The sequence below is a fragment of the Rhodococcus sp. p52 genome, from assembly GCF_000763325.2.
Lineage (GTDB): Bacteria > Actinomycetota > Actinomycetes > Mycobacteriales > Mycobacteriaceae > Rhodococcus > Rhodococcus pyridinivorans.
Genome location: NZ_CP016819.1, coordinates 3,723,345 through 3,780,106, shown reverse-complemented (window position 1 = coordinate 3,780,106; position 56,762 = coordinate 3,723,345). Strand labels below are relative to the sequence as shown.

Annotated in this window: 57 protein-coding genes and 1 pseudogene (1 of these 58 only partly in view); 32 read left to right on the top strand and 26 right to left on the bottom strand. The window is 67.4% G+C overall.

What is annotated here, in order from left to right:
* Positions 1-54 precede the first annotated feature (54 nt).
* Positions 55-480 (top strand): amphi-Trp domain-containing protein, encoded by a 426-nt coding sequence (locus IM25_RS17455; RefSeq protein ID WP_033098175.1) that lies wholly within the window; start codon positions 55-57, stop codon positions 478-480.
* 283 nt (positions 481-763) lie between these two features.
* Entirely contained in the window at positions 764-1,963 is a 1,200-nt protein-coding gene (locus tag IM25_RS25590) for a zinc-binding dehydrogenase (RefSeq protein ID WP_084295034.1), read from the top strand.
* Here IM25_RS25590 and IM25_RS17450 read toward each other — a convergent pair.
* Entirely contained in the window at positions 1,917-2,483 is a 567-nt protein-coding gene (locus tag IM25_RS17450; RefSeq protein ID WP_232333349.1) for an HPP family protein, read from the bottom strand. The two genes, IM25_RS25590 and IM25_RS17450, sit on opposite strands and share 47 nt — an antisense overlap.
* Positions 2,484-2,589: 106 nt before the next feature.
* Here IM25_RS17450 and IM25_RS17445 point away from each other — a divergent pair, with 106 nt between their 5' ends.
* Positions 2,590-3,240: a CGNR zinc finger domain-containing protein gene (locus tag IM25_RS17445; RefSeq protein WP_052040127.1), complete on the top strand. Its 651-nt coding sequence runs from the start codon at positions 2,590-2,592 to the stop codon at positions 3,238-3,240.
* 45 nt (positions 3,241-3,285) lie between these two features.
* Here the strand turns inward: IM25_RS17445 and IM25_RS27390 are convergent, their stop codons facing one another.
* The gene (locus tag IM25_RS27390; RefSeq protein WP_257785274.1) at positions 3,286-3,420 is read right to left on the bottom strand and encodes a hypothetical protein; all 135 of its coding nucleotides are present in this window, start codon (positions 3,418-3,420) and stop codon (positions 3,286-3,288) included.
* Between the two features lie 50 nt (positions 3,421-3,470).
* Here IM25_RS27390 and ppnP point away from each other — a divergent pair, with 50 nt between their 5' ends.
* Entirely contained in the window at positions 3,471-3,794 is a 324-nt protein-coding gene (ppnP, locus tag IM25_RS17440) for a pyrimidine/purine nucleoside phosphorylase (protein WP_019289422.1), read from the top strand.
* A 96-nt stretch (positions 3,795-3,890) separates the two neighbouring features.
* On the opposite strand, the gene IM25_RS17435 is transcribed toward ppnP, so the two are convergent.
* A complete protein-coding gene (locus IM25_RS17435; protein ID WP_033098173.1) occupies positions 3,891-5,378 on the bottom strand; it encodes a DHA2 family efflux MFS transporter permease subunit in 1,488 nt (495 codons plus the stop codon).
* Positions 5,379-6,032: 654 nt separating this feature from the next.
* Between IM25_RS17435 and IM25_RS26485 the strand changes: the two genes are divergently transcribed.
* Positions 6,033-6,329, top strand: coding sequence for a hypothetical protein (locus tag IM25_RS26485; RefSeq protein WP_006552066.1), 297 nt, complete (start codon positions 6,033-6,035; stop codon positions 6,327-6,329).
* Between the two features lie 503 nt (positions 6,330-6,832).
* Here IM25_RS26485 and IM25_RS17425 read toward each other — a convergent pair.
* The 4 genes from IM25_RS17425 to IM25_RS17410 are packed head-to-tail and all read right to left on the bottom strand — an operon-like array spanning position 6,833 to position 9,976.
* On the bottom strand, positions 6,833-7,096 hold the full coding sequence (locus IM25_RS17425) for a WhiB family transcriptional regulator (protein ID WP_006552065.1): 264 nt from the start codon (positions 7,094-7,096) through the stop codon (positions 6,833-6,835).
* Positions 7,093-7,716 carry a LutC/YkgG family protein gene (locus tag IM25_RS17420; RefSeq protein WP_006552064.1) on the bottom strand — a complete coding sequence of 208 codons (624 nt, stop codon included), beginning with the start codon at positions 7,714-7,716 and terminating at the stop codon, positions 7,093-7,095. Before IM25_RS17420 ends, IM25_RS17425 begins: the two co-directional genes overlap by 4 nt.
* Entirely contained in the window at positions 7,713-9,215 is a 1,503-nt protein-coding gene (locus IM25_RS17415) for a LutB/LldF family L-lactate oxidation iron-sulfur protein (RefSeq protein ID WP_006552063.1), read from the bottom strand. The genes IM25_RS17420 and IM25_RS17415 overlap by 4 nt, the downstream gene beginning before the upstream one ends.
* A complete protein-coding gene (locus IM25_RS17410) occupies positions 9,212-9,976 on the bottom strand; it encodes a (Fe-S)-binding protein (protein WP_024100947.1) in 765 nt (254 codons plus the stop codon). The genes IM25_RS17415 and IM25_RS17410 overlap by 4 nt, the downstream gene beginning before the upstream one ends.
* Before the next feature lie 200 nt (positions 9,977-10,176).
* Between IM25_RS17410 and IM25_RS17405 the strand changes: the two genes are divergently transcribed.
* Positions 10,177-11,922, top strand: coding sequence for an L-lactate permease (locus IM25_RS17405; RefSeq protein WP_024100946.1), 1,746 nt, complete (start codon positions 10,177-10,179; stop codon positions 11,920-11,922).
* A 26-nt stretch (positions 11,923-11,948) separates the two neighbouring features.
* On the top strand, positions 11,949-12,659 hold the full coding sequence (locus IM25_RS17400) for a FadR/GntR family transcriptional regulator (protein WP_006552060.1): 711 nt from the start codon (positions 11,949-11,951) through the stop codon (positions 12,657-12,659).
* Here the strand turns inward: IM25_RS17400 and IM25_RS17395 are convergent.
* The 4 genes from IM25_RS17395 to IM25_RS17380 form a co-directional block, all read right to left on the bottom strand.
* Positions 12,632-13,900, bottom strand: a complete 1,269-nt coding sequence (locus tag IM25_RS17395) for a glycosyltransferase family 87 protein (protein ID WP_065996196.1) — start codon at positions 13,898-13,900, stop codon at positions 12,632-12,634. The genes IM25_RS17400 and IM25_RS17395 overlap by 28 nt on opposite strands.
* Positions 13,897-15,123 carry a Na+/H+ antiporter NhaA gene (gene nhaA, locus IM25_RS17390; RefSeq protein ID WP_033098216.1) on the bottom strand — a complete coding sequence of 409 codons (1,227 nt, stop codon included), beginning with the start codon at positions 15,121-15,123 and terminating at the stop codon, positions 13,897-13,899. The genes IM25_RS17395 and nhaA overlap by 4 nt, the downstream gene beginning before the upstream one ends.
* Positions 15,124-15,551: 428 nt before the next feature.
* On the bottom strand, positions 15,552-16,256 hold the full coding sequence (locus IM25_RS17385) for a universal stress protein (RefSeq protein WP_033098170.1): 705 nt from the start codon (positions 16,254-16,256) through the stop codon (positions 15,552-15,554).
* Positions 16,257-16,456: 200 nt separating this feature from the next.
* Positions 16,457-16,948: a MarR family winged helix-turn-helix transcriptional regulator gene (locus tag IM25_RS17380; RefSeq protein WP_033098169.1), complete on the bottom strand. Its 492-nt coding sequence runs from the start codon at positions 16,946-16,948 to the stop codon at positions 16,457-16,459.
* Positions 16,949-17,110: 162 nt separating this feature from the next.
* Here IM25_RS17380 and IM25_RS17375 point away from each other — a divergent pair, with 162 nt between their 5' ends.
* Positions 17,111-18,337 (top strand): MFS transporter, encoded by a 1,227-nt coding sequence (locus IM25_RS17375; protein ID WP_033098168.1) that lies wholly within the window; start codon positions 17,111-17,113, stop codon positions 18,335-18,337.
* Between the two features lie 39 nt (positions 18,338-18,376).
* Positions 18,377-19,207 (top strand): aldo/keto reductase, encoded by an 831-nt coding sequence (locus IM25_RS17370; RefSeq protein ID WP_065996194.1) that lies wholly within the window; start codon positions 18,377-18,379, stop codon positions 19,205-19,207.
* Between the two features lie 63 nt (positions 19,208-19,270).
* Here IM25_RS17370 and IM25_RS17365 read toward each other — a convergent pair whose 3' ends face one another.
* Both IM25_RS17365 and IM25_RS17360 read right to left on the bottom strand, forming a co-directional pair.
* Positions 19,271-21,598 carry an arylsulfatase gene (locus IM25_RS17365; RefSeq protein ID WP_033098166.1) on the bottom strand — a complete coding sequence of 776 codons (2,328 nt, stop codon included), beginning with the start codon at positions 21,596-21,598 and terminating at the stop codon, positions 19,271-19,273.
* A gap of 88 nt (positions 21,599-21,686) precedes the next feature.
* On the bottom strand, positions 21,687-22,622 hold the full coding sequence (locus IM25_RS17360) for a formylglycine-generating enzyme family protein (protein ID WP_033098165.1): 936 nt from the start codon (positions 22,620-22,622) through the stop codon (positions 21,687-21,689).
* A gap of 105 nt (positions 22,623-22,727) precedes the next feature.
* On the opposite strand from IM25_RS17360, the gene ligD reads away from it, so the two are divergent.
* Together ligD and IM25_RS17350 are read left to right on the top strand one after the other, a co-directional pair.
* Positions 22,728-23,696 (top strand): non-homologous end-joining DNA ligase, encoded by a 969-nt coding sequence (gene ligD, locus IM25_RS17355; protein WP_033098164.1) that lies wholly within the window; start codon positions 22,728-22,730, stop codon positions 23,694-23,696.
* Between the two features lie 22 nt (positions 23,697-23,718).
* Complete coding sequence (locus IM25_RS17350; RefSeq protein WP_033098163.1) at positions 23,719-24,120, top strand: TIGR03668 family PPOX class F420-dependent oxidoreductase; 402 nt, start codon at positions 23,719-23,721, stop codon at positions 24,118-24,120.
* A 4-nt stretch (positions 24,121-24,124) separates the two neighbouring features.
* Here the strand turns inward: IM25_RS17350 and IM25_RS17345 are convergent, their stop codons facing one another.
* On the bottom strand, positions 24,125-24,970 hold the full coding sequence (locus tag IM25_RS17345) for an alpha/beta fold hydrolase (protein WP_033098162.1): 846 nt from the start codon (positions 24,968-24,970) through the stop codon (positions 24,125-24,127).
* 299 nt (positions 24,971-25,269) lie between these two features.
* Here IM25_RS17345 and IM25_RS17340 point away from each other — a divergent pair, with 299 nt between their 5' ends.
* Entirely contained in the window at positions 25,270-25,569 is a 300-nt protein-coding gene (locus IM25_RS17340) for a helix-turn-helix domain-containing protein (protein ID WP_033098161.1), read from the top strand.
* 225 nt (positions 25,570-25,794) lie between these two features.
* Here IM25_RS17340 and IM25_RS17335 read toward each other — a convergent pair whose 3' ends face one another.
* Entirely contained in the window at positions 25,795-26,673 is an 879-nt protein-coding gene (locus IM25_RS17335) for a LysR family transcriptional regulator (RefSeq protein ID WP_033098215.1), read from the bottom strand.
* Between the two features lie 183 nt (positions 26,674-26,856).
* On the opposite strand from IM25_RS17335, the gene IM25_RS17330 reads away from it, so the two are divergent.
* The 16 genes from IM25_RS17330 (at position 26,857) to IM25_RS17255 (ending at position 42,517) form a co-directional block, all read left to right on the top strand.
* The gene (locus tag IM25_RS17330; protein ID WP_084295033.1) at positions 26,857-28,176 is read left to right on the top strand and encodes an MFS transporter; all 1,320 of its coding nucleotides are present in this window, start codon (positions 26,857-26,859) and stop codon (positions 28,174-28,176) included.
* Positions 28,177-28,191: 15 nt separating this feature from the next.
* Positions 28,192-29,922 (top strand): acyl-CoA dehydrogenase family protein, encoded by a 1,731-nt coding sequence (locus tag IM25_RS17325; protein WP_033098160.1) that lies wholly within the window; start codon positions 28,192-28,194, stop codon positions 29,920-29,922.
* Positions 29,919-31,097, top strand: coding sequence for a CaiB/BaiF CoA transferase family protein (locus tag IM25_RS17320; RefSeq protein WP_033098159.1), 1,179 nt, complete (start codon positions 29,919-29,921; stop codon positions 31,095-31,097). Before IM25_RS17325 ends, IM25_RS17320 begins: the two co-directional genes overlap by 4 nt.
* Before the next feature lie 253 nt (positions 31,098-31,350).
* Positions 31,351-31,653: an urease subunit gamma gene (locus IM25_RS17315; RefSeq protein ID WP_006552043.1), complete on the top strand. Its 303-nt coding sequence runs from the start codon at positions 31,351-31,353 to the stop codon at positions 31,651-31,653.
* Positions 31,654-31,665: 12 nt separating this feature from the next.
* Positions 31,666-31,995: an urease subunit beta gene (gene ureB, locus IM25_RS17310; RefSeq protein ID WP_033098158.1), complete on the top strand. Its 330-nt coding sequence runs from the start codon at positions 31,666-31,668 to the stop codon at positions 31,993-31,995.
* A 4-nt stretch (positions 31,996-31,999) separates the two neighbouring features.
* Entirely contained in the window at positions 32,000-33,700 is a 1,701-nt protein-coding gene (locus IM25_RS17305) for an urease subunit alpha (RefSeq protein WP_033098157.1), read from the top strand.
* Positions 33,700-34,395, top strand: coding sequence for an urease accessory protein UreF (locus IM25_RS17300; RefSeq protein ID WP_033098156.1), 696 nt, complete (start codon positions 33,700-33,702; stop codon positions 34,393-34,395). The genes IM25_RS17305 and IM25_RS17300 overlap by 1 nt, the downstream gene beginning before the upstream one ends.
* Positions 34,388-35,152: an urease accessory protein UreG gene (ureG, locus tag IM25_RS17295; protein WP_033098155.1), complete on the top strand. Its 765-nt coding sequence runs from the start codon at positions 34,388-34,390 to the stop codon at positions 35,150-35,152. Before IM25_RS17300 ends, ureG begins: the two co-directional genes overlap by 8 nt.
* A 2-nt stretch (positions 35,153-35,154) precedes the next feature.
* Entirely contained in the window at positions 35,155-35,895 is a 741-nt protein-coding gene (locus tag IM25_RS17290) for an urease accessory protein UreD (RefSeq protein ID WP_033098154.1), read from the top strand.
* On the top strand, positions 35,882-36,817 hold the full coding sequence (locus IM25_RS17285; RefSeq protein WP_033098153.1) for an energy-coupling factor ABC transporter permease: 936 nt from the start codon (positions 35,882-35,884) through the stop codon (positions 36,815-36,817). The genes IM25_RS17290 and IM25_RS17285 overlap by 14 nt, the downstream gene beginning before the upstream one ends.
* 220 nt (positions 36,818-37,037) lie before the next feature.
* The gene (locus IM25_RS17280; RefSeq protein WP_016692262.1) at positions 37,038-37,793 is read left to right on the top strand and encodes a hypothetical protein; all 756 of its coding nucleotides are present in this window, start codon (positions 37,038-37,040) and stop codon (positions 37,791-37,793) included.
* A gap of 40 nt (positions 37,794-37,833) precedes the next feature.
* A complete protein-coding gene (gene grpE / locus IM25_RS17275; protein WP_033098152.1) occupies positions 37,834-38,151 on the top strand; it encodes a nucleotide exchange factor GrpE in 318 nt (105 codons plus the stop codon).
* Between the two features lie 103 nt (positions 38,152-38,254).
* The gene (locus tag IM25_RS17270; RefSeq protein ID WP_033098212.1) at positions 38,255-40,081 is read left to right on the top strand and encodes an Hsp70 family protein; all 1,827 of its coding nucleotides are present in this window, start codon (positions 38,255-38,257) and stop codon (positions 40,079-40,081) included.
* 44 nt (positions 40,082-40,125) lie between these two features.
* On the top strand, positions 40,126-41,415 hold the full coding sequence (locus IM25_RS17265) for a DUF7373 family lipoprotein (RefSeq protein WP_033098151.1): 1,290 nt from the start codon (positions 40,126-40,128) through the stop codon (positions 41,413-41,415).
* Positions 41,416-41,519: 104 nt separating this feature from the next.
* Positions 41,520-42,065 carry an RNA polymerase sigma factor gene (locus IM25_RS17260; RefSeq protein ID WP_016692266.1) on the top strand — a complete coding sequence of 182 codons (546 nt, stop codon included), beginning with the start codon at positions 41,520-41,522 and terminating at the stop codon, positions 42,063-42,065.
* An 89-nt stretch (positions 42,066-42,154) separates the two neighbouring features.
* Positions 42,155-42,517, top strand: coding sequence for a hypothetical protein (locus IM25_RS17255; protein WP_084222385.1), 363 nt, complete (start codon positions 42,155-42,157; stop codon positions 42,515-42,517).
* 13 nt (positions 42,518-42,530) lie between these two features.
* Here IM25_RS17255 and IM25_RS17250 read toward each other — a convergent pair whose 3' ends face one another.
* Together IM25_RS17250 and IM25_RS17245 are read right to left on the bottom strand one after the other, a co-directional pair.
* Complete coding sequence (locus tag IM25_RS17250) at positions 42,531-43,973, bottom strand: GTPase (protein ID WP_033098150.1); 1,443 nt, start codon at positions 43,971-43,973, stop codon at positions 42,531-42,533.
* Complete coding sequence (locus IM25_RS17245; RefSeq protein ID WP_232333348.1) at positions 43,970-45,742, bottom strand: dynamin family protein; 1,773 nt, start codon at positions 45,740-45,742, stop codon at positions 43,970-43,972. The genes IM25_RS17250 and IM25_RS17245 overlap by 4 nt, the downstream gene beginning before the upstream one ends.
* Positions 45,743-45,879: 137 nt before the next feature.
* Here IM25_RS17245 and IM25_RS17240 point away from each other — a divergent pair, with 137 nt between their 5' ends.
* Entirely contained in the window at positions 45,880-46,584 is a 705-nt protein-coding gene (locus IM25_RS17240; RefSeq protein ID WP_033098148.1) for a DUF899 domain-containing protein, read from the top strand.
* Between the two features lie 69 nt (positions 46,585-46,653).
* Here IM25_RS17240 and IM25_RS17235 read toward each other — a convergent pair whose 3' ends face one another.
* From IM25_RS17235 to IM25_RS17220, 4 genes and pseudogenes are all read right to left on the bottom strand, one after another.
* Positions 46,654-47,205, bottom strand: coding sequence for a dihydrofolate reductase family protein (locus tag IM25_RS17235; RefSeq protein ID WP_006552034.1), 552 nt, complete (start codon positions 47,203-47,205; stop codon positions 46,654-46,656).
* Positions 47,206-47,263: 58 nt separating this feature from the next.
* The gene (locus tag IM25_RS17230; RefSeq protein ID WP_232333347.1) at positions 47,264-48,073 is read right to left on the bottom strand and encodes a glycoside hydrolase family 19 protein; all 810 of its coding nucleotides are present in this window, start codon (positions 48,071-48,073) and stop codon (positions 47,264-47,266) included.
* Positions 48,074-48,799: 726 nt separating this feature from the next.
* A pseudogene (gene rsgA / locus IM25_RS17225) lies at positions 48,800-49,648 on the bottom strand (ribosome small subunit-dependent GTPase A); the annotation flags it as partial.
* Positions 49,649-49,825: 177 nt separating this feature from the next.
* Complete coding sequence (locus IM25_RS17220) at positions 49,826-50,491, bottom strand: class I SAM-dependent methyltransferase (protein ID WP_033098146.1); 666 nt, start codon at positions 50,489-50,491, stop codon at positions 49,826-49,828.
* Between the two features lie 129 nt (positions 50,492-50,620).
* Here IM25_RS17220 and IM25_RS17215 point away from each other — a divergent pair, with 129 nt between their 5' ends.
* Positions 50,621-51,928 carry an alpha-hydroxy-acid oxidizing protein gene (locus tag IM25_RS17215; RefSeq protein ID WP_033098145.1) on the top strand — a complete coding sequence of 436 codons (1,308 nt, stop codon included), beginning with the start codon at positions 50,621-50,623 and terminating at the stop codon, positions 51,926-51,928.
* A gap of 7 nt (positions 51,929-51,935) precedes the next feature.
* Here the strand turns inward: IM25_RS17215 and IM25_RS17210 are convergent, their stop codons facing one another.
* The 3 genes from IM25_RS17210 to IM25_RS17200 all read right to left on the bottom strand — a co-directional run bounded on the left by IM25_RS17210 (position 51,936) and on the right by IM25_RS17200 (position 54,357).
* Positions 51,936-52,532, bottom strand: coding sequence for an oxygenase MpaB family protein (locus tag IM25_RS17210; protein WP_232333346.1), 597 nt, complete (start codon positions 52,530-52,532; stop codon positions 51,936-51,938).
* A gap of 152 nt (positions 52,533-52,684) precedes the next feature.
* A complete protein-coding gene (locus IM25_RS17205; RefSeq protein WP_033098144.1) occupies positions 52,685-53,521 on the bottom strand; it encodes a hypothetical protein in 837 nt (278 codons plus the stop codon).
* Positions 53,518-54,357, bottom strand: coding sequence for a MerR family transcriptional regulator (locus tag IM25_RS17200; protein ID WP_033098143.1), 840 nt, complete (start codon positions 54,355-54,357; stop codon positions 53,518-53,520). The genes IM25_RS17205 and IM25_RS17200 overlap by 4 nt, the downstream gene beginning before the upstream one ends.
* A gap of 144 nt (positions 54,358-54,501) precedes the next feature.
* On the opposite strand from IM25_RS17200, the gene IM25_RS17195 reads away from it, so the two are divergent.
* Positions 54,502-55,473 carry a pirin family protein gene (locus IM25_RS17195; RefSeq protein ID WP_033098142.1) on the top strand — a complete coding sequence of 324 codons (972 nt, stop codon included), beginning with the start codon at positions 54,502-54,504 and terminating at the stop codon, positions 55,471-55,473.
* A 161-nt stretch (positions 55,474-55,634) separates the two neighbouring features.
* Here IM25_RS17195 and IM25_RS17190 read toward each other — a convergent pair whose 3' ends face one another.
* Positions 55,635-56,039, bottom strand: coding sequence for a DUF1304 domain-containing protein (locus IM25_RS17190; protein WP_019289386.1), 405 nt, complete (start codon positions 56,037-56,039; stop codon positions 55,635-55,637).
* On the bottom strand, positions 56,036-56,494 hold the full coding sequence (locus IM25_RS17185; RefSeq protein WP_033098141.1) for a hypothetical protein: 459 nt from the start codon (positions 56,492-56,494) through the stop codon (positions 56,036-56,038). The genes IM25_RS17190 and IM25_RS17185 overlap by 4 nt, the downstream gene beginning before the upstream one ends.
* An 87-nt stretch (positions 56,495-56,581) precedes the next feature.
* On the opposite strand from IM25_RS17185, the gene IM25_RS17180 reads away from it, so the two are divergent.
* Positions 56,582-56,762: the 5' portion of a helix-turn-helix transcriptional regulator gene (locus IM25_RS17180; protein ID WP_065996188.1), read on the top strand. 908 nt of this gene lie beyond the right edge of the window; only the first 181 of its 1,089 coding nucleotides appear in the window; its start codon is at positions 56,582-56,584; the stop codon falls past the right edge of the window.

Below are 56,762 nucleotides of genomic sequence, written 5' to 3'. Positions count from 1 at the left end.
CCTACCCCGCGGCAGATACCGTGGATGCATACTTCACCGAGGTCAGGAGTTGCCGTGCCGGAGCTGGAGATCAAGCAGAAGGCCGAACTTTCCCGCAAGCAGGCATCCGAGCGGTTGATTGCACTCGGCCGCGCCTTGGCGACGGGATCCGAAGTGGAACTGGACTCGGGCGGTGACACCATTTCGCTCGTCGTCGCCGACCGACTCGAATGGGAACTCGAGATCGAGGTGGACGGCGACCAGGTCGAGATCGAGGTCGAATTCAGTTGGCGCGACGCACCATCCGACAGCCCAAAAGCCGATGCGGACGAGGAGGAGGACGAGGAACCGGACGAGGAAGCGGACACCGCCGAAGGTTCGGATGAGGACCCGGGTGAAGACGAGGACGAAGGCGAGCCGCAGCAAACCGAGCCGCGACGAAGAGCCCCGGTCAAGAAGACGGCGCGGCGTGGCCGGCCACGTAAACGCGTCGCCGACTGATCGATGCACAGCCCCTGCGCCGTTCCTCCTCTCTCGTCACCGTAGGGACGATGCAGCGCAGAGTCACCATTGACAGCTACTTCATCTCATTTGATACTTCAGAATCATGCTGCGCATCAGGTAGGTGATGGATGTGGCGGTCGAGGGAGGGAAACTTCTCGCGGGCCCTGGAGTCCGCCGAAGTATCGGACGCCTTTGCGCCACGCAGAAGTCGCCTGGATGCATTCCGGACCGCCGTCCTTATGCCGCATCGCGGAACCATCGCAGAGTCCAGGTTGCACCGATGAAGGCCGTCAGTTGCCATCGCGCGACGCTGTCGGTCGTCGACATCCCTACCCCCGGACCCAACCGAGGACAATTGCTCCTCGACGTTGTGCGTTGCGGCATCTGTGGATCGGATCTGCACGCAAGAGACCACATCGACGAGCTGACAGAGGCGATGTCTGCACTCGGTGTCAAACATGCTGCCGGCAGCGACATGCCGTTCGTCTTCGGGCATGAGTTCTGCGGTGAGGTGGCCGAGCGTGGCCGCGGCGTAAGTGGACGGTTCAAACCGGGCTCCAGGGTCGTATCGTTCCCGCTGCTGCGGGACCGCAACGGTGTGCACATGACAGGTCTGTCCCCGGCAGCGCCGGGAGCCTACGCAGAACAGGTATTGGCAGAGGCTGCACTTAGTTTCGTGGTACCCAATGGTCTGAGTTCCGACATCGCGGCACTGACCGAACCCATGGCTGTCGCGCTCCACTCCGTACGGCGCAGCGACATCTCGCGTCGTGATACCGCCATCGTGGTCGGTTGCGGTCCGGTAGGTCTAGCGATCGTGTGCCACCTGAAGGCGCAAGGGGTGGAAACGATCGTCGCTAGCGACCCGTCTCCGGGCCGCCGAGAACTCGCCCGACGATGCGGCACGACCCTCGTCGTCGACCCCACACAAAATTCGCCGTATGCGGCAGCACCTGGAGTGACGTCAGGTACCGAACTCTACGAGCTGGGTATGACTTCCATGGAGAAGTTACGGCGTCTACCCGGATGGGTGCCGCTCTACCGCATCGCTGAGAAGCTCGGCACGACCACACCGAAGCGTCCGGTCATTTTCGAATGCGTCGGCACCCCGGGCATGCTCGACTCGGTCCTGACATCGGCACCGTTCCATTCCCGTGTCGTAGTGGCCGGGGTGTGCATGGGCACCGACCGGTTCCGGCCGATGTTGGCCACCGGCAAAGAGATCGATTTGCGATTCGTCTTCGCCTACACGCCTCTGGAGTTCCGCGATACCTTGCATCTGCTCGCCGAGGGCAAAGTCGACGCAACAGCGATGGTCACCGGGACTGTCGGCTTACACGATGTGCCCTCCACATTCGAGGCCCTGCGCACTCCCCAGGACCAAGCCAAAGTACTGATCGACCCGTCCCTGGGTCGGCCCCGGCACCGTCCGTCTACCAGATGTACAGCGGGTACTCGGGAGCGCCGTTCAGGCGGTTGACGACAAGGCCGACGAGTACGAGCACCGCGGCAGCGGATCCTGCAAGGAGAATGAACTCCCAGCCGGGGACGGTTGTCGCGGTGGTCCCGATGACCGCAGTCGCCGCGGCCGGGGAATGTGGCACACGAGCGAGCATCATCGCAGCCAGAGCCAGGGCGCCGGCGAGCGCGCCGAGCCACAACGATTGGCCCAGCAGTCCGACCGAAGCGCCGACTGCGGCAGAGATGATTTGGCCGCCGACCACGTTGCGAGGTTGGGACAACGGAAGTTTCGGCGCCCCCACGACCAGGGCCATGCTGGCCGCCATCGAGGGGATGAGGAACGGACTTCCTGTCACCTCGGTCAGTGCGGCGAGCCCCAGAAGCCCGAGGGCCGCAGCAATCAGTGCGAGTGCGACCGTGCGCAGGGCCGGTCGTGGCGACGCGGAGGACCTCCACCTGGGACGACGAGCCGCGTCGAGGACGGGAGGGGACGACATGGACGGCGACGAATAGGCGACTGGGGCCCGCTGGGAGAACATCCGAACTCCTAACTAATGGTTAATGCATTAGCCGGGACTCTAGGGGTAGATTGAAGTACATCGCAAGCACGAATGCACGCAGAAGCCGATCGGGAGAGGACCGACCATGCGGACGCAGTACATCGAGAACGGCGTCCTGGTCCGGCCGCTCGAACCACCGTCCACCAATTTTCTGAGCAGCCGCTACTACGACGGTCGCGGCATCACCGACCTGTTCGACTCGCCCGACCGGGCCCACGCGTGGATGCAGACACTGAATGAAGAGATCAGCTTCCCTCGATCACCTTTCACACCGACCGAGGACCAGCTCGCGCAACTCCGACAACTCCGCGACACGCTCGGCTCCGTCTACCGCGACACGCTCGACGGTGATCCGGCCCAGGCAGCGGCCCACCTGCGCACGGTGCTCGATCGCACACGCATCACTCCCGGCATCGTTGTCGGTGACGATCGCCTCCACGTCCGCTGGACCACGGACTCCCACGACCCGTTCGAGGAATTGGTCGCCGAAATCGCCGTATCCGCAATCACAGCGGTAACCGGTCACGCGGCAACCTTGCTGTGCAAGTGCGAGGCACCACGGTGCGTGCTGTACTTCACCCGACTCAACGCACGTCAGCACTGGTGCAGTGACGTGTGCGGCAATCGCGCACGTGTCGCTCGCGCCGCGAGGACGCGCCGGAAATCGCATCCCGCAGAAGGCTCACAACCGAAAAGCGAGGCTCACAACCCTGGTGGTCGACCCTCCGGGTTGTGAGCCTCACTTCTGCATTGTGAGCCTCCCGTCGAACGCCATCTGCGGTCAGCGGGCGTAGCGGTCGGCGAGCTCGGCTCCGATCCGCGCCAGTTCCTCCTGCACCGAGACCAGCTCGAGGACCTCGACATCGTCGACTCCGTGAAGGTCCCCTGAGATACACCTCGCGACGGACGTGCGCACACCGACCCCGGCGACCGGCGACCTGCCCCCGCCTCGCTACGCTCCAGCTCATGAGTGAGCCGACTTCGACCTACGCCAACGTGACGCTCGACCCGCGTGCCAACGTCTACTTCGACGGCAAGTGCGTCAGCCACAACTTCCACCTGGCGGATGGAACCCGCAAGTCGGCCGGCGTGATCCTGCCCGCGACCCTGAACTTCGGCACCGCTGATCCCGAGGTCATGGAGCTGCACAGCGGCGCGTGCCGCGTCCGGCTCGCCGGCAGCGAGGACTGGACCTCCTACGGCGCAGGCGACTCCTTCTCGGTGCCCGGCGACTCGTCGTTCGACATCGAGGTCACCGAAGCCGTCAGCTACGTCTGCCACTACGGCTGACCACACCCTCAGCATGCGAGAACGCTCCCACCGAGTCCTGCTCGGTGGGAGCGTTCTTCCGTTCGTGGCGACCGGGCCACTACATACGAACCCGGCTCAGCCGGTGACCTCTGCGCGATCCGGCGAAGCTCCGGCCTGCGCCGTCCGCGGTGACGATGCGTGACCAACGAACATCGCCGACGCCACGATCCCGATGATCAGAACCGACGCGGGCAGGAGCATCGACTGGCTCAGCGCGGTGCTGAACTTCTCGGCGATCTGCTCCGGGAGAGCGGCTCCCATCGTGGCTCCTCCGCCTTCACCGGCTTGCACCTCACCGAGTCCTTGCGCGGCCATCAAGGACGAGATCAAGGCACCGATCGCGGCGCTGCCCAGCACCGAACCGACCTGACGGGTGGTGTTGTAGATGCCGGCACCGGCGCCCGCCTGATGGATGGGCAGGTTGTGCGTGGCGGTGGAGGCCAGCGGTGCCCAGATGCACGAGTTGGACACGCCGGCGATACCGGCGATGAGCAGGAACAGCACGATGGGGCTGTCCGGCGTCATGAGCACCGCGAAGCCGAAGATCGTCGCGGAGAAGAGCGTGAAGCCGACGGTGGGCAGCACCCGGGGCGGCATCCGGTCGGAGAACTTACCGATGAGCGGTGCCGTCAGACCGGTGACGATCGCCATCGGGGCGAAGATCAGGGCGGCTTTCGTGGGCGAGAATCCGCGGACCGTCTCGAGATAGAAGTAGGCCGGAACCATCAAGGCGGTCATGGCTGCGCCCATCGACGAGATCGCGATGTTCGACATCGAGAAGTTCCGGTCGCGGAACAGGGCCAACGGCACGAGGGGTTCGCCCTTGTTGCGCGCCTGGTTGAAGACGAACAGCACCATCACCGCGATACCCGCGAGGATCATCGTCCAGGTCCATACGTCCCAGTCGCGGCTGGAACCTTCCTGGATTCCGAAGACCAGCAGGAACAATCCGACGCCGCTGAGGATCACGCCGACGACGTCGAACTTGTGCGGTTGGGTCTCGAGACTGGGCACCAGCCATGCCGCCAACACGAAGGCGATGATGCCGACCGGGACGTTGATGTAGAAGATCCAGTTCCAGCCCTGCCAGTCGACCAGCACACCGCCGACCAGGGGCCCGAGCAGCGAGGCCAGACCGGCGACCGCGCCCCACAGACCCATGGCCGCGCCGCGCTTGTCGGGCGCGAAGGTGCGGGTGATGATCGCCATCGTCTGCGGCGTCATCAGCGCCGCGCCGAGTCCCTGGACGGCGCGGGCGGCGATGAGCATCTCGATGGTGCCGGAGGTCGCGCACCACAGCGACGCCGCGGTGAACACGACCAGGCCCGCGAGATAGACGTGCTTGGGTCCGAACCGGTCGCCGAGACGACCGGTGAACAGCAGGGGCACCGCATAGGTGAGCAGATAGGCGCTGGTCACCCAGACGACCTGATTGATGTCGGCCTGCAGGTCGGCCATGATCGCCGGGCTGGCCACCGCGACGATGGTCAGATCCAGCAGGATCATGAAGAACCCGACCACCAGGGCCGACAGGCCCCACCACGGATTACGTTCGGTTTGGATCGATTTCGTTCCTGTTCGTACCGGTCGAGCACGACCGGCGATCTATTGGGTCGAGGTGTCCCGGTTCGGTCGTTGCGCTACGACCGACCGGGACCGCTACTTTCCGCACTGCTCCTCCGCAGTTCGGCGGAGCTTGATCAGGTTGTCCTCGCGGCGCCTGAGCAGAAACTGGGTCGCTCGACATCGGCACGCTCGAGCGACCCCGGAATCGGCGCGTCCGGGTGGCAGAATGCCTGGGGGTGGAGGCCGATTCGCCGACGCACACCTGATGGGCACGTCCGAAGGAAGGACTTTCGAGTAGTCCGCTACGCATGGTTCCGCAGCACCGAGGGTGATGCTTCATTCGATGCCGCTTCCGGAGCAGGAGAGGATCCGTCATGGCCGACCTGGACTCCCCATCGACCCGCGAGGTCTGCGGAACGCCGGACAGGGCAGCGCGCACCGGCCCCGACAGGTGTCGGGAGCATTCCGGTCGTCGTTCACGTCGCGCATGATCCCGCGTCGCCGTCCCAGATCCTCAACTACGCCCAGTTCCCCGGCGGACCGGCAGCGACCGACGGTGTCGTCATCGCCCACTCGTGCTTCGGGACCACCGGCACAGCGCGACCTCCCTTCCATCTCGGTCGCACCGCGACATACGAGATCGGTCGCTGGTTGAGCCTACGCCGCATCTGGGGCGACGACGGCGATGCGATGCTCATGTTCACCTCCGGGCAGTCGCTCCGCATGCGGGCGTACCTGGAAGGACCGCGTGCGCCGTTCCTGCTCGGGGCGATGGACCCGGCCCAGACGGACCCACTTGCGCTCGGTCCGTCCGGCAACGGCGGGACACGAGCCGATACCTCGGCACTTGTGTCACTCGACGGCGAGGTGGACGAGCTGCGACGTCAGATCGCCTCGCTCCGGTCGCTTCTCGATCAGATCGGCGCAATCCTGGACCGCGTCGGCTGATCACCCACCACGGACCCGTCAGGACGCACTGTGAGCGAACCGTCGTCGATCATCGGTACCTGGTTCCATTCCTACGAGGAGGACACCGACACCGCGAGGGTCTACCGCCCTCGCGGGTTTCCGTTTCCTCGCTCACGAGGTCCTCACGTTCGAATCGGGGCAACCATGAACCTGAGATGAGCGGTTCCGGCCGATGCGACGCACCGGCCGGAACCCGTCGTTCGAATGCGGTCACGATCTGTGCAGCCACACATCGACGCTGCCGAACCCCATGTTGTCCGCGCGACCGTCCCCGGTTGTATCCACCAGGAACCGCGGGGATGCCGATCGGTGCGCCACGATCCGGCGTTGTACCCGAAAATGTTGACGGCGAGCTGCGGCACCCATACGAGGTGCCCGCGAGTGAAGCCGCAGACAGTGAACGTGTTGCCCTTCATCAGGCACGGGACGCCACCTGCGGCCGCGCAGTTCTCGAGGTCGGAAAGACCGAAGATCGTGTGCGGTCAGTGGTTGAGATGTTGCAGCCGTTCGTGTTCCGACAGTCCACCCCACACTCCGTGCGGTTCGCCGCTGAGTATCGCGTGGGTGCGGCACTCGGCCAGCACCGGGCAGTTCGCGCAGATGCGCTTCGCGACGACCTCGCGCCGCCTGCGGATGTTCGGTGGTTCGCCCTCCGGGGCGAAGAAGAAGTACTCGTCGGAGGTCCGGCAGTTGGCATGCTGCTGCCATCCGAGTCGCGGCCGGACACGCTCGGTCAGCATGGTCATCCGACCATCACCACCTCCAGTGTGCGGGGGCCGTGCACGCCCTCGACGCGTTCGAGTTCGATGTCCGACGTCGCGGACGGTCCGCTGATCATCGTGATCGGCCGCTCCGGGACGAGCCGGGCCAGCGCTTCGGGCACTCCCACCTCGACGTCGCCCATCGCCACCACACACACGTGCAGGTCGGGGACCAGTGTCAGCGCGCGTCGCCCCTGGTCGGGGTTGCCGTCGAGGAAGATCGTGCCCGTCTCGGCGCAGGTGACCGCAGAGCCGGTGACGACCCCGTCGAGATCACCGAGGTCGGCTGCAGGTCGGTCGGTGGAGTCGACCACCACCTCGCCACCGAACTCCGCCATCCACGAGCGTTCCAGGCCCTCCGGGATCCCGACGCGGCGCACCCCGCGATCCGTGAGAATCTTCGCCAGCACGACGGGTAGATCCTCCGGCGTGCTCTGGTGCACGTGGGCCTTGTAGTCGACCAGTCGGTCGACCAACAGCTCACGGCGTTCGGCGTCCGGCAGGGTGCGTCCGAGACGGTAGTCGCGCGGTACCTCGACCGGTGCCGGCGGTGCCAGGGTCTGCGCCGAACGGATCCGGCCGAGAATCGCGTCGCGACTGCTCATCGCTGCTGTCCTTCCTCGCGTGCCTTCGCGAGCGCGGCACGTCCTTCGTCGGATGCCCACCATTGCCGGAAGGTCTGTTTCGGCGGGGCCGGCATGTCGCGGGCGTCTGTCCAGCCGGCCAGTGGACCGGGAAGATGGGTGATCTTTCCCTTTTTGCCGGCGAGGACGCGGCCGAGCCCGGCGGCCTTCTGCGCGGCCGTCCAGCGTCGTGAGGTCGACATGGCCAGCGAGGCGGCCTTCATCGCCGCGGCCTCGGGTCCGAAGCGGGCGTGTTCGACCTTCTGGTGGCGCAGTTCCACCAGCAACGAGGGGATGTCGATCTTGACGGGGCAGGCGTCGTAGCAGGCACCGCACAGGCTCGATGCGAACGGCAGGCTGGCGTTGGGGTCGTCGGGTTCGTCCATCCCGGCCAACTGCGGGCTGAGGACGGCGCCGATCGGGCCCGGATAGGTCGAGCCGTAGGCGTGGCCTCCGGTGCGCTCGTAGACCGGGCACACGTTCAGGCAGGCCGAGCAACGGATGCAGTGCAGTGCTTCACGTCCGATCTCGTCGGCGAGCGCGGCGGTGCGGCCGTTGTCCAGCAGTACGAGGTGGAATTCCTGCGGGCCGTCGCCGGGGGTGACACCGGTCCACATCGACGTGTAGGGATTCATGCGCTCTCCCGTCGACGAGCGCGGCAGCAGCTGCAGGAACACCTCGAGGTCGCGGAAGGTGGGCAGCAGCTTCTCGATACCCATGACGGTGATGAGCGTCTGCGGCAGCGTCAGGCACATGCGGCCGTTGCCCTCGGATTCGACGACGGCGAGGGTGCCGGTCTCGGCGATGCCGAAGTTCGCGCCCGACACCGCAACCGGCACCGTCATGAACTTGTGTCGCAAGAATTTTCGTGCCGCGGCTGCGAGATGACGGGGGTTGTCGTCGAGGTCGGGGTCGACGTCCGGCATCTCACGCAGGAAGATCTCGCGGATCTCGGCGCGGTTGCGGTGGATGGCAGGCACGAGGATGTGCGAGGGCTTGTCGTGGCCGAGCTGGACGATGAGCTCGGCGAGGTCGGTCTCGTAGGCCGCGATCCCTTGTTCCTCGAGGTGCTCGTTGAGTCCGATCTCCTGGGTGGCCATCGATTTGACCTTGATGACCTCGTCGGATCCCGTCTTCCGGATCAGGTCGGTGACGATGGCGTTGGCCTCGGCGGCGTCGGCCGCCCAGTGCACCACGCCGCCGCGCGCGGTCACCGCCTCCTCGAGCTGGGTGAGCAACTCCGGGAGGCGGTTGAGCACGTCGGTCTTGATGGCGGCGCCGGCGTCGCGCAGTTGCTCCCAGTCGGGCAGTTCCCCGGTGACGTCCAGTCGCTTGGCACGGATCGTGTGGGTGGCCTTGCCGATGTTGCGGCGCAACTGCGGGTTCGCGAGTTCCTGGTGCGCTGCGTCGGGAAACTTCCTGATGCCGCGCAGATTTCCGGATCCACGCGGCGGGACGACGGGCATACCGAGTGCGGTCACGCGGGCACTCCCTTGGGGGCGACGGCCGGTTCCACGGAGGCGAGGATCTCGGCGAGGTGGATGGTGCGGGTACCGGTGCGCAGTCGTGTGAGACCGCCACCGATGTGCATCAGGCACGACGAGTCGCCGGCGCTGCAGTATTCGGCACCGGTGGCGGCGACATTGTTCAGCTTGTCGGCGAGCATCGCGGTGGAGGTCTCGGCGTTCTTGATCGCGAAGGTGCCGCCGAATCCGCAGCACGAGTCGGCCTCGGGCAGTTCGACGAGGTCGATCTCGCGCACGGCCCGCAACAGCTGGAGCGGCTTCTCCCCCACTCGCAGCATCCGCAGCGAGTGGCAGGTGGGGTGATAGGTCACCCGGTGGGGGAAGTAGGCGCCGACGTCGGTGACGCCGAGGACGTCGACGAGGAATTCGGACAACTCGTACGTCTTGGCCTTGACGGTGTCGACCCGCCCGCACAACGACGCGGAACCGTAACGGGAGGCGACGATTTCGTGCTGGTGGCGAACGGATCCGACGCATGATCCGGAAGGGGCGACGACGGCGTCGATACTGGTGTCGTCGAAGGCGTCGACGTAGTTCTCGACGAGCGGCAGCGCGTCGGGTTGGTAACCCGTGTTGACGTGCATCTGGCCGCAGCAGGTCTGGCGTTCGGGGAAGACGACGTCGTGCCCGAGCCGGGTGAGGAGCAGGGCGGTGGCCGAAACGGCTTTCGGGAACATCGTGTCGCCGAGGCACGTCGCGAACAGGGCGATTCGCATGGAGATCTCCGCATCGGGGGTGTGGTCTGACCACATTGAACCACACGTTCCGGAGATGCGCCGCACATTTTCGGATATCGACCGCACATTCCGTCAGGGGGTCGACTGTGACGCGGACCATGGTGTACCTTCACGTGGTCTGACCACATCGGTCGAAATCACATCCGCCGCCGACAGCGGCGCAACCACAGGAGTTTCGTGTGGCAACCCGTATATCGGCGGTGACATTCACTCCCGCCACTGACGCCATCGCAGGCAGCCTCACCGCATCGGCTCTCGTGGGCCTTGCGCCGCTGCTGACATTCTTCGTCCTACTCGCCGGCTTCAAACTCAAGGCCTGGTATTCCGGACTCGGTGCCCTCGTCGTCGCGCTCGTCGTCGCGATCATCGGTTTCGACATGCCCGCGCCGCTGGCCGGCCTGTCCGCCCTGCAGGGCATCACCTTCGGGCTCTTCCCGGTGATGTGGATCGTGATCACCGCGATCTGGTTCTACGAACTCACCGTCGTCAGTGGCCGGTTCGAGGATCTGCGGCGCATCTTCAACTCGATCGGTCACGGCGACATGCGGATCCAGGCGATGCTCATCGCCTTCTGTTTCGGCGGCATGCTCGAAGCACTCGCCGGATTCGGCGCACCCGTCGCGATCACCGGCGCCATGCTCGTCACCCTCGGTATGCCCGCCCTGCGGGCCGCGGTCACGGTCCTGATCGCCAACACCGCACCGGTCGCCTTCGGCGCCATGGCCATCCCGATCACCACCGCCGGCGCCCTGACCGACATCCCCGCCACCGAGATCGCTGCCGTCGTCGGCCGTCAGACACCCGTCCTGGCGCTCTTCGTGCCGCTGTTGCTGCTCTTCCTCGTCGACGGTCGTCGCGGTGTCCGGCAGGCCTGGCCGATCGCACTGGTCACCGGCACGACCTTCGCACTCGCCCAGTTCTGGTGCTCGAGCCACTTCTCGTACGAACTCACCGATGTCGTCGCCTCGCTCGCCGGCCTCACCGCAGCCGTGCTCATGCTCCAGGTCTGGAAGCCGCGGACCCCCGAGGACCAACTATCACGCACCCGCACCCGCACCGATGCCGTCGCGGTCCAGGCCGGGAAGGAGGGACCCGGAGGCGCTCACGCTCCGCAGCGTCCCGTCGCCGACGAATCGCTGACCGCTTCGCGCGTCGTCATGGCCCTGTTCCCGTATCTACTGGTCATCACGGTGTTCGGTATCGCGAAGCTGTGGACCGTCGGTGTCGATCTGCCGGAGCGTCTCGCCGCCACCGACGTCAAGATCGAGTGGCCCGGCCTGTACGGCAATCTGATCACGGGCAACGGCGACGCATCGAGCAGCGCGGTCTACACGTTCTCGTGGCTGTCGTCGCCGGGAACACTGCTGCTGCTCAGCGGCGCGATCGTCACCCTCGTCTACGCACGGTGGGACAGCGGTGGCATGTTCCCGCTGACCGTCCGCCGGGCCGCGGCCACCTTCGGCACCACCGTCGTGAGGATGAAGCTCGCCATCGCCACGGTGGCCACCGTCCTGGGTCTGAGCTACGTGATGAATCAGTCCGGCCAAACCGTCGCGATCGGCACGTGGCTCGCCGGAACCGGCGCGATCTTCGCCCTGTTCTCCCCGATCCTCGGTTGGCTCGGCACCGCCGTCACAGGCTCGGACACCTCCGCCAACGCCCTGTTCGCCCGCCTGCAGCAGGCCGCCGGGCAGACCGCCGGCATCGACCCGACTCTGCTGGTCGCGGCGAACACCTCCGGTGGTGTGGTCGGCAAGCTGATCAGCCCGCAGAATCTCACCATCGCTGCCACCGCAGTCGATCGGCCGGGCAGCGAATCGGTGTTGCTGCGCAAGGTGATCGGCTACAGCGTCGCGATGCTCGTCATCCTCTGTGTGCTGGTCTACCTGCAGTCCACCCCGGTGTTGTCCTGGATGCTTCCCTGATCCGGAATCGACTAGGCTCTGAAGTCATGTCGTCGTCCGAGGGTCGTGCGTGGGAGCAGGTGCTCAACCACTTGGAGCAGATGCTGGTCACGGGAGAACTCGGCCCGGGCCAGCGTCTGCCCCCGGAGCGCACGCTCGCCGCACAACTCGGCGTCGGCCGGTCCTCTGTTCGTGAGGCGCTGCGGGTGATGGAAGCCCTCGGTCTGCTCAGCACCCACACCGGATCCGGGCCGAACGCCGGCGCGATGATCGTCTCGCGACCCACCGGCGGGATGTCGATGCTCATGCGCCTGCAGGTCGCCGCGCAGAACTTCCCGGTCTCCGACATCGTCCGCACGCGCCTGGTGCTCGAGACGGAAGTGATGCAGACTCTGGCCGACCGGACCCCGGCACCGGAACTCATCCAGGCCGAGGAACTCTTGGACGCGATGGACGATCCGGAGTTGGCCGCACCCGAGTTCCTGGTTCTCGATGCCCAGTTCCATGTCGCGATGGCCGACGCGGCGGGCAACCTCGTCGTCGCGGCGATGATGGCCGGTCTGCGCGACTCCATCGAGAGCTACGTCCTCGCGGGCGCACCAAGTACCGACTGGCCCATGACCTGCGTGCGGCTGCGTCACGAGCACCGTGGTCTCGTCGACGCGGTCCGCGCCGGCGATGCCACGCTCGCCCGCAAGCGCATCGTCGAGCACATCCGCGGTTACTACACTCAGAGTTTCGGCGCCGACGCGTTCTGACGTCCGACTCGGGCGATGTCCACCGAAGGGTCTGTGACCGGTTCGGGGACGCGTGTGGATCGTCGGCGATCGACCAGCACCGCGAATACCACGATGAGCAGCAGCGACCACCCCCCGGTAGGGCGCATGTACTCGGCATACCGTCCCGCCTCCACCCATCTGCCCGAGTACCATTCGTCGGCACTGAGGAAGCCGTACACCGCCAGCCAGGCCGGCCAGTTCCGCATCACGGACTGTGGGAGGACCACGCTCATGAGCAACGGGAACAGGAGCATCGAGTAGTACATCTGCCCGAGCGAACCGAGCAGGAACGACGCGGTCATCAGCACGCCGGCACCGGTGACGACGAAGAACACCTCGTCGTGCCGGTGGTAGCGGTGGAGCAGATACATCGTGGCCGCGGCGAGGAACGCGAAACCGATGCGCAGCGCGAGGATCAGTGGTTCGGGCAGACCGTAGTAGGTGCCATTGCCGGTGATCGAACTGTTGAAGTAGTCGCGGGACTGCAACAGATACGGAACGGTGCGTTCGACGAACTGCCACGGATCCGCAGCCCACGGCCACGCCAATGCGGTGAGCCCGACCGGCACCAATGCGGCGGTCAGGAGAACCTTGCTCTGGCGGCGCAGCACGGGAAGCAACAGCAACGGCGCGAGAATCGGTTTGATCGCGAAGGTCACCCCGATCGCCGCGCCCGCCCAGAGGTCCCGCCGCGCCAGCAACAGCGTCAGGAACGCCACCTGGCCGAGCAGGATCACCCCGTTGATGTTGGTGAACACCAGGGTGTTGATCACCGATTCGGACGCGAAGGCGACCGTCACCGCGATCGGGAACACCGTCGATCGCGCCGTGTACCCGAACATCCGCACGACGAGATACACGGCGACGAGGACGGCCGCCGCGTTGACCCCGATGAACGCCCATCGCGAGAGTTCGTGTTCGAGGACCGCGAACGGTGCGATCAGCAGCGAACCCGACGGCGGGGAGAGGTAGTGCGGGTCGACGTGTTCGTACGTCGCTGTGTAGACCGGTTCACGGTTCCAGAAGGCGACGGCTGCGCGGTAGACGCCAGTGAAGTCGTCCGTGCGCGCACCGTCCACGGCGCGGATCACCGTGCGATGGACGACGAGCATCACGGCGACCGGCCAGAAGACACACTTCAGCAGAGCCTGCGGTGACCGCACGGTCGGCTGGACCCACCACGGCCCACCGTCCCGACCGCGATCCGAGCTCTCGCTCATCGCTGATAAACGTCGGGAATCCCGTCGCCGTCCTCGTCGACCCGCTCGGCTGCCGTGATCCTGCGGTAGGCACGGTTACGGGCGACGAGAACAGTCGAGGCCAGAGCGGCGCTGAGCAACGATCCGCACAGCACGGCCACCTTCACGTGATCGGCTGCGACGGTGCCTGCACCGTAAGCGAGGTCGCCGATGAGCAGGGACACCGTGAAGCCGATACCGCCGAGCAGGGACACACCCAGCACGTCCACCCAACTCAGCTCGTCGTCGAGATGTGCTCGGGTGAAGCGCGCCACCAGGTAGCTGACCCCGAAGATTCCGACGACCTTGCCGACGACCAGACCGGCGATCACCCCGGCGGAGATGGGATCGGTGAGGGCGTTCGCCAGGCCGGTGAATCCGCCGACGGTGACGCCGGCGGCGAAGAAGGCGAAGACCGGCACGGCAATTCCGGCGGACAGCGGCCGGATCCGGTGTTCGACGTGCTCGGCGACCGGAATCGTGCGGTCCCCCACCTGCCGGGCGACGGGAACCGCGAAGCCGAGCAGTACACCGGCGATGGTCGCGTGCACACCGGATTCGTGGACCAGCCACCAGGTCACTGCCGCCAACGACGCCAGGAGCCACCAGGCACCGAAGCCGCGTCGGAGCGCGATGCCGAACAGCGCCGACGGGATCAGCGCCCCGCCCAGGTAGAGCAGGTTCACCTCGTCGGTGTAGAAGACCGCGATCACGGTCACGGCGAGCAGGTCGTCGACCACGGCGAGGGTGAGCAGGAACGTTCGCAGCGCCGACGGGAGATGACTACCGATGACGGCGAGAATCGCTACGGCGAACGCGATGTCGGTGGCCGTCGGGACCGCCCATCCGTTCAACGCGTCGGCGCCACCACGAAGATTGATGACGGCGAAGATCACGGCCGGGACGATCATGCCGCCCAGGGCGGCGGTCACCGGCATGGCGGCACGCCGCAGGTCCCGCAGACTGCCTTCGACGAATTCCCGTTTGAGCTCGACGCCGACGACGAAGAAGAACACGGCGAGCAGTCCGTCGGCCGCCCAGGTGCCCAGGGACAGGTCCAGGTGCCATGACGCCGGACCGATACGGGTCTCCCGCAGGGCGTGGTAGGAATCCGACCATCCGGTGTTCGCCCAGATCAATGCGATGACGGCGCCGATGAGCAGCAGGACACCGCCGACGGTCTCCTTGCGGAGGATCTCCGTCACACGGCGTGTGTCCTGCCATGTTCCGCGAGAGAGGAAAGGGACTCCGGAGAAGATGTTCGGCATCACAGGTCCTCGGAATTCTCGACGGCACGCGGTACGCGAACGTGGACCGGCTGGGTCGGATGCACCCGATCCGCATGGGCGGCAGTATGTTCCGATCCTCTGAGTGGAATCGGATACCGAAAACTAGGGCATCCCTGCGATTTCGGTGTCGGACGCCGACACGCAGCAGGGAGGCCGATGCGACCTCCGGCGCTGCGGTGGGCATGCCTCGCGAGAGTGCCGCTCACTGCGCCGGCTGCAGAGCTCGGGCGCGACGGGTGGCGACGGGACAGACGGGTACAGACACGGGTCCTCCGGTTCGACGACGTAATTCCTTCTGCCGACCAGACTTCCCGGCGCACCGAGATCGACCGTACCGCATCGGGTCAGTTCGACGCGGTGCCCGTCACATTCTCCTCGGGAGCGACCCGAACGGCGACCGTGGGTTCGTTCGTACCCGCATCCGGCGAGACGACGGTGGGATCGACGACGAGCACAGGCACATGAGAGTGCCCGATGAGGTATTCGGCGACGCTACCGAGCATCCGGGAAGACATGCCTCGTCCGCGGCGCCCCACGACGAGAACGTCGGCGTGATGTTCCTCGGCGAACCAACCCAGGCATCGACCGGCCGGGCCGGCGAGGACGGCATATCCCACCGAAATATCACCCATCGATTCGACGGCCTGCTCGAGTCGTCGTCGCACCGTGGCGAGAAGTTCGGAGTCCGGATCGCCGGCGTCGTCGTAGGAGATCACGACGACGAGTTCGAGCACTCCCCCGGCGGGGCCGAACAGTCGTCGCGCCGCATCCAGCGCATGCTTGGCCTCGGTGGATCCGTCGTAGCCGACCATCACGCGAAGTCCGCCCTCGTCGACCTCCCCGGCGTGCTGCCGGGCCACCGTCGTCACTTCGACGGACCGGGGAACACGCTCGATGCGCTCGAAGGCGATGGGGACGAACAGCGGTCCGAGGATGACGGCGATGATCGTCCAGCGAGGGTCGTGGCCTCGACGTGCCATCCACAGACCGGTCACGAGTCCTGACAGCACCCATACGACGAGGAAGGCGACGAAGACTGCCCAGTTCATGGCGTGCCCCCAGATGCGTGCGCCGAGAAGAGGTGTACCGCTGCGTTCATGTCATCCTCCGGGGTCGTCGAAGAAACCTGTTCCCGCCGACCAGTCTTCCCGGCACACCAGGGGAGACGATACCCGACCCGGCCGCGTGATCTCACCCGTTGTTCCGACAGGTCTGCGCGCGGAGGACGTCGCCGCGAGGTCGCCCCCCGTCAGCGTCGCGCCGGGCCCCCTGCGGCATCCGTCCGATCACCGTCCTGCAACTGCCGGATGGCGTCGACCAGCGGTGCGAGGACGGGTTCGGCCGCGGCTTCGTCGAGCGCCTCCCGCAGGGCGGTGTTGTGGGTGGGCCGGGCCTCTTCGAGCAGGTTCCGCCCGGCAGCGGTGACGTCGGTGTAGATGCCGCGGCGATCGGTGGGACACAGATAGCGCGAGAGCAACCCACGATCCTCGAGCCGGGTGACCAGCCGCGTCGTCGCGCTCTGACTGAGGACCACAGCGTCGGCGACCTGGCGCATCTGCAGGTGCCCGCCCTCCCCGTCGTGCTGACGGTTGAGCACGTCCAGCAGCGAATATTCGCGCACGCTCAACTCGTGGCCGGACTGCAGAGCGCTCTCGATCCGGTTCTCGATTCGCCCGTGCAGGAGCGACAGCGCCGACCAACTGTTGGCCAACGCAGTCATCGACGGGTCCGTGGCGGTCATGGTTGGCTCCTGGGTCGGCTCGTACGAACAGGTGACGCGGACGGCATGCCGACGTCGCCACATCGCTCACTATACCCGCGCTTGCAGTTAGTCGGCGTCTGCAATTATTGTCTACGCCAGTAAAGCGCGTCTGCGTCTCTTCTCGATCGAAGGATCGTTCTCATGCCACTCGCCCTGCTGGCCCTGGCCATCGGTGCCTTCGGAATCGGCACCACCGAGTTCGTGATCATGGGGTTGCTCCCCCAGGTCGGATCGGATCTCGGAGTGTCGATCCCCACCGCCGGATATCTCGTCACCGGCTACGCCCTCGGCGTCATGATCGGCGCCCCGATCATGACGGCGCTCGGCACCAGGATCTCCCGTAAGAACATGTTGATGCTGCTCATGGTCCTGTTCGTCCTGGGCAATGCCGTCTCTGCCCTCGCGCCCACCTTCGCCGTCATGCTGATCGGCCGCGTGGTCGCCTCCCTCGCTCATGGAGCGTTCTTCGGCATCGGCTCGGTGGTCGCCGCGGAGCTGGTGGCACCGCAGAAGAAGGCCGCTGCCATCTCCCTGATGTTCACCGGACTGACGGTGGCCAATGTCGTCGGCGTCCCACTGGGTACCTTCGTCGGCCACACCGCGGGCTGGCGGGCGACGTTCCTGGTCGTCGCCGCGCTCGGCGTCGTCGGTCTCGTGGGCGTCGCGAAACTCGTCCCCGACGTCCCCCGACCCGAGGGCGTCCGGCTGCGTCACGAGATCGCGGCGTTCAAGAACGTCCAGGTCGTGCTGGCCATGACCATGACGGTCCTCGGCTTCGGGGGCGTGTTCGCCGCGATCACCTACATCGCACCGATCCTGACCGATGTCGGCGGTTTCGCCGAGTCCTCCGTCCCCTGGCTGATGGCCGTGTTCGGAACCGGCATGATGGTCGGCAACCTCGTCGGGGGACATTTCGCCGACCGCAATCTCATGCCGATGCTCTACACCGCCCTGGCCGGTCTGGCCGTGGTGCTCGGTCTGTTCACCTTCCTGGCCTCCGACAAAACCGTGTCCGTCGCGGCGGTCTTCCTGATCGGCGCTCTCGGTTTCGCGACCGTCCCGCCCCTGCAGAAGCATGTCCTCGACCATGCGCACGGCGCGCCGACCCTGGCGTCCGCCGCCAACATCGGTGCCTTCAATCTCGGCAACGCTCTGGCCGCCTGGCTCGGCGGCATGGTGATATCTGCCGGATTCGGGTACACGGCACCCAACGCCGTCGGGGCCGTTTTGGCCGCGTCCGCACTGATCCCGGCGGTCCTGTCCCACCGACTACAGCGAAAGGACGATCACGCCAACGCAACTCGCCCATCCGCAGAACCCGACCTCCACAGCACCTCCCGTACTGCCGTCGACCCCGTCCGACTCTGATCCCGAACTACGCGAACACCCCCGAAGGAGCACCATCTCGTGACATCGTCCACGATCCCCACCGTCACCCTGAACAACGGCGTCGAGATCCCCCAGCTCGGCTTCGGCGTCTTCCAGATCCCCGAGGACGAGACCACTGCGGCCGTCAGTTCCGCACTCGAGACCGGCTACCGCCACATCGACACCGCCGCGATCTACGGCAACGAGGCCGGCGTCGGCCGCGCGCTGGCGGACTCCGGACTGTCCCGCGACGAGCTGTTCATCACGACGAAGGTGTGGAACTCCGATCAGGGCTACGACGCCCCCCTCCGTGCCTTCGACACGAGCCTCGCCGCGCTCGGCCTCGATCGTCTCGACCTCTACCTGATCCACTGGCCGACCCCGGCCCGCGACCGCTATGCCGACACCTGGCGTGCCCTCGAACGGCTCGTCGAGGAAGGACGCCTCCGCGCCGCGGGCGTGTCGAACTTTCAGCCCGCCCACCTGCAGCGCCTGCTGGACGGCAGCTCGCTCGTCCCGACGATCAACCAGATCGAATTGCATCCCGGTCTGCAGCAGAGCGAACTGCGCGCCTTCCACGCCGAACACGGAATCGCCACCGAGGCGTGGAGCCCGCTCGCCCAGGGCGCCGTGCTGAACGACGAGGCGATCACGTCGATCGCCGAACGCACCGGCAAGTCGCCGGCCCAGGTGGTGCTGCGCTGGCATCTGCAGCTCGGCAATGTCGTCATCCCCAAGTCCGTCACGCCGTCCCGGATCCGGGAGAACTTCGAGGTCTTCGACTTCGAGCTGACCGACGAGGACATGTCGACCATCGCCGGTGCCGATCGCGATCTGCGCACCGGACCTCATCCGGACGAGTTCAACTGACAGACCTCGCGGCTCCGGGCGGATCCACCGCCCGGAGCCGGTAAGGCGCTCGAAGAGCTGCGTTCAGGTGTATTCGACGGTCATCCTGTCGATGCTCCCGTCGAACGGGAACGGTGCCCGGTCGAAATAGTCGAGCGAGACCGGTGAACCCAGGCAGGTGCCGATGTCCAGGCAGTCGTTGGCCGTGAACAGCAACGGCGCACTGACCGGCACGACGGTCTCCCCCACCGACTGCCCATCGACGGACATTCGGACGTTCAGCGGACCACCGGGGCGCGCTTCGGCGTACTTGGTGACCACCTCGACGAGGTGGTGCCCGGGTGCGACGCGGCTCGCCGAACGCATCTTCGTCCGCATCAGGATGAACAGGTTGTACTCGTAGCAGAGATAGCCGTCGTCCGCGAAGCACGTCAGGCCACCACCGTTGGCACCCAGCGCATATAGGACGCCGTGCGCCCGCTCCGGGAAGGTCACCTCGATGCAGACCCGGTTGTTCTTGTTTCCCAGTGCAGGAGCACAGAATTCGGGCATACGGGCGACGTCGCCGGTGAAATCCCAACTCGTGTACGGCGTGGTGATGCGTTGTTCCGGATGGATTGCCGCGACCCAGAGGCCCCCGCCGATGGGAAGGGCGTTGTTCTTGGCCGCTTCGATCGCGAACATCTCCCGCATCTGGGCCAACTTCTCGGGGTACTGCTCGGCGAGGTCGCGGTTCTGCGTCCAGTCCTCGTCGAGGTTGTACAGCTCCCAGGTGTCGTCGTCCGGGCTCCAATCGCGGATTCCGCCGGGCAGGCCGGGCAGCCACGGTGCGCGGGGCCCGAAGGCCGACGCCATCCATCCGTCGTGGTAGATCGCTCGGCTGCCCATGACCTCGAAGTACTGGGTGAGTTTGCCCGCCGGCGCGTCACGGTCCACGAAGGTCCGGGCGAAACCGGCGCCGTCGATCGGATCCTGCGGAATCCCGTTGACGGTCCGCGGCGGTGTGATGCCCAGTAGCTCGTAGAAAGTCGGTACCAGGTCGTTGCAGTGCAGGAACTGGTTGCGTGGGGTGCGCTCCGGCGTGATGCGCGCAGGCCAGCGCACCACCATGGGATTGCGGGTTCCCCCGAGATGGGACGCGAGAAGCTTCATGCCCTTGTAGGGTGTGCTCCCCGCCCACGCCCACCCGGCGTGGTACATGTTGTCCGTTTTCGGGGAGCCGAGAACATCGAGTCCGCCGAGTTCGTCGAGGGCCGCGATGTGCTGGGCCGTGGTCGTGGGGATCCCGTTCTGCGCGAGCAGTTCGCTGATGGTGCCGTTCTGGCCCTCACCGGACGACCCGTTGTCGCCCCAGATGTAGAAGACCAGGGTGTTGTCGCGATAGCCCAGCCGGTCGAACTCGTCGAACAGCCGCCCCACCTGGACGTCGCAGTGTTCGGCGTATCCGGCCGCGACCTCCATGAGGCGTCGTTGGAAGGGCTTCTCGTCGTCGGGGATGTCGTCCCAGGCCGTCATGGTGGGATGCCGCTCGGTGAGTTCGGCCTCCGGTGGGATCCAGCCCTTCTCCTTGGCCCGCTCGAACACCCGCTCGCGATAAGCGTCCCATCCGTCGTCGAACTTGCCCGCATACCGGTCGGCCCACGGCTTCATGATGTGGTGCGGCCCGTGCAGACAACCGCTGGCCCAGTACATGAAGAACGGCCGGGACGGATCGAGCGCCTTGTGGCGGCGCAACCAGCCGATCGCGTCGTCGGCAAGGTCCTCACTGAGGTGGTAGCCCTCCTCGGGAGTCTTCGGAGGCAACACGACGGTGGTGTTGCGGACGAGATTCGGCTCGTACTGCGACGCCTCGCCGGCGAGGAAACCGTAGAAGTAGTCGAAACCGACTCCGGTGGGCCAGTTGTCGAAGGGACCCGCTGCGGTGGTCTCCTCCGCAGGGGTGTTGTGCCACTTGCCGAAAGCCGCTGTGGTGTAACCGTAGTGGCGCAGTACCTCGGCTCCGGTGGCGCTCGACTTCGGGATGTGCCCAGAATAGCCGTCCCAGTCGTTGGCCAGTTCGGCGATCTGCCCGTTTCCGACGCGGTGATGGTTGCGTCCGGTCAACAACGATGCGCGGGTGGGCGAACACATCGCCGTGGTGTGGAAGCGGTTGTAGCTGATGCCTTCGTCGAGCAGGCGGTCGAGCGTGGGTGTGCTCACCTCGCCGCCGAATGCGCTCGGCAGACCGGGGCCCGCGTCGTCGATGAGGACGACCAGGATGTTCGGGGCGTCGTCGGGAAGGCGACGGTGCTGTGCGCGTGGGCTGTAGACCGATTCCTGCATGGTCCGTCCTGCGATGCTTCCCGACGGCACCGGTGGGAACGGCAGAGTTTCTCCGCCCGGGATCGGATCCGGACGCAGATCCTGGCTCATGGTGGATGCCTCTTCTCACCCCATCCGTTCCCAGTACACCACCGGTATCGGGCCGCACACACCCCTGATCAGGGTGAAACCTGCCCTGTTACGGGCGAATGATGCAGCGGAATCCGATATGGCACGTCGCGGTCTCCTCGGTGTCACCCTGACGGGCCGCGGGTCGGTACCGCAGGCAGTAGTTCGGGGCGCACAGATGCGATCCGCCCTTGATGACACGGCGCGGATACGCCTCGCGCGGATCGTGTTCGGCCTTGTCGACGCGGGGATTCGTCGGGATGCAGCACGACGACGCCGGCGCGACATTCTTGCCGCTCGAAGCATGGTTCGCGGTGAAGTAGTCGGCGGTCCACTCCCACACGTTGCCCGCCATGTCGTGGAGCCCGTATCCGTTCGGCCGGAAGTGTCCGACAGGTGAGGTTCCGGCGAATCCGTCCGTTTCGAGGTTCTGCCACGGGAATTCGCCCTGCCAGACGTTCCCGCCGGGCCGGCCCTTCGGTTCGTGCTCGTCGCCCCATGTGAAGGCCGTGCGGTCGAGTCCGCCGCGGGCGGCGAACTCCCATTCGGCCTCGGTCGGCAGTTCCTTGCCGGCCCACTCGGCGTAGGCGCGGGCATCGAACCACGACACGTGGGTGACGGGATGGCGTTCCCGCCCGCCGACGGTGCTCCCCGTCCCTTCGGGATGACGCCAGTTCGCGCCCGGGACGAACGACCACCACCTCGTGTAGTCATCGAGCGGTACCGGCCCCGGAGGCGGCGTGAACACGAGCGAGCCGGGCACGAGCAGGGACGGATCGGCGCCCGGATAATCGGCGGGGTCCGGCGCGACCTCCGCGGTGGTGACGTATCCGGTGTCCTTCACGAAGCGCCGGAACTCGGCGACGGTCACCGGGTGCGTGTCCATCCAGAACCCGTCGACCGTCACCTGGTGGACCGGTCGCTCCTCCGGATAGAAATCCTCCGACCCCATCCAGAACATGCCTCCGGCGATGAGAGTCATGTTCTGTGTCGCAGCACGCGTCATGACGTCAGCCTCGCACGGCCCGGGTCGGGGCGCGAGGGACGCACCGACGCGACGAGACCGCGCATTCACCGGTCCCGTCCCTGCCCCGTACCGCAGACTCGGGATATGCCCTCCACGACGACGGAACTGTCCCCGATGCTGGCGACCCTCGGTCCGCCGCCGACCGGGAACTGGGCGTTCGAGATGAAATGGGACGGCCAGCGCACCCTCGCCACGGTGACCGACGGGCAGTGCCGGCTGACCAGCCGCATCGGCAACGACATCACCCGGAGCTTCCCCGAACTCCCCCACCCGCTCACCACTGCGACGGACGGCCGGGACTGCATCGTCGACGGCGAGATCGTCACCCTCGATTCCGAAGGGCGGCCGTCCTTCGCCCGGTTGCAGCGCCGCATGCACGTCCACCGTCCCACCGAGGAGCTACGCGCCGAGCTGCCGGTGCTGATCTACCTGTTCGACGTCCTCGCTCTCGACGGAGAGTCCACGACGGAGTTGTCCTATCTGGAGCGCCGGGCCGTCCTCGACGATCTGATCGTCCCCGGACCGCGGGTTCAGCTGTCGCCCTACTGGACCGATGTCGACGCACCGACCATGCTCACGGTCGCGCGCGAACACGGCCTCGAAGGGATCGTCGCCAAGGACCCGGACGCACCGTATCTACCCGGGACCCGCAGCGACGGCTGGATCAAGACGCCGCTGCATCGGAACACCGAGGTGGTCGTCGTCGGGTGGCTCCCCGGATCCGGCAAGGCTGCCGGCGGCATCGGTTCGCTGCTCCTCGGAGCGCACGACGACGAGGAACGGTTGGTGTTCATCGGCCGGGTCGGGACGGGATTCACCGCCGCGACCCGACGTGAGCTGCGATCGCAGCTGCGTCCCTTGGAACGACCGACGACCCCACTGGCGGTTGCGCCGCCGGCACGGGAGACCCACGGCGCCCACTGGGTGGAGCCCATCCTCGTCGGAGAGGTCGAGTACCGGGAGTACGCGGGCGGAAGCCTGCGGCATCCGAGCTGGCGAGGACTACGCACCGACAAGACGGTGCCGGAGGTCGATCTCCCCGGCCGACACTGACCTTCCGGTTACCGTGAGGCGCATGGACGTCCGTCGCAGTGTCGCCGATGCCCGAGTGGCCCGCCTCGCCACCGCCGACGGATCGGGCGCGCCGCACCTCGTTCCGATCGTGTTCGCGCTCGACAGCGACGTGATCCACACGTGCGTCGACGACAAACCCAAATCCACCCGGCGCCTACGTCGCCTGGCCGACATCGCAGAGAACCCGCGGGTGTGCGTGCTCGTCGACCACTACAGCGACGACTGGTCGCAGCTGTGGTGGGTCCGCATCGACGGCATCGCCACGGTCCACGACGCGGACACTCCCGAGGGAACTGCGGGCATCGACGCGCTCGTCCGCAAATACTCGCAGTACCAGGCGAATCGACCACCGGGACCGGTGATCACCCTCGACAGGCTGCGCTGGCGATCCTGGTCCGCGTGAGCAACTACCGGTCCAGCGTGAGCATCGCCTCGGCGATCTCGTCGACCGCCGCAACGGAGACCGCGGTGCCGGCATCGTCCAGGACGAGCAACCGCGCTCCCGGGATCTCGCGTGCGATGGCTTCTCCGTTGCCGACGGGGAAGAACGGATCCCGGCGACCGTGCACGACGAGGGCCGGGATGCCGACCTCGGGCAAGCGTTCTCGCCAGCGGGGCGTGCAATCGAGCCTGGAGAAGACCATTCCGAGCTGATTCGCGGACTGGACCGACGGCTCGTCGTTCGGTGTGCGGTCCCAGATGCGCTCGGCGACCACGCGCGCGGCGGCCGGATCGTCGCCGAGGACTGCTGCGCGGGCAGCGGCGAATTCTGCCACGGCCGTGCGATCGGCCCACTCGGGCAACGGAAGTGCGAACATGCGCTTCATCGTCGCTGCGTCGTGATCGGGAAGGTCGCGGTCGCACGGGCCCGGGGCGACCGGACGCGTCCCGACCAGAGTCAGGGCCCGGAACGTGGCGGGATGGTCGAGCGCAGCGACCTGGGCGACCATGCCGCCGACACCGATGCCCGCTAGATGCGCCGGCCTGCCATCGAGCGCGTCGACGAGGGCTGCCGCATCGTCGGCGAGGTCGCGCAGGGTGTAGCCGGGCACGTCCGGGTCCTTCGTCGTCGACTCCCCGCAATCCCGCAGGTCGTACCGCACGACACGACGCCCCCCCGCCGCGAGCCGCTCGCACAGTTCGTCGGGCCACGAGAGCATCGTCGTCGCGCCGACGAGCAGGACGAGTGGTGCGTCCGCGTCGCCGAAGGACTCGATGCCCAGATCGACCCCGTTGGTGCTGGCGGTGGTCATGACTCGCTCGAGCTTCCGGTGTGCAAGGTCGAGTCCTCGTAGCGGGTGCCGTCGAGCCGCGGTCGATGTCCCATGGTCTCGTCTCCTTCTCGATCGGGTTCGGTCTTGTCCGAATTTGCGTGAACGAAGTCCACGACAGTGGCCACGAGTGGTGGCGTTGAAAGGACAGACTGGAGCAACTCCTCGATCTCATCGGTCCGGCCGTCGAGATCTACAGAACCGACCGGCCATATGGCATCGCGTATCGACCTCGAGTCGACTCGAGGTGCTGTCCGCACACCGACACTCCTGGAGGAACCGTGATCGCTCTCGGACCACAACTCATCGGCCCCACCGAGAAGACTCTCAACGCTCTGCTCCACGACACCACCTACGCACCGGACACTGCGGAGGTCGTCGATTCCCTGATCGCTCGGAGCCTGATCCGCGACGACCGGCTCAGCGAATCCGGACGAGAAACCGTGGCAAGGATCGAACATCGCACCGAGGAGCTGACGTCCGGTATCTGGGAGGCCGTCTATCCGGCCGACCGTGTCGCCGCCGAACGTGCGCTGAACACTGTGCTCGACCGTGCCCGAGCGGTCCTTGTGAGTCGGTAGTTGTCAGCGCATCAGTCCTGTCGCGAGGCACCTTCTCGACGAGTTTGCAGGACGGCCCGTCGACGTCGAGAGCCACGATCGAGATCGTCCTGGGTGTGCTGTTGTCGGTCGTCGGTGTCCGGCAATGGTTCACCTCCTCCGTTCGAGCGTCGGACCTTTCGAGGGTGTCTTCCACCTTGACACGCCCGACCTACCCGGAGGGCACATACCGGGGTGCGACAGCGGTCAGTTCACATGTGCGCGCAGCACATCCACCACCCGCCGGACCGCCGGTGCCGGGTTGTCGCGGCGCCACGCGTACGCGATCGGCAGCACCGGACTGTTCCGCAGCGGGACGTACCGCACGCCCGTCACGGTGATGTCGGTGGTCGACGCGACGACGACCGCAACCCCCACGCCGGCTCCGACGAGGGCCAGCAGGCTGTAGGGATCCGGCGCCTCCCGGGCGATCACCGGGGTGAATCCGGCGGAGTGACACACCGTGAAGGTCATCTCCCGCACGCTCGATCCGTGGGCGGCGGGATACACGACGAACCGCTCGCTGGTCAGATCGGCGGCATCGAGTTCCTCCCGCGCTGCCAGCCGATGGTCGGCCGGCAGCGCGACCATGAGCGATTCGTGCCGCACCGTCTCGGTGGCGACGTCCCGGGGCACCGGGAGGCCGACGATCCCCATGTCGAGCAGTCCCTGCGAGACCAGATCGAGCACTTCCCCCGTGTAGGTCTGCGGACGCAGATCCAGCTCGATGCCGGGACAACGCTCCTCGAGCAGCCGGGTCAGCTGCGAGATCACCGTGTACCCGCTCGCGCCGCCGAACCCGACACTCACCACCCCGGTGACACCCGAGGCCGTCGACCGCACGACGGTCCGGGCGATCTCGATCTGGGCGGCGATCACGCGTGCGGGTCCGAGCAGCGATTCACCGGCCGCGGTGAGTTGCACCGAGCGGGTCGTGCGGGCGAACAGCTCGGCGCCGAGTTCGCGTTCGAGCGCACGGATCGTCTGACTGAGCGGCGACTGGGCGATGTGCAGTCGCTCCGCTGCGCGTCCGAAGTGCAACTCCTCGGCCACCGCCAGAAAGGCCTGCAGTTGCCGAAGTTCCATGCCGACCTCCATTTTATCGTTTGATCTACACAATCGTGCTCGATTAGGTCTTGGACTTTACACGGTTGCGCCGGTGATAGTGATCCACGACTCATTCATCCGCGGACCGAGTCCGCTCGACGCCCTCGGAAGTGCAGCGTGAATACTTCTCCAGAGCACACCGCGACCCCGCCGCCACGTCCGATGCACGACACCCGGGCAGCGCGCCGCGCCGGTGTGACCGCCTTCGTCGGCACCACCATCGAATGGTTCGACTTCTACATCTACGGCACGGCCTCGGCACTCGTTCTCGGGGCATTGTTCTTCCCCGACGCCTCCCCCGCGGTCGGCACACTTGCGGCCTTCGCGACCTTCGCCGTGGGGTTCATCGCCCGCCCCCTCGGCGGCATCGTCTTCGGCCACTTCGGCGACCGCTTCGGACGCAAGAACGCCGTCATCATCACCCTCGCCCTCATGGGCCTCGGCACCGTCGGCGTCGGCCTGCTGCCCACCTACGACCGGATCGGGATCTGGGCACCCGTCCTTCTCGTCCTTCTTCGAGTGCTGCAGGGCATCGCGATGGGCGGCGAATGGGGCGGAGCGGTCCTCATCGCCACCGAATTCGCCCCACCCGGCAAGAAAGTTCTCTACGGCGCGTTCGCGCAGCAGGGTTCGCCGGTGGGCAATCTCCTCGCCACCCTTGCCTTTCTCGGTCTCACCGCGATGTCCGACGCGACCTTCGAGGGCTGGGGCTGGCGTATTCCGTTCCTGGCGTCCGCCGCGCTGGTGATCGTCGCCCTCTACATCCGCGTGCGGATCCAGGAGACGCCCGAGATGCGCGTCGCCGCGGCCGCCCAGGAACGCACGAAACTGCCGCTCGTCGAGGTCCTGCGCTCCCATCCGGCGTCGCTGCTCCTCGGTGTCGGTGCCGTGGTGGCGGGTGTCGCGATCACCTACGTCAAGACGACCTTCGCCCTCGCCTGGGCCACCACCGATCTCGGGTTCACCCGATCGGACTTTCTGCTCGTGATCACCCTCGCGCTGGTCGCGCAGGTGCTCGTCCAACCCTTCGGGGCGGTTCTCGCCACCAGGATCGACGCGCGACGGGCGGTGCTGTGGATGCTCGGACCCGAACTCGTCGTCCTGCCACTGATGTTCGTGCTGATCCGCACCGGCTCGCTCACCTGGGCGATCATCGGCATGGTGCTCGCCACCGCGCCGCACGCGATGTATTACTCGGCGCTGGCCGGCATCCTCGCGCAGGTCTTCCCCACCCACGTGCGCTACACCGGCATCTCGTTGTCGTACCAGATCTCGACGGCGATCTTCGCCGGCACCGCACCGATGGCGAGCCAGTTCCTTCTCAACCGCACCGACTCGATATGGCCGGTCGTCGGCCTCGGGATCGGGTACGTGCTGCTCTCCCTGGTCTGCATGACCGCCCTGCTCAAACGCTCACCGACCACCACCGAGCCCGACGAACCACGCTCCGCACCCGCCCGGACGACGGCCGACGCCTCCTGACACGAACGGACGACGATGAACTACGCCCATACCGACCCGGCCCTGCATGCGGTACTCGACCGCTGGATCTCCGACGCCGACCGGCCGCTCACCGACCGTCTCCTCGATCGTCTGGGTGCCGACGCCGCCAACCGTCTCGACGCGCTCGCGGCCATCGCGAACGCCCATCCGCCGGTGCTGCACCAGTACGACCCCGACGGCGAACGGATCGACCGCATCGAGTACCACCCCGCCTATCTCGAACTGTGCCGCGCCGCCTACAGCGAGTACGGCCTCTCGGCACTGTCGCACCGCCCGATCCACGGTTGGACGGACACACCCCCGCATCTCGTCAAGTACCTGGCGTCGTATCTGTTCGTGCAGGCCGAGTTCGGCCTCGCCTGCCCGGTGTCGATGACCGATGCCGCCGCGCGCACCCTGCGGATGTTCGGCGACCCCGAGGTGTTCGATCCGTGGATCGACGGCCTGACTTCCACCGATCCGGCCACCGCCCTGACCGGGGCGATGTTCATGACCGAGACCCAGGCCGGAACGGACATCGCGAAGACCGAGACCTGCGCCGAATTCGACGGCACCGCATGGAGATTGACCGGTCGAAAGTGGTTCGCCTCCAACCCGGACGCCGACGTCGTGATCACCCTGGCCCGGTTCCCCGGCGGCGACGAGAACTCGACCCGCGGGGTGGGAATGTTCATGCTGCCCAAGCAACTTCCCGACGGCAGCCGGAACTCGTACACGATCGACCGGCTCAAGGACAAGCTCGGCACGCGATCGATGCCCAGTGGTGAGATCACCCTGCACAGCGCGTACGCGCTGCAGGTCGGCGACCTCGACCGTGGATTCCGGCAGATGACGGAGATGCTCAACACCTCCCGCCTGTCGAACGCGATGCGCTCGAGTGCCCTGATCCGGCGCGCCGTGCGCGACGCCGTCGCTCACACGAGGGAGCGGGAGGTCTTCGGGAAGTCCCTGTTCGATCAGCCGCTCATGCGCGCCACCCTGCTGCCGCTGCTGCTCGACGCCGAGGCCGCGCTCGCGCTCGTCGCCTACAGCGGTGCGACCCTCGACCGTGCCGACAAGGGCGACGAGCAGGCCCGCGGTGTCGTCCGGATCCTCACGCCCGTCGCCAAGCACTACATCTGCAAACGTGCCCGCACCGTCACCGGTGAGGCGATGGAGATCCGGGGGGGCAGCGGCTATATCGAGGACCGCGTTTTCGCCCGCCTCGTCCGCGACTCGCATCTCGGATCGATCTGGGAGGGTTCGAGCAACGTCATCGCGCTCGACGTACTCCGGTCCATGCGCAAGAACGGCGCGCACCGGGTCCTCGCCGACGCGCAGCGCACACTGCTCGACGCGGCGCATCCGGAATGCGCCCCGGTCGTCGCGGCACTGCGGGAACGGTGGGACGTGCTCGAGGCGCGCGGCGAAGACCTGCTCGCCGGCGACGACGCGCACGCGCAGACCCGCTGCGCCGCCTACACCGACGATCTCGCACAGACGGTGATGGCCACCCTGCTCGTGGACCTGGCGTCGCACCGCATCGAACACGGTTTCGGCCACCGGTCGTTGCTCGTCGCCCACGCCTACCTGGACGGCCTGGCCGATGAGCCGAATGCCGTCGCTCTCGTCCACCTCGCCGCGATCGCCGACGGCACCGACGTCGACCCGTCCGTCGCCGCCGCTGCGGCACCGAGCACCGCCGCCGATGCGGCACCGACTGCACTGACAGGAGCACTAAGATGACTGCGAAGCCCGCTACCGGCCCCGCCCCGCTCGCCGGCGTCAAGGTCCTCGACCTGTCGAAGATCCTCGCCGGACCGTACGCGACCATGTCGTTCGCCGACCTCGGCGCCGATGTCACCAAGGTCGAGCACCCCGAGGGTGGCGACCCCACCCGGGTGTGGGGGCCGCCCTTCGTCGGCGACGACGCCACCTATTACCTCGCGGTCAACCGCGGCAAGAAGTCGGTGACCATCGACCTCAAATCCGAGGAAGGGCAGCGGATCGTGCAGCGAATGCTCGCTGACGCCGACGTCGTGGTCGAGAATTTCAAGCCCGGCAGCGGTCTGCAGAAGATCTTCGACTACCGCGCCCTGTCCGAGCAGTATCCGCACCTGATCGTGCTGCACATCTCGGCCTTCGGTGACGAGGGGCCGTTGGCCGACCAGCCCGGCTACGACATGGTCGCCCAGGCCGCCGGTGGTCTGATGTCGCTGACCGGGGAACCGAACGGAGCGCCGATGAAGGCCGGGTACGCGATGGGTGATCTCGGTGCGGCACTGTTCGGGGTGATCGGGGTGCTCGCCGCGCTGGTCGAACGCACTCGCACCGGTCGCGGCCAGTACGTCACCACGTCGTTGTTCGAATGCCAGCTGGCGATGCACGTCAACTGGGCCACAAACTATTTCGCCACCCGGGAGCGCCCGCATGCCCTGGGCTCCGCGCACCCCAATCTCGCTCCCTATCAGGCGTATCCGGCGAGCGACGGCCACTTCGTCGTCGCGGTCGGGAACGACGGACTGTGGGACAAGCTGTGCGCGGCACTGGAAAGACCGGAACTTGCGACCGATGTGCGGTTCGTCCGCAATCGTGATCGTATCGAGCATCGCAGCGAACTCGACGAGGTCCTCACCGCGGCGTTCGCGACCGGGACGGTGCAGCACTGGTGCCGCGTCCTGGAAGACCACGGCGTGCCGGTCTCCCCCATCCGGCATCTCGACGAGATCTACAGCGATCCGCACACCGCCGCGATCGGCATGGTCGGCACCGTCGACCATGCGTCCGGGCCTCTCGAACAGATCGCTTTCCCGGTCAATTTCGGTGGGGCACGACCGCCGCTGCGGTCGGCGCCACCGCTGCACGGGGAACACACCGACGAGATCCTTACGGGATATCAGGAGGTCTCCGTTCCGTCCTAGCGACGAACGTCTCGAATGTCGCTGACCTGCGGCCGTTTCCGATCGATCGGAGACGGCCGCAGCGCTGTTCGGACCCGAACCGGAGCGGAGACATCTCGGTCCGGGGGTTGTCGCGTTCACTCAGTGCGGCAGCACTTCTGAGGTCGACGCGTCCGGATTTCTCCGCGATACGCGGGGGTAACGTCCGCGAAACAAGAGCCGCGCATGATCGGCATCGATTGCACGACCGCCGACTCGCACGAAAGAACGATACATGCAGCTGACTCCCGCCGACACCGAGAAACTCCTTCTGGCCGTCGCCGGCATGGTGGCGCGCGACCGGCGGGACCGCGGCGTCCGACTGAACTATCCCGAAGCCGTTGCCCTGTTGTCCACCTGGGTGATCGAACGGGCACGCGAAGGCGCCGATGTCGCCGACCTCATGGTGAAGGGCCGCGAGGTCCTCGCCCGCGACGAGGTCATGGGCGGTGTCGCCGAGATGTTGACCGACGTGCAGGTCGAGGCCACTTTCCCGGACGGACGCAAGCTCGTCACGATCCACCACCCGATTTCCTGAAAGGAGCCCGACATGGCATCCGGACCGACTTCGGGACCCGGAGCGATTCGCGTCGCCGAGAGCTCCCTCACTCTCAACGCGGATCGCTCCGACGACGAGCGCATCACCCTTGTCTTCCTCAACACCGGTGACCGTCCCATCCAGATCGGATCGCACATCCACCTGCCGGACGCGAACGCGGCCCTCGAATTCGACCGCGAACGCGCGCAGGGCTTCCGCCTGGACATCCCGTCGGGGACCTCGCAGCGATTCGAACCCGGCAGCAGCCGCGAACTGGACGCCGTCGCCCTGCGCGGGCGACGCGTCGTACCCGGCATCCAGGTGCGGAAGCAGGAGGACTGAGAACGTGGAGATCACACGCGCCGAGTACGCGGCACTGTACGGACCGACGGTGGGCGACCAGGTACGTCTGGGTGACACCGACCTGTGGATCCAGATCGAGGAGGACCGCACCTTCGGTGGTGAGGAAGCCGTCTTCGGTGGCGGCAAGTCCATCCGCGAATCGATGGCCCAAGGTGTGACGACCTGGGCCGAGGGTGCTCCCGACACCGTCATCACGAACGTGATCGTGCTGGACTGGTGGGGCATCGTGCGCGCCGACGTGGGCATCCGCGACGGTCGCATCGTCGCCCTCGGCCGCGCCGGGAACCCGGACATCGCCGACGGCGTGCACCCGAAGCTTCAGATCGGCCCGTCCACCGACGTCATCTCCGGTGAAGGTCGCATCCTTACCGCGGGCGCCTTCGACTCGCACGTGCACCTGCTGTCGCCGTCGCAGATCGTCGAGGCGCTCGCCACCGGCATCACCACCATCGCCGGCGGCGGAACCGGCCCGTCCGAGGGATCGAAGGCCACCACCGTCACGCCGGGTCCGTGGCATCTGATGCAGATGCACCGCGCGCTCGACGTGCTGCCGGTGAACGTGCTGTTGCTCGGCAAGGGCAACACCGTCTCCGCTGAGGGGCTGCGCGAGCAGGCCCTCTCCGGTGCCGCCGGGTACAAGGTGCACGAGGACTGGGGCTCCACACCGGCCGCGATCGATGCGGCGTTGCGCGCGGCCGACGAGCACGGACTGCAGGTCGCGCTGCATTCGGACTCGCTCAACGAGGCGGGCTTCGTGGAGAGCACCTTGGCCGCGATCGGTGGCCGCTCGATCCACGCCTTCCACGTCGAAGGCGCCGGTGGTGGGCACGCCCCGGACATCCTGAGCATCGCCGGATTGCCGCACATCATCCCGGGCTCGACCAACCCGACCTTGCCGCACACGATCAACACCGTCGACGAGCACCTCGACATGCTGATGGTCTGCCATCACCTCAACCCCGCCGTCCCGGAGGACCTCGCGTTCGCCGAGTCCCGGATCCGGGCCACGACCATCGCGGCCGAGGACATCCTGCACGACATGGGCGCGCTGTCGATCACCTCGTCCGACGCCCAGGCGATGGGTCGCATCGGTGAGGTCGTCACCCGCACCTGGCAGGTCGCGCACGTGATGAAGAATCGGCGCGGGGCGCTCGACGGCAGCATGCCCGCCGACAACGAACGGGCCCGCCGCTACATCGCGAAGTACACGATCAACCCCGCGATCGCGCATGGTGTCGACCACGAGCTCGGTTCGATCGAGGTCGACAAGATGGCCGATCTGGTGCTGTGGGATCCGAAGTTCTTCGCTATCCGGCCGTCGCTGGTCATCAAGGGCGGATCGATCGCCTGGGCCGCGCTCGGCGACCCCAACGCCTCGATTCCCACGCCGCAGCCGGTGCTGCAGCGACCGGCGTTCGGCGATGCGCTCGCCCCGCACACATCGGTGTCGTTCGTCTCCCCCGCCGCCCTCGACGACGGTCTGGAAGAACGACTCGGGTTGCGCCGCAGACTGTTACCACTGCGGCCGACCCGGCACATCGGCAAGGCCGACATGAAGCAGAACGACGTGTTGCCGCGCATCGAGATCCGTCCCGACACCTTCGACATCGACATCGACGGCGAGCGGGTCGTTCCGGCGCCGGCCACCGAACTGCCGCTCGCGCAGCTGTATTCGATGTTCTGATGTTGCCCGACACTCTGTCCCCCACCACAGTGCTGCTCCTCCTCGCAGACGGGCGCGCGCCGGTCGGCGGGAACGTCAACTCGGGCGGGCTCGAACCGGCGCTCCAGGGTGGGATGTCGCCGACCGAGGTGCGTCGCTTCCTCGTCGCGCGGTTGCGCACCTCGGCGGCGGTCGAGGCCGGTGTCGCCGTGGTGACCCGGCACGCGGTGGACTCCGATGCCGGAACCGCCCTGACGCTCCGGATCGACGAGATCGAGGACCACTGGGCGGCGCGCACTCCGGGTCCGGCCCAGCGCGACGCGTCCCGGTTGCTGGCCCGCGGTTACCTCCGCCTGGCCCGGAACCTGTGGCCCTCCACCGTTCTCGACGACCTCGACGCCCGGACCCCGCGACCGTCGCGGGGACTGGTCGTCGGGGCCATCGCGGCGCTCGCGCGCATCCCGGCGATCGACACCGCCCGACTGGTGTTGTACGAGGAGGCGCAGGCGATCGTCGCGGCCTTCCTCAAACTGCACCCCACCGACCCGGCCACCGGTTCGCGATGGGCGCTCGAGGCCTGCGCTCATCTCGAACCGCTCATCGCCGAGCTGTCCGCTCTCACCGATCCGGCGGACATCCCGGCCACCGGTGGTCCCCAGACCGAATTGTGGGCCGAAGCCCACGCATCCGCTCCAGAAAGGCTGTTCCGTGCCTGAACACACCACCACCCGTTCGCTCCGTCTCGGCGTCGCCGGTCCCGTCGGCACGGGCAAGAGCTCGCTGATCGCGACCATCTGCCGCACCCTCGCGTCCGAGCTGCAGCTCGGCGTGATCACCAACGACATCTACACCGACGAGGACGCCCGTTTCCTCCGCTCGGCGGGCGTGCTCGACCCCGAGCGCATCCGCGCGGTGGAGACCGGTGCGTGCCCGCACACCGCGATCCGCGACGACGTGACCATGAACCTGCTGGCCGTCGAGGATCTCGAACGCGACTTCGCGCCGCTCGACGTCGTCCTGGTGGAGAGCGGCGGCGACAACCTCACCGCGACCTTCTCCCCCGCGCTCGTCGACGCGCAGATCTTCGTGCTCGATGTCGCCGGTGGTGGCGACGTCGCCCGCAAGGGCGGTCCGGGCATCAGCCGCGCCGACCTGCTCGTGGTGAACAAGACCGATCTGTCCCCCTATGTGGGTGTCGACGTGCCGCAGATGGTCGCCGACGCCGAGAAGGCCCGCGAAGGCGGACCGGTGCTGGCGCTGTCCCGGACCGACGCCGCATCCGTGCAGGCGCTCGGTGACTGGGTGCGCGAGATGCTGGCGGCCCACCGCGCCGGGTCGCACACCCCTGTCGATCCCGGTCCGATGGCTCCGCACTTCCACGCCGACGAGGACGACGACCACGATCACGGCCATGGGCACGGTCACGGTCACGGTCACAGCCACGATCACGCCGTCGCACACACGCACGACTGATCATGTCCCGCACCACGATCCGTATCGACCGCGCACCGGACCGGGCACGCCTGGCCCTGCGGGCGGGCATGCTCGTCCCCCGCACGGTCGAGGTCGGTCCGGACCACGCGCGTGTCGCCCTCGTCGCCGCCGGCGCGCTGTTGCTCGGTGGTGACTCGGTGACCGTCGACGTCCACGTCGACGCCGGGTGCACGCTCGAACTGCAGGACATCGGTGGCACCGTCGCCTACGACGCCGACAACCGGTTGTCCCGGTGGGACGTGCGGATCACCGTCGCCGAGGGCGGCACTCTCGTCTGGGACACCTACCCGTTCGTGATCGCCACCGGCGCCCGCGTGCACCGCGACACCCGGATCGAACTCGCCTCCGATGCCGCCGCGAGCATGCGGGAGACCCTCGTCCTCGGACGCCACGGAGAAACCGGGGGCGCGATCCGCAGCCGTACCTCGGTCACTCTCGATCGTCGTCCCCTCTTCGTCGAGGAGTTGTACGCGCACGGCGCGTTCCCCGAGCCCGGGATCCTCGGTTCCGCGCGGGTGCACGACGTCATCGCGACCTACGGGCGACGCGCCGAGGGCGACGGCGTCGTCCAGCTCGAAGGGCCCGGCAGCCTGCTGCGGTTCCTCGGTGCCGATACCCACTCCTCGCCACTCGAGTCGACCTGGCGCTCCTGGCGCTCCTGGCGCTCCGCACACGTTCACCCGTCCACCCTCGAAGGGAGTCTCACCCATGCACGTCCCTGACCATTTCCTCCCCATGAGCGCCACCGCGCCCGCCGCGGCGATCGCCACCGGTGCGGTCGTCCTCGCCGCCACCGCCGGGCGGCCGCGCATCACGAGCCGGGACACCCTTCTCGCCGGAACGACCGCAGCGATGATCTTCGGCGCTCAGATGGTCAACTACCCCATTGCCGGCGGCATCAGCGGCCATCTCATCGGCGGCGCTCTCGCGACCGCGCTTCTCGGGCCCCGGCTCGCGCTTCTCGCGATGACCGCCGTCGTCGGTGTGCAGGCATTGCTGTTCGGGGACGGCGGGATCAACGCCCTCGGGGTGAACGTGCTGCTGATGGCGGTGCTGCCCGTCCTCGTCACCGCCGGTGTCCGTACCGGCGCCGAGCGACTCGGCCTCGGGAAGCTGACGCGGACCACCGCCGCCGTCGGCGCCGGTCTGTCCGTGCCGGTGAGTGCCGCAGTTCTCGGCGTCGCGTACTCGGCGACCGCCGGAACCGGCGCCGCAGCAGCGTTCATCGGCGATCTGACTGCGGTCCACCTGACCATCGGCCTCGGTGAAGCCCTCATCACCGCTGCCGTGCTGAGCGCCGTGATGGCGTTCGCGCCCGGCGTCGCCGCGTGGGACGCACGGTCCTCCGTCACTCCTGTTGCCGTCCGACGTGGTCTCGCCGCGATCGGCGGTCTGGGCGTGGTCAGCGCCTGTGCGCTGGCTCTCGGCGCGTCCGGTAGTCCGGACGGTCTCGAGCACATCGTCGGTGCCTATTCGCTGCCGGTCGGTGACGCCGCCTTCGCCGGTCTTCCCGGCCTCGCCGACTACGGCACGCTCAGTGGCACCGAATTCCTCGCGGCACTGGCCGGGCTCGCCGCCACCGCGGTGATCGGCGCCGCCCTCACCGCGATGGGTCGTCACACGCCGGTCCGTCAGAGCGCGTAACGGTCCTCTCGAAGCCCCTTCGAGCGGTGCGGTCGCTGATGCGGCCGCACCGTTCGGCGTTTCGCAACCGATACGATCACCGACCGTTGCAGCTCCGTGACCTGGCGTTTTCACCGCCGATCAGGAATCTCGGAAATTTTTTCGATTCGGCGGGAACCTTTCCGCCTCCCGGTCTCTCTTACCTGTGTCAGTCACCGAGACACCGAAAGAGGCACCCACCATGGCTACCAACTCCTTCCCCGGCAGCAGCTCCTCGAACGCCGACCGCGCCGCATCGCAGTCCACCGCCAGCGACCGTGCGGACTCGTCGTACGGCTCGCAGTCCTCCTACGACGGCAACTCGTCCTACGGCTCCTCGTCGTCCGACCAGTCGGGATCGACGAGCTACGAGTCCTACGAGCGTTACGAGCGGTACGACAGCTCCGGCTCCTCGAGCTCGGACTCGTCCTACGGATCGGCGAGCAACTCGGGTGCGTCGAGCTCCGCCGGATCGGCCTCCTCGGCCTCCGACCGCGCCGCCGCGGAGAACGCCGAGTCCACCTCGAGCGTGACCTCCGGATCGGCCTCCACCGAGCCGGTCGTGCTCGACGAGTACACCCTCGGTGACGGCACCCGCGTCGCCGACGTCGACGTGGACGGCGACGGACAGGTCGACCTGTCGCTGGTGGACTACGACGGCGACGGCAGGACCGACGCGCAGATCAGCGACTCCGACGGCGACGGCAACGCCGACCTGATCGAGTTCGACCGCGACGGTGACGGTTACATCGACGCCGTCGCCGGTGATCTCGACGGTGACGGCCGCCTCGATCTGGCCGTCTTCGACGAGGACGGCGACGGCGAGGTCGACGTGGTGGTGGACCTGCACTCCGGTGCGGTGGACTACGACGGCGACGGCATCGCCGACGACTACGTCGACGTCTCGGCCTTCGACAACGGTTCCGAGTCGACCGACGCCGGTTCCGATCTGGTCTGAGACCCACTCCGACCGATCCGAGACGAAGGGCAAGCAGGTGATGTCACCGCAGATCCGTGAGCGGATCGACGAACTGATCGCGGCGGCGGATGTCGCGGCGGACGGGCCCGAGCGCGCCGCCGCGACCGCACGACTCGCCGATCTGGGGGTCGAACGTCTGGCCGTCGAGCCCGGTACGCGATTCGATCCGAGCCGTCACCGTGCGGTGGCGGTGACGCCGGCAGCGGCACCGGCGGACGAGAACCTGGTCGCCGCAATGATCCGGCCCGGCTGGTGTCACGAGGGGCAGATCCTGCGGTACGTCGAGGTGCGGGTGCAGGTTCCGCCGGCGCAGTACCCCAGTCCGGGGGCGTCGTGACACCCGCCACCGGGCGACGACCGTTCGCCGCTATAAAGTCCGCGGCGGTCATCGCACCGTCCATGCAGGTTTTGTGGGTTCGCATTCGAAAGGCACGATCGAGATGAGCTGGGTTCTGGCGGTCGATTTCGGCACGTCCAACACGTCGGCGGCGCACCGGATCGGGCCGGACCGGGTCGAATCACTGCCGCTGACCCACACCTCCAACCTCATGCCGTCCTCGGTGTACGTCGACCACACCGGGGCGATCACCACCGGCGACGTGGCCATCAACCAGGCCACCGTGGACCCGGCCGGCTTCGTCGCCTACCCCAAGACCCACGTGGCCGTCGGGTCGGTGATGGTCCGCGGCCAGGACGTCCCCGTCGCCCACACCATCGCCTCGGTCCTGCGCACCGTCTACAACCAGGCGCTACCCCGGCACAACAACCATCCGCCGGCGGAGGTCGTGCTCACCCACCCCGAGGCCTGGTCTCAGCGCGAACTCGACGTGCTGCGCCACGCCGCATCCCTGGCCGGACTCGGCGGCAGCGTCTCGCTGATCTCCGAACCCCGCGCCGCGGCGTTCTACTACTCGCGCCAGCACGACGCGAAGATCGTCAAGGGCTCGACGATCGCGGTGTTCGACTTCGGCGGCGGCACCCTCGACATCGCCGTGCTCACCGCGACGAGCGAATGGACCTTCGAGGTCATCCGGGCCGGCGGCGACAACACCCTCGGCGGCAAGAACCTCGACGCCACCGTCGCCCGCTGGGTCGACGAACGCCTGCGTGACGACGATCCGGATCTGGCGGCGTGGTTGCGCACCCCGGACGGGCTCGACGCCCGTCGCACCCTCGACGATCAGATCCGCCGCGCCAAGGAACTGCTCTCCGAGCATCCCTCGGCGACGATCCGGGTCACCGGCAACGGCGCGGATCTGACCTTCACCATCACCCGCGACGAGTTCGAGCAGCTCATCGAACCGCAGATCACCCGTGGCGTGCAGCTCGCCGCCCAGGTGCTGCGCGATGCCGGGGTGGACCGGTCGAGTCTGCAGGCGCTGTATCTGACCGGCGGCTCCTCCCGGATCCCGTACGTGCATCGGCGGCTGTCCGAACTCGGATCCATCGCCACCCTCGACGACCCGAAGACCGTCGTGGCCAAGGGCGCGGCCGGGTTCGTCGCCGGCGGACGCACCACCGAACCCGCCGCCGACCTCGACACCGAGGTGCTGCGACCGGACACTCCCCGCCCCGCAGCACCCCGACCCGGCGTTCCCCGTCCGGGTACCCCGGCGGCGCAACCGAACCCGGCACCGACGCGCGACGTGGAGCGGTCACGGCCGTCTCGGCCCCTGCTCATCGCCGGGGCCGCCGTGCTGGCGGTGCTCGTCGCCGCCGGGGCGGTCTTCGGACTCACCCGTGGGGACGCGGACGACGGAGCGGCGGCCGGCGCCGCAGCCGCCCCCGCTGTGGCCGAGGACAGGTCGGACACCGGAGCACCGCCCCCGGCGACATCGGATTCGGTCTATCGCAGCGAGAGCACCGACGAGGTGGTCGAACTGCTGCCGACCAAGTTGCTCACCGGGTCGAGTTCGTGCGAGAAGTCCGGCTTCTCCTCGGAAGGTGCCATGCAGGTGCGGTGCCAGATCAGCCCCAATTCCAACCTCGGGAAGGCGCTGGGCATGGAGCCCACCGACTACGAATCCGTGTCGGCGTACCGGGACGATCAGTACGCACGCTCGAACTTCATCCGGCTCCGTGACGCCAAGAACGACAACACCAGGATCGTCTCGGCGGACGGCACGCGTATCGCCGACTACGACCACCCACCGGGCGGCAACTCGTACTTCACCGTCATCGACAAGTCCACCGGACTCGTCGCGCAGTTCTCGACGACGACGGAGCGCGGCGAAGCACTGCTCGCCGAACTCGGTTGGAACGCCTGACCTGCCTTACCTCCCATACCTTCCTCTTCAGGAGTCCTCTTCTCATGCACATCCCTCGAACCGGCCGTCTCGCCCTGGCCCTGGCGGCCGTCACCGTCGTCACCGTGGCCGGCTGCTCGTCCGACAGCGACGCCACCGTCGTCGACGAGACCACGACCGAACAGACCTCTGCCGGTGTGGATCTCGACTCGCTCGATACCGGTGACTACAACACCCAGCCGCGCGATTTCGTTGCGCTGGGCATGGCGGCCGAGGATTTCGGTCCGGCGGTGGAAGGCCAGCGACTCGCCGAGTTCGTCGTCCACCCGCACACCGTCGACCCGGCCCTCACCGTCGGCGGATCGACCAACGGCGTGTTCCTCGGCGGCACGGGCAACATCTTCTCCGGCAGCGAGAACGAGATCCTGAGAGAATTCTCGATCATCAACGCCTTCACCAGCTTCCGGAGCACCGACGACGACAGCCGCGAGTTCGGTGTCAGCGTCTGGCGATTCCCCACCCCCGAGGACGCCGCCGGCGCCGCGCAGGCCCTGTACGAGTACAAGCTCGGGCCCGCGGACGGTCCGTTCTCCACCGGTCCGGAGACCCCGACGACGCTGCCGGAACTGCCCGACACACTGGCCACCACCTACTCCTGGCCGGAACTGGCCACCACGTCCCTGAGCACGCTCACCACACGCGGCATGTTCGTCGTCTACACCTACAGCGGCGACAACAGCGGTGGGACCGAGTGGATCACCGATACCGCGACGCGCGGTGTGCAACAGCAGATCGAGCTGCTCGACCGGTTCCCGGCCACCCCTACCGACGAGATCGCCTCGCTGCCCATCGATCTGGACAAGGTGATGGCCCGGGCCGTGGGATTCGTCGACAGCGAGTACTCACGTAACTCCGACATGGCGGTCTACGGACCGGACGGCTGGTTGCACTACGACTCCGCTCCAGCCGACACCGAGGTGGTGTTCGAGCAGACCGGCACCGATCGTGTCGCGAAGGTCAACAGCGTCGTCTATCGCACCGCGGGCCCGGACGAGGCCGAAGTCCTGAAGGACGCGTTCGCTGCACACACGGCCGAGACGTATCCGGACCTGGTCGAGGACCCCTCGCTGACGCAAGGTCTTCCGAACACCACCTGCTGGTCGGGCGACGTCGCCGACGGTCGAGCCGCCGCGTGCCTGATGACCTACGGCCGCTACGTGGCCGAACTGTCCGGCTTCCGCTCGATCGGCAACGAGAATCCCGACTCCGACACGCTGCGCACCGTGCCGCAGCGCGTGGCCACTCAGTACGTGAAGTTCGTCCGCGCCGAGGAGATGGGCCTCGGCGAGAACTGACCTCCTCGCGGTCCGGTGACCGTCGGTGCACGACACCGAGGGCGGTCACCGGACCGCTGCGCGACGCGGCCGGGTAGGTTACTCCGCGTACAGATGGGGGTGCCATGCACGAGACGGAGTTGATCGAACGGTGCCGGTCCGGCGACCGGGCCGCGTTCGCCGCACTGGTGGAACCGTCGCGCACCCAGGTGTGGGCGGTATGTGTACAGATCACCGGTAACCGCCACGACGCCGAGGACGCCCTGCAGGACGCCCTGATCGCCGCCTGGCAGAACCTCGACAAATTCCGGGGCACCTCCCGCTTCGGTTCCTGGCTCTACCGCATCGCGAGCAACGCCGCGCTGGCGATCGTGCGCAAGCGCCGCGAGATCCCCGACGACGAGATCGACCTCGGTCGGGCCTCCACGGTGCCGGGACCGGCCGATCGCGTCGTCGACACCGACGCGGTGCGTCACGCCCTCGCTCGACTCCCGGAACAGTTCCGCGTCGCGGTCGTGCTCCGCGAATACGCCCAGATGAGTTACGCCGAGATCGCCGAGCATCAGAACGTGCCGGTCGCGACGGTCAAGACCCGCATCAACCGGGGGCGAGCACAACTCGTCGAACTGCTCGATCCCGCCCGCCTCGATCCCGCCGGTCTCGATCCCTGACCGGTAGATTGGGACGTGGCAGGAACATTCCGGGGCCCACACGACTCCAACCTGACGACGACGGACAACGGGGGAAGAAGGAAGAGCCCATGACAAGCGATGAGACCGATCCGCTGCCCTCACTGGGGGAGCTGCTCGGTATCGATGTGCTCGCCGACCTACCGGAACTGCCCGATCAGGTCTGGGAGCGCGCGCTCGACATCGCCACCGACCCCGGCACTGCCGCGGTCGATACCTCGTTGATCCCGGACGACGACGAGATCGTTCCGGAGACGGTCACCGTCGACTCTGTCGACCTCGATCCTGCCCTCGACCCCGATGCCGACCTCGACAGCGCAGGTGGAATCGACCCCGGCCTTGTCGACGACGACAACGGCGAGGCTTCATCCGACGACGAGGCAGCCTCGTTCGGCTTCACCGACAACGTCGACGAACCCGATCTCGGCGCGTAACCCACCGACCGGGTCAGTGTCCGCGGACGATCACCGTATAGGCGTGCGTCAGCGCTGTCAGCGCCGTGTCCTCCGCCGCCGACCGCGTCGACACGCTCTGGGCCTGCACCGCGACAAGCTTCTGTTGCGCCATCGCTCGGATCTGCTCGGGTGACGCCGTCGGCTCCAGCCCCAACGCCTCGGCGATCGTGCCGCCGCGCAGCACCTGGACCAGTTCGTCGACCGCCGGCGCGCTCGGGTCGGCCTGCAGCAGAGATCGCAACGCCCGCAACAACTCCACCGGCACCAGCGCCGGGTCCGTGCGCAGCGCCGAGACGATCTGCCGGATGGCGTCGCGCGCCGCTGGCGAATAGACGAGGGCGTCGAGTTCGGCGAGGATCCGGCCGGCGCGGTGCAGCACCGCGAAGCGACGCAACGACTGTTCGAGCACCGCTCGCAGCGGATGGACGCCGGACACCCCGGACAACCACTGGTTGACCTGGTGCGCCCCACCCGTTGCCTGCGCGCGGGCGTGCACGAGCCCGTACTCCCCGATCAGCTCCAGCAGTCGCCACACCTGATCGCGCGGCACCGGCAGCGCGGCGGGATCCGCGTCGAGCAGATCGAACAACTCCAGCGGGGCCAGTGGGGCGAGCGCCACGAGCGCGTGGGCGTCGGCGTCGGTGAACGCACCGGTGTGGGAGGTCTGCGCCAGCAACCCGGCGACCGGCACCACCGTGCCGACCTGTCCCGCCAACCGCCGCGCGAGCACGTTCGCGTGTTCGGCGGCGTGTCCGAGCGGATCGCGGTTGCCGAGCACCCCGCGGCCGAAACCGTCTGCGCGCGACAGCACTCCGAGTGTGTTCAGCGGAGTGAAGCCGAGGCGCTGCAGGAATTCGACCTCGTCGGTGCGCGGCATCGAGTCGAACAGGAACACCGCCGCGTCGGCGTCGACGGACGCCGAGCGGGTCTGCTCGAATCCGTCGATCAGGGCGCGCTCGGTGGCGGCGGCGTTGGTGACGGTCAGTGTCGCCAGACCGGGGGTGTCGACGAGGGTGATGGTGCTCAGCGCATGGGAGGGCAGGTAGCGGTGCACGTACGCGACCTGCTCCGGCGGGACGCCGAGGTCGACGGTGGTGCCGAGTGCCAGCGGCACGGGTCGACGGGTGCCATCGGTGGACACCACGTCGGCGCGGGAGGGCGCACCGTTCTCGTAGACGGTGACGACATTGGTGGCCTCGAGCGCCGCGGTCTCGGCGACCGGCGCCCCGATCAACGCGTTCACCAGGGTGGATTTGCCGGCCTTGAGCCGCCCGACGACGACGATGCGCGGCGGTGACCACAGGATCGCGCCGATACGGTTGGCGTGGGCGACGAGATCACCGCCGAGCGCGGCGAGTTGGTGCAGGGCGGCGTCGATGCGCTGGTGCACCGGATCGGGTGCCCCGGTCTGCGGTGGGATGTGCGGGGCGCTCATGCGGCACCTCCCCTCAGAGCCGTATCGATCGGGGTGATGCGGGCGCGAGTGATGCGCAGGTTCTTCTCCAGTCGTTCGATGTTCGCGGTGCGGGTCGCGGCGTCCGCCTGCGCGGCGCGCTTGGCCTCGTCGATACGCTTCTGCAACTCGGTGATCCGGTCCTGCAGGTGTTTGCGGCGACGCAGCACGATCTCCGGGCGGGTGGTGGCCATCGCGGCCTCGAGCATGCGGGTCGTGACGGTCCGCACGGTCGCGAGGGTCTCGCGCAGCCAGGTCAGCAGGTTCGTCTTGCCGGTGCGCATCGCCTTGAACCCGAGATTGATCGCCACCCAGGCGACGCCGGCGATGGCACCGGCCCCGATCACCGCGCCGAGCATGGTGGTGCCGATCATGCCCATCGTCAGCACGCTCGGATCCAGCAGCCCTTGGCGTTTCGAGCCCACCTCCCCGGTCACCAATGGATCGGTCTGCAGCGCCTCGAGGGTGATCTCGCGGATGTGCTCCCACTGCTGCGGGTCGTCGAAGAGGTCGGTGACGATCTTCTCGAGGTCGTCGAGGAAGACCTGCGCGGTGGTGGCCATCGCGTCGAGCAGGTCGGCCTGGATCTGGGCGGTGAACACCTGCGGGGAGCGCCGCAGCACCTGCATCGACGACTTGTTGATGCGTGTCGTCCAGTCCTCGCGCACGCGGGCGAGCTCCTCGTCGAGGCGGGTGATCGCCCGTTGCCGCGCGAGGGTGAGGTCGCGCTGCAGGTGCTGTTCCCACTGCTGCGCCTCGTCCTTGAGCCCCTTCAGCCGTTCCATCTCGGCGGTCAGGTCCGGGATCGCGGATTCGCCGTCGCGCACCACGGAGAGTTCGTCGCTGATTCCGGTTTCGATGCGGCGCAACCCGTCGAGGGCGACGCGCAGCGCATCGGCTTCGGGGCGGTGCCGTGCGGCGGCGACCCGCTCGTCGAGCATCCCCCACAGTCCGGGGAGACCGGAGCAGGCGAGGCTGCGCTCGCGCACCGGGGAGGGCGGTAGCGCGGTCGCGGCCAGGGCTCGCACGCTCGAGACGGCGACGACGGGGATGTCGCGGCCGACGTGTTCCGCGACGGCGCGGCGGTTCTCCGCGACGATCTGTTCCCAGCGGGTGAGGTTCTTGTCGGTCTTGGTGACCACGACCAGCACGTTCTCCACTCCGGCAGCGCTCTCGCGCAGGAACCGCATCTCCGGTTCGGTCAGCGGGGTCGACGCATCGCATACCAGCACGAGCACGGCGGCCCGATCGGCGGAGTGAGCGGCCATCGCCGCGTGCCGGGGGTCGAGGCCGCCGATGCCTGGAGTGTCGACGACCGACGCGTTCGTGAGCTTCTCGGACGCGATCGGCACGACCGCCGCGACCGGCAGCGCCTCGACGGTCGGGTCCTGGACGTAGCGGCCGCCGGTGGTGATCCACTCCCCCAGCTCGGCGCGGTCGATGCGCCGGCGCCCGTCGGGGAACACCAATTCGGCGGTGCCCTCCGGGAAATCGTCGGTGGCGGTGACGAAACGGGTTGCGACGGCGGTCGAGTGCTCGACGTCGTCGAGAGCGGCGCCGTCGCGGCCGATGAGAGCGCTGACCAGCAGACTCTTGCCGCGCTTGATCTCCCCCACCACCACGATCGACGTCGGCCGGCCGGTGTCGGCGAGTTTGCGTTCGGCGCGGTCGGCGACCTCGTCGTGCTTGTAGGCGCGCAGCACCTTGCACGCGCCGTCGATCAGGTCGGCCACAGACGGATCAGGAGACACGCGACGACACTACATACCGGTCGGTACGGGGCCGTGCTCCACTCCGGCGTTCGGACTCGTGGCCGCGTCCACGATGATTTCCGGCTCCTGCCCCGGTCAACATTCGTGAACGGATCCGTCCGACTCCGGGAGACGTCATGACCCAGCAGACCACCCGCGCCCTTCCTCCGATCGTCGACGAGCAGACATGGCGGTCGGCGCTCGACGACCTACGGCGACGGGAGAAGGCCGCCACTCGCGAACTCGACGCCATCGCAGCGCAGCGCCGCCGGCTGCCGATGATCGAACTGCCCGACTACACGCTGATCGGCGCCGACGGCCCGACCCGGCTCGTCGATGTGTTCCAGGGCCGCTCGCAGCTCATCACCTATCACCACATGTGGTCCGACGGTGCCGAATGGCAGTGCGGTGGATGCACGAGTCTCACGACGCAGTGGACCCGGCTCGGCATCCTCGACAACTACGACGCCCGCATGGTCGTCGTCACCAACGGGCCGATCGACGAAGCCCTCACCTACAAGGTGAAGGTGGGCAACACGATGGAGTGGTACTCGTCGTCGGAGAGTTCGTTCGGCGCCGACGTCGACGCACCTCCCGGTGGAGGGTTCGCGGTCAACGTGTTCCTGCGCGACGGCGACACGGTCTACCGCACCTGGCACACCACCGGCCGCGGCACCGAGCAGCTCAGCTACACCTTCGCGCTGATCGACATCCTTCCGTGGGGTCGTCAGGAGGAATGGCAGGATTCGCCCGAGGGCTGGCCGCAGTCGCCGACCTATTCGGGGTGGCTCGATTCCCCCGATGTGGCGCGACTCTACGGTCCGGGCACCGGCGCGCGGTGAAAGCGGATGACATGGTGGACGCGACCCCGTCACGCGCCTGGTACGTGAGAACCGGTGTGTCACAGGAATTCAGTCGGCGAGGTAGCGCAGCATCACGGCGGTGGTGAACTGTCGGGTCTCGACCAGGCGCAGATCCACGCGCTTCTCCAGGGGCGGGAACATCGGTGTGCCACCACCGAGCAGGACGGGTGAGACGAACACCTGGTACTCGTCGATGAGACCGTGTGGGATCAGCGACGCGGCGAGGTTCGCCCCACCGACCTCCATGACGCCGTCTCCCTCGGCCTTGAGCCTGCGCACCTCCTCCACCGCGTCGTCGCTGACGAGGCGACTGTTCCAGTGGACCTCGGTGAGGGTGCGGGAGAAGACGACCTTGGGCGTGGTCGTCCACAACTCGGCGAAGTCGCGTTCGATGGGCGAGGCGTCCTCGGGCAGGTGCGGCCAGTACTCGGCCATCAGCTCGTACATCCGCCGGCCGTGCAACGAGAGCTCGAGCCGGCGGAACCGGTCGTTGTGGAACTGGTGCAGTTCGTCGTCGGGGTCGGTCCAGTCGATATTGCCGTCGCGGTCGTTGATGTAACCGTCGAGGGACACGCCGAAGTCGTAGATCAGTGTTCTCATGCTCCGATAGACCGTCGGCGCACCCCGAACTCATCGGCCCGGTGCGCCCGTGTCGGGCTTAAGGCTGGAGCAGCACGTCCAGACCACGCTCGAACTCGTCGATACGGCGACCGAGGGCATGGTGACCGCCGTTGACCAGCTCGGACACCCGGACGATCCCTGCGGTGTCCGCGATCTCGTTGAGGTTGCGCGACGTCCAGTACCAGGCGGCGGTGGTGAAGGCGTTCTCCGGCGCGGCGAGCAACTCGGGGTGCGCGACGAAGTCGACGCCGATGTGCTCGCTGACCTTCTCATAGTTGTGGCGGCCCGTGATCTGGATCGCGCCGCGACCCTTGTAGCGCTCACCGTCGCCGGGATGGGTGTTTCCGAGATCGGCGCGACCCTCGTATGCGCGACCGGACGCGTACTCCTCGAAGGTGCGGAAGGAGTCCGATTCGACGGCCAGCTGGGCGATGAACGCCGCCTGACGGACCGGGTTGTCGATGCCGCTGCGCGCCATCGCGTCGTTCAGCGGCGCGATGAACTGCTCGACCTTCTCCGCCGGGATGCCCGGCACGATGCGGGTCAGTTCCTCGGGTGTGACGGCGGGGAGCGGCGCAGGAGTCGTCTCGGCGACGAGTTCGACCACCTCGCTCGCCTCTGCGGATTCGGCCTCTTCCTCGTCGTCGGTCACGGTCCAGCCGTCGGCGGCCAGGGCGTCGAAGTCGAGCGCCCGGAGCAGGTCGCGGGGCTCCTGGAAACGGGTAGGTGCAGGGGTGGTGGGTGCGGTGTCGGCGTGGGCGACGGAGGTACCGACGCCGAGCGCGGCGGTGAGGACGGCCGCGGCGGCGACCGCGGCACGGAAACGGCGCAATGATGAAACGGACAAGGGTCGTGCTCCAAGATTCGCCGAAGCTGGGTTCGGCCTTCGAACGGGGCCGCGGGCATCACCGGCGGGATCGTTACCACCGCACGGAGGGCCAACACACGACCATCAGGTCACAACCAGGTAACGTCGCAGGTCGAGAGGTTTTCAAGCGATCGTGGCCGACGCCATCTGAACCAATGAAAGTGGTGCGTGCCATACTCGGAAGTCGATCATTGCGGCGATCGCATCCGGCCGGCCCAGCGAGAACCTGCCGGAGCGGTACCTGGCCGATCCTGCCCCTTGTCCACCGAGGATCGCTGCACTCTCACCGAATTAGTTGTGCAGCAGTACCTTCGATCACGAAACCGCACGCGCCGAAGGTTCGTCCCGCAGATGGTCGAATCGAGGCCGCGATGGGTCGCCCCCCTCGGGAACAGACCGGTTCGATTCGACCGAAGAGGTGTACACCCCCGAGCCGGGTCGTAATCATTTCGTGTCCGACGACACACCTCGATAACGCGTAGCCGCACGCCGACCGAGACCGTCCGCGTTCACAATACGACGACCCGAGCAGGAAGTACCGATTGGTATGTTCACACAGGTCGAAGACCCCGACCGTTCGGTCGGGTCTTCCATGATCAGCGCGCTGAAGCGGGTCGGCGCGGCGTGCTGCAGTAGCAAGCCCCGGTTCATAGCGCGAACTGCGCGGAGCGGTACCGACCGCCCTGTATGCCGCGCCGAGAACACTCAGCGGTCGCGGTAGTACGCCCGGATCGCGCGGCTCATCACCTTGATCTCACGGGTCCGCTCGTGCCGCAATCGGGCATCGGACCGGGCCGCGATCCATTCGTTCTCACGTCGCAGTTTGCGATGACTCTCCACTCGCCGGGCATCGAGGTCGCCGCGGTCGACAGCGGCACGAACCGCGCATCCCGGTTCGGTCTCGTGCGCACAGTCCGCGAAGCGGCAGTACTGAGCGAGCTCATCGATCTCGGGGAAGGCGGAGGCGATGCCGGCACCGGCGTCCCACATCCCGATACCCCGCAACCCCGGAGTGTCGATGAGGGTCACGCCGCCGCCCAAAGGGAACATCTCTCGATCGGTCGTGGTGTGCCGGCCCTTGCCGTCGCCCTGGCGCACCGGTGCCGTCGCCTGGATGTCGCGACCGCACAGCGCGTTGACCAGCGTCGATTTCCCGGCGCCGGACGCTCCGACGAACACGACGGTGCCGTGGAGCACCTCGCGCAGTTCATTCAGGCCGGATCGATTCGGCGCACAGACCTCCACCACGCTCGCTCCGGGTGCGACCACGGCGACCTGCTCGAATACCGCTTCGGTGGCGATGTCGACCTTCGTCAGGGCGACTACCGGTTGCGCGCCGCTGTCCCAGGCCAGCGCCAGCAGACGTTCCATGCGACCGAGATCGAGGGTGTCGGATGCGACCGTCACCACGACGGTGTCGACGTTGGCAGCGAGTACCTGCTCTTCCGAACGCCCCGACGCGTCGGCACGACGAATCGCGCCGGTACGCGGCATCACCGCACAGCCCCCGCCGGTCATATCGCCTTCGGTGGCCGGTTCGCGCACGATCACCCAGTCGCCGGTGCAGACGTGGTGGCGCGCTGTCCGTACCCGACCAGCGGATCGGTTCCGGGTGGGACATCGGGGTGCACGGTGACTCCTGGATCATGACGAGGCGCGGGTGGTCCGCTCCGACAGATCCGATGGTGAACTTCGCACCCCGGCAATGCAATCGAACTTCCGCGTGCACCCTCAATCGCGGTGGGCCGACAGCAACCAGGCCGGGAGCATCGAACGGCCCTTGTCGTCGCGTTGCCACGCGGCAGCCTCTTCGTCGCCGAGAAATGCGTGGATGAAGGCCGGCCGCACGTCGTCAACGGTCCAGAACTCGGCAACCACGTCGCGTAGCTCGTCGTCCGTCACGGGATTGGGTCCCTGGCCCTCTTCGGGGAAGGCGTCCTTCGAAAAGGCAAGGACGAAGAAGGACGCGTTCGGAGCGGCGGCACGGGTGACGGCGCTCAGGTAGGCACGGCGCCGGTCCACGGGCAGCGAATGGAACAGGGTGCTGTCGACGATCGTCGCGAACCGGCCGTCGAAACCCGTGAACGAGCTGATGTCGGCCACCTGGAAGGTCGCGGTCGTCAGTCCCCGCTCCGCCGCCGCGGCCCGAGCGGCCTCGATGGCTGTGGGCGACAGATCGAGACCGATCACGGTGTATCCCTGTGCCGCCAGACGGAGGGAGGTCTCGGCATGCCCACAGCCTGCGTCCAGCACGTCGCTACGGAATCTGCCCTCGTCGATCAATCGGGCGATCTCGGGCTGGGGTTCGCCGATGTTCCAGGGTACGGGGCCCGAAAACCCTTCGGCGACGCCCCGGTAGATGTCGTCCCACGGTGCAACCTGGCCGTCCTCGGTCATGGATCCGACGGTACGCCCGCCGCCGGATCCACCGCACCGATTCCGAATTCGGCACCGGTAACCGGTTCACTCGGCCGGGTTCGTGAGGAAGGATCGACAAGCGCCACCGTTCGAGAGGGGAACTCACTCGTGACCGAAACCGCCGCATCTGCACCCGCCGGCCCCGGCCGGGAACGTCAGGGGGTCGTGTACCGCAACGGCGCGCTGGGCCGGCGTCCGGCCGTCCCGACGTCCTTCGGCGACCTCGAACACGCCGCGCGACGCGCGAGTTCGAAGCGGGCCTGGGCGTATGTCGCGGGCGGCGCCGGCGAGGGACGCACGATGCGCAACAATCGGCGTGCGTTCGACCGATGGGCGATCGTCCCGCGCATGGCCCACGGAGTCACCGAACGCGACCTGAGTACGACCGTGGCAGGCACGTCGCTGTCCTCACCGCTGTTGCTGGCACCGATCGGCGCGGGAGCATTGATGGCCGCGGACAGCGACCTGGCGATCGCGCGGGCGGCCGCCGCGACCGGCGTGCCGTACATCTTCTCCAATCAGGGCTGCAATTCCATGGAGGACTGCGCTGCCGCAATGGGCTCCGCGTCCCGCTGGTTCCAGCTGTACTGGAGTTCCGACGAGGATCTCGTCGACAGCCTGCTGCGGCGGGCCGAAGCGGCGGGCGCCGAGGCCGTCGTTGTCACCCTCGACACGACGATGCTGGGATGGCGTCCGCAGGACCTGAATCTCGGGTCGTTGCCGTTCGCACGCGGCGAGGGCATCGCCCAGTACACCTCGGATCCCCGCTTCCTCGACATCGTCCGGCAGCGGATCGACGCCGCCCGCGACACGCTGACGGAGCGACCCGATGTCACGTTCGGCGCGATCCGCACACTGCTGTCGATGACCCGCAACCATCCGGGTCGATTCCTCGACAATCTCCGCTCCCCCGTACCGCGCGCCGCCGCGGAGACCTTCCTCGACATCTACTCCAATCCGGGACTGAGCTGGGAGCATCTGGCGACGTTGCGGGATCGGACGCGACTTCCCATCGTACTCAAGGGAATTCTGCATCCGGACGACGCGCGTCGCGCCGTCGACCTCGACGTCGACGCCCTCGTCGTGTCGAACCACGGTGGACGCCAGGTCGACGGATCGATCGCCTCACTCGATGCTCTGCTCGACATCCGTGCCGCGATCGGCCGGGAGCCGACCGTGTTGCTGGACAGCGGGATCCGAAGCGGCGCCGATGTCTTCGTCGCGCTCGCGCTCGGCGCGGACGCCGTACTCCTCGGCCGGCCCTACATGTACGGACTGGCGATCGCGGGTCGGCAGGGCGTCGAGGAGGTGGTCCGCAACGTGATCGCCGAGTTCGACCTCACCATGGCATTGACCGGTGCCCGTTCGGTCGCCGATATCGACGAACGGTTCGTCCGGCCGAATCCCTCCTTCTGAAACAGGGTCAGGCCTTGCGCGCACGCACCTTGCGGTACGGGGTCTCGTCGATGCGCGTGGTGATCTCGGCGACCATCCTGTCGTACGACTCGTTCTTGCGGGCGATGCCGATGAGCCGCTTGGTGGTGCGCGCGGCGGCGCCCAGGTTCATCGGGCGGCCCTCGATGCCGTACATCAGGCGCGCCCACTCCGGCAGCAGCGACAACATGTCGTCCTGCACGACGACGAAGGTGAACACCTTCACCGGATTGCCCCACAGGTTCGGCTTCCGGAGCGCGTGCGTCACCTCGGCGGCGGCGAGCGACAGCGACAACCAGTGGCGCTGCTCGTCGACGTACGCCTCGAGGTCGGCGCGGGTGGCGGGAAGACGGGCCGGGTCTGCGCCGACGAGCTCTGCGGCGATGTGCTGCTCGACGACGAACTTGTCCTGTTCGGCGGGGGTCAGGTCGAGGCCGAAAGCCTCCGCACCACGCAGCAGCGCGAACGCGAGAGCGTTGTGAGTCCAGTCGATCCACACGGGCTCGTCTGCGCGCAACGTCGTGCCGATGTGCAGCCGGTACTTCACGGTGTTGCGGTGGAGGACGAGTTCCTCGGAGGTCTGCACATAACTTCCGCCGGTTCGCAGGAACACCCCCGTCGTGTCCCGTAACCGCTCCGCGGCCGGGCTGTCGATCGCGAGCGGGCCCAGCGTATCGGCGACAAACGCGTGGTCGTCGCGAAGTCACGTGCCAGCACCGCGATTTCACCCTCGTCTCGTCAGGCGAGGAGCGCGGCGTCGAGCACTCGGCGCGCCGCTGCGGGATCGTCGACATGGATCGCGAACCGGCTCACGAGCGCTGGACGGCGGCGATGTTCGAAGAAGCCCGGCAAGAGGGCCTCGACGGGTTCCGCGAGGACGAGATCGAGATTGGTGCCGTCGGGACCGGGCAGGAACAGCACCTCGCCGTCCACACCCGTCTCCGCCGGCTGGAAGCGATGGCGCGGGATACATCGCTGCAGGTTGTCGGCGTCGATACGTGCCACGACCTGATGTCCGGAGCGCAGGACGAGGCCGTCCCGTGTCAGAAGATGCGGGTTGACGACACGATCCGCGAGCCACCCCGCGAGAGGAAGAAGCGAGTACACCGAGACGATCAGCAACGTCCAGCGCAGCCATTCCCACGGCACGAGTATGTGGACCACCGCGATCTCGATGACCGACGCCACGAGCCACGCGATCGGCACGCTCATCGTGCCGCGGGTGTAACCGATCGTCGTCACCTCAGGTCCGGCGCCGACCCGACGTCCTCGTATCAGGAACCACAGTGCGCGGTAGCTTCTCAACTCTGCGCGTATCAGGGCCCCGGGCACGCGGCCGACGAGTTCGTCGAGCACCCCCGCCCACGGTGTTCCGGATCGGCGCAGGATTCGAACCCGCAGTGCGCCGACGATCAGCACCAGGATTCCCAGAGGTAGCTCGAATCCGAGCCAGACCTTCAGTGCTGTCACCGGTGTGAGGATGCCCAGTGCAACGAGGAGGGCGTTCGTACAGGCCACCACCACGGTGAGGACGAGAGCGGCTCGGTGGACGAGCCGGACGGTGCGCTCAGTCATGCCCGCGCTCCGTCCTGCTGCGGTCCCGACTGTGCGGCGACGCGCCGGACGAACCCGATCGCGACGGCCTGCTGGGCCGGGTCCGGAAGGAACTCGGCGAGCACCTCGGTGTTCGATTCGAGGGCAGTTGCCGCCTCGGCTGCCCACGAACCGAGCACCTCCGCCATGATCGGGATGTCGTCGAGCAAGGCGGTCATGCCGTCGATGACGGCGCTGACCTCGTCGGCTGCCGCGGTGGGATCTTGTCCGGCAAGTGCACCGAAGCGTCGGTAGACGGCGACCATGGCGTGCCGTTGTTCGGGGTCGTCGAGCAGGGTTCGCATGGCGTCGAGATACTCCGGTGATGCCTGCCCGGAGAGTGCGAGCATCTCCCAGCTGTCGCGTTCGCGGACGAACAGCCTCCGGGTGTGCGGGTCGTCCTCGCCGTCGATGAGTTCGTCGAACGCGTCGACGATCGGTGACGGCAGGGGCGAGAGCCGGTCGCCGACGCGGTGACGCTCGAGAATCGCGGCGAGTGCCTCACGTTTGACCTGCAGCGTCCGGATCTGATTGTCTGCCGCCTCGAGCAGCGATTCGAGGTCTGCGGTGAGATCGGACTCGGCATCTCGGTCGCTGCCGTCGGTGAAGTGGCCGCCGAGGACGGTCGCCACCGCACCCAGTGGAACACCCGACTGGGCGAGCCAGCGGATGCGCAGCAGACGCACCAGGTCGGCGAGTTCGTAGTCCCGGTATCCGTTGGGTGCCCGTGGGGGTTCGGGCATGAGCCCGAGCCGGTGGTAGTGCCGAACGGCGCGAACGGTGGTTCCCGCGGCCTGGGCCAAGTCGCTGATCCTCATGGCTTCAGCATCGACCCTGACGCTACGTCAGGGTCAAGCCATGAATGCGTCGGCGCACATCGGGGTGGGAACAACCCGAGAAGGACTGCGGTTGAGTGCAGTAAGATAGTTGACAGATCAACTACATGACCGAGAGGGGTTACCGTGCCTGCCGTAACCGTCGACAACGTTCTCGCTCTTCCTCGCGTCGAAGAGCCCGCACCCGAAGCGCTCTCGCGTCCCGTCCTGTCCGTGACCATTGCACCGCGCGGCTTCGAAGGCGAAGGCTTCCCGGTCCGCCGTGCGTTCGCGGGCATCGAGACGAAGTACCTCGATCCTTTCATCCACATGGATCAGATGGGTGAGGTGAACTACGCGCCCGGCGAACCGAAGGGCACCCCCTGGCATCCGCACCGCGGTTTCGAGACCGTCACCTACATGATCGACGGCATCATGCAGCACCGCGACTCCCACGGAGGCGGCGGCACGATCGGTGGCGGCGACACCCAGTGGATGACCGCCGGCAGCGGCATTCTGCACATCGAAGCACCACCGGAACATCTCGTGGTCAGCGGTGGACTGTTCCACGGCGTGCAGCTGTGGGTGAACCTGCCCAAGGCCGAGAAGTTCGTCGCCCCGCGGTATCAGGACATCGGCGGCGGCGAGGTCGCCCTGCTGTCCTCGGCCGACGGCGGCGCGCTCATCCGCGTGATCGCCGGAGAACTCGACGGGCACCGTGGCCCCGGTTCGACGCACACACCGATCACCCTGCTGCACGCGACCGTGGCGCCGGGAGCAAGCGTCACCCTGCCGTGGAACCCCGAATTCAACGCCCTGACATACGTGCTCGCCGGTGATGGCGCGGTCGGACCGGAACACCGCCCGATCCGGACCGGACAGACCGCCGTCTTCGGTAGGGGTGAAAGCCTGACCATCTCTGCTGCCGCGACACAGGATTCGCGCACCGACGCCCTCGAGGTGTTCGTGCTCGGTGGCAAGCCGATTCGTGAACGCGTCGTCATGGCGGGTCCGTTCGTCATGAACACCCGCGCCGAGATCATCGAGGCGATGGAGGACTTCCAGGCCGGGCGATTCGGTTCCATTCCCGCCGTGCGCCCGTCGGACGAAAATGCCTAGATGGGTAGTTGCGTTAGGGTGGCTTCGACCCCGGAGATCGGGGTTGAAGCCACCCAAGTCGGCTACCGTGCACCGGGTTCATCCTCACGCATGCCACGAATCCGGTGTTCTCGACCGCGCTGAGCGCGGTCGAGAACACCAGATCGTCGGCCGCGCCGCTTCTACGCCAGCGCCAGCGCTACGAGCGCGACCAGCGACGGCACGCTCTGACACAGCGACCCCACCACCCCGGTACCTCGTGGACGGCTCATCGCCATCCGGTCCGAGGCGAACAATGCCATGCCGGCCAGGAACATGAACGCGCACGTGTAGACGACGAGGGTGCGGCCCGGGGTTTCGTGCCCGGTCCACCACAGGATCATGCCGGCGAGCGCTCCGGATCCGAGGAAGAGGTTGTAGAAGCCGACGTTGAACGCCCACATCCGCACCGGTGGAACATCCGCAGCGGGGACGCGGAACACGCCCCAGTGGATGCTCGGACGGCGAAACAGGATCGTCTCCCACACGAAGACCATCAGGTGCACCGCGGCAGCGACCAGGGCCGCGAGTTGCGCAACGACGATCATGGCGAGACCTCCTCGGCGAATCGGATTCCGTAACGGGTGGCGATCTGCCCGAACCTGCTCATCAGTGCATCCTCGGGCAGGTGCTCCTCCCCCAGCGCGTCGAGGTCGGTGAAGAAACCGCTCATCCCGGTCCCGGAGCAGACGAGGAGAAAGGCCGCGTCGTCGGTGAGCACCGAGAAGCTGTTCATCGTTCCCGCCGCGATGGTGAGCGTGTCACCGGCGGCGAGTTCGCAGCCCTCGCCGTCGAGGAGGACGAGGATCCGGCCGCGCAGGAGGTGGTAGGTCTTGGGCCAGGGCTCGGAGTGCAGCGGCGGTGGGCTGCTGCAGGGCGTCTCGACCAGCATGAGCTCGTAGGCGTCGCCGGTCTGTTCACCGGACGACAGCACGGTGACGACGGCATCCGGCACCGACAATTGCCCGCCCGTACTGGCACGTTGGAGATCGATCGTGGACACAACTGCGACGCTATGGATCCGGAAACAGCCGGACCATCCCCTGAATCGGGGATGCTCCGTCTTCCGGATCCAGCGCATACTGGGTTCATGCTCGAAGTGCGGACGGAGCGCCTACGCCGCGAGATCCTGGAGTTCGCGGGCACCGGCGTCGGCGTCACCGCACTGCACCAGCGTGCCATCGAACTGGTCGATCGCACCGTACGCAGCGACTTGACGTGCTGGGCACTGTTCGATCCCCTGACCCTGGCGTTCGGTTCGATGACCAGTG

Bases quoted from the DNA above. Each gene is read 5' to 3' on its own strand.
- IM25_RS25590 (WP_084295034.1), top strand. From the start codon at position 764: ATGAAGGCCGTCAGTTGCCATCGCGCGACGCTGTCGGTCGTCGACATC.
- IM25_RS17450 (WP_232333349.1), bottom strand. From the start codon at position 2,483: ATGTTCTCCCAGCGGGCCCCAGTCGCCTATTCGTCGCCGTCCATGTCG.
- IM25_RS17445 (WP_052040127.1), top strand. From the start codon at position 2,590: ATGCGGACGCAGTACATCGAGAACGGCGTCCTGGTCCGGCCGCTCGAA.
- ppnP (WP_019289422.1), top strand. From the start codon at position 3,471: ATGAGTGAGCCGACTTCGACCTACGCCAACGTGACGCTCGACCCGCGT.
- IM25_RS17425 (WP_006552065.1), bottom strand. From the start codon at position 7,096: ATGACCATGCTGACCGAGCGTGTCCGGCCGCGACTCGGATGGCAGCAG.
- IM25_RS17420 (WP_006552064.1), bottom strand. From the start codon at position 7,716: ATGAGCAGTCGCGACGCGATTCTCGGCCGGATCCGTTCGGCGCAGACC.
- IM25_RS17410 (WP_024100947.1), bottom strand. From the start codon at position 9,976: ATGCGAATCGCCCTGTTCGCGACGTGCCTCGGCGACACGATGTTCCCG.
- IM25_RS17400 (WP_006552060.1), top strand. From the start codon at position 11,949: ATGTCGTCGTCCGAGGGTCGTGCGTGGGAGCAGGTGCTCAACCACTTG.
- IM25_RS17395 (WP_065996196.1), bottom strand. From the start codon at position 13,900: ATGAGCGAGAGCTCGGATCGCGGTCGGGACGGTGGGCCGTGGTGGGTC.
- IM25_RS17385 (WP_033098170.1), bottom strand. From the start codon at position 16,256: ATGAACTGGGCAGTCTTCGTCGCCTTCCTCGTCGTATGGGTGCTGTCA.
- IM25_RS17380 (WP_033098169.1), bottom strand. From the start codon at position 16,948: ATGACCGCCACGGACCCGTCGATGACTGCGTTGGCCAACAGTTGGTCG.
- IM25_RS17375 (WP_033098168.1), top strand. From the start codon at position 17,111: ATGCCACTCGCCCTGCTGGCCCTGGCCATCGGTGCCTTCGGAATCGGC.
- IM25_RS17365 (WP_033098166.1), bottom strand. From the start codon at position 21,598: ATGAGCCAGGATCTGCGTCCGGATCCGATCCCGGGCGGAGAAACTCTG.
- IM25_RS17360 (WP_033098165.1), bottom strand. From the start codon at position 22,622: ATGACGCGTGCTGCGACACAGAACATGACTCTCATCGCCGGAGGCATG.
- ligD (WP_033098164.1), top strand. From the start codon at position 22,728: ATGCCCTCCACGACGACGGAACTGTCCCCGATGCTGGCGACCCTCGGT.
- IM25_RS17350 (WP_033098163.1), top strand. From the start codon at position 23,719: ATGGACGTCCGTCGCAGTGTCGCCGATGCCCGAGTGGCCCGCCTCGCC.
- IM25_RS17345 (WP_033098162.1), bottom strand. From the start codon at position 24,970: ATGACCACCGCCAGCACCAACGGGGTCGATCTGGGCATCGAGTCCTTC.
- IM25_RS17335 (WP_033098215.1), bottom strand. From the start codon at position 26,673: ATGGAACTTCGGCAACTGCAGGCCTTTCTGGCGGTGGCCGAGGAGTTG.
- IM25_RS17330 (WP_084295033.1), top strand. From the start codon at position 26,857: ATGCACGACACCCGGGCAGCGCGCCGCGCCGGTGTGACCGCCTTCGTC.
- IM25_RS17325 (WP_033098160.1), top strand. From the start codon at position 28,192: ATGAACTACGCCCATACCGACCCGGCCCTGCATGCGGTACTCGACCGC.
- IM25_RS17320 (WP_033098159.1), top strand. From the start codon at position 29,919: ATGACTGCGAAGCCCGCTACCGGCCCCGCCCCGCTCGCCGGCGTCAAG.
- IM25_RS17315 (WP_006552043.1), top strand. From the start codon at position 31,351: ATGCAGCTGACTCCCGCCGACACCGAGAAACTCCTTCTGGCCGTCGCC.
- ureB (WP_033098158.1), top strand. From the start codon at position 31,666: ATGGCATCCGGACCGACTTCGGGACCCGGAGCGATTCGCGTCGCCGAG.
- IM25_RS17300 (WP_033098156.1), top strand. From the start codon at position 33,700: ATGTTGCCCGACACTCTGTCCCCCACCACAGTGCTGCTCCTCCTCGCA.
- IM25_RS17290 (WP_033098154.1), top strand. From the start codon at position 35,155: ATGTCCCGCACCACGATCCGTATCGACCGCGCACCGGACCGGGCACGC.
- IM25_RS17285 (WP_033098153.1), top strand. From the start codon at position 35,882: ATGCACGTCCCTGACCATTTCCTCCCCATGAGCGCCACCGCGCCCGCC.
- IM25_RS17280 (WP_016692262.1), top strand. From the start codon at position 37,038: ATGGCTACCAACTCCTTCCCCGGCAGCAGCTCCTCGAACGCCGACCGC.
- grpE (WP_033098152.1), top strand. From the start codon at position 37,834: ATGTCACCGCAGATCCGTGAGCGGATCGACGAACTGATCGCGGCGGCG.
- IM25_RS17270 (WP_033098212.1), top strand. From the start codon at position 38,255: ATGAGCTGGGTTCTGGCGGTCGATTTCGGCACGTCCAACACGTCGGCG.
- IM25_RS17265 (WP_033098151.1), top strand. From the start codon at position 40,126: ATGCACATCCCTCGAACCGGCCGTCTCGCCCTGGCCCTGGCGGCCGTC.
- IM25_RS17260 (WP_016692266.1), top strand. From the start codon at position 41,520: ATGCACGAGACGGAGTTGATCGAACGGTGCCGGTCCGGCGACCGGGCC.
- IM25_RS17255 (WP_084222385.1), top strand. From the start codon at position 42,155: ATGACAAGCGATGAGACCGATCCGCTGCCCTCACTGGGGGAGCTGCTC.
- IM25_RS17250 (WP_033098150.1), bottom strand. From the start codon at position 43,973: ATGAGCGCCCCGCACATCCCACCGCAGACCGGGGCACCCGATCCGGTG.
- IM25_RS17240 (WP_033098148.1), top strand. From the start codon at position 45,880: ATGACCCAGCAGACCACCCGCGCCCTTCCTCCGATCGTCGACGAGCAG.
- IM25_RS17235 (WP_006552034.1), bottom strand. From the start codon at position 47,205: ATGAGAACACTGATCTACGACTTCGGCGTGTCCCTCGACGGTTACATC.
- IM25_RS17220 (WP_033098146.1), bottom strand. From the start codon at position 50,491: ATGACCGAGGACGGCCAGGTTGCACCGTGGGACGACATCTACCGGGGC.
- IM25_RS17205 (WP_033098144.1), bottom strand. From the start codon at position 53,521: ATGACTGAGCGCACCGTCCGGCTCGTCCACCGAGCCGCTCTCGTCCTC.
- IM25_RS17200 (WP_033098143.1), bottom strand. From the start codon at position 54,357: ATGAGGATCAGCGACTTGGCCCAGGCCGCGGGAACCACCGTTCGCGCC.
- IM25_RS17190 (WP_019289386.1), bottom strand. From the start codon at position 56,039: ATGATCGTCGTTGCGCAACTCGCGGCCCTGGTCGCTGCCGCGGTGCAC.